Origin of the sequence: Faecalimonas sp. LCP19S3_D12 (genome assembly GCF_052121495.1) — a bacterium.
GTDB lineage: Bacteria > Bacillota > Clostridia > Lachnospirales > Lachnospiraceae > Faecalimonas.
Map to the genome: position 1 here is coordinate 1 of NZ_JBQKED010000015.1, position 57671 is coordinate 57671.

48 protein-coding genes, 3 pseudogenes and 1 riboswitch (1 of these 52 running past the window's edge) are annotated in these 57671 nt (G+C 42.5%); of the genes and pseudogenes, 38 read left to right on the top strand and 13 right to left on the bottom strand.

The annotated features are described in order from the left end of the window. Positions 1–175: 175 nt before the first annotated feature. From ACTQXY_RS06135 to ACTQXY_RS06190, 12 genes and pseudogenes are all read left to right on the top strand, one after another. Entirely contained in the window at positions 176–430 is a 255-nt protein-coding gene (locus ACTQXY_RS06135; RefSeq protein WP_441658753.1) for an ATP-binding protein, read from the top strand. A gap of 81 nt (positions 431–511) precedes the next feature. Next, positions 512–811: an STAS domain-containing protein gene (locus ACTQXY_RS06140; RefSeq protein ID WP_441658754.1), complete on the top strand. Its 300-nt coding sequence runs from the start codon at positions 512–514 to the stop codon at positions 809–811. 2 nt (positions 812–813) lie between these two features. Then, complete coding sequence (locus ACTQXY_RS06145; RefSeq protein ID WP_441658755.1) at positions 814–4557, top strand: AMP-binding protein; 3744 nt, start codon at positions 814–816, stop codon at positions 4555–4557. Beyond that, positions 4554–5336 (top strand): prolipoprotein diacylglyceryl transferase family protein, encoded by a 783-nt coding sequence (locus tag ACTQXY_RS06150; protein ID WP_441658756.1) that lies wholly within the window; start codon positions 4554–4556, stop codon positions 5334–5336. Before ACTQXY_RS06145 ends, ACTQXY_RS06150 begins: the two co-directional genes overlap by 4 nt. Then, entirely contained in the window at positions 5333–13072 is a 7740-nt protein-coding gene (locus ACTQXY_RS06155; protein ID WP_441658757.1) for a Calx-beta domain-containing protein, read from the top strand. The genes ACTQXY_RS06150 and ACTQXY_RS06155 overlap by 4 nt, the downstream gene beginning before the upstream one ends. 12 nt (positions 13073–13084) lie before the next feature. Then, positions 13085–13243, top strand: a complete 159-nt coding sequence (locus ACTQXY_RS06160; RefSeq protein WP_441658758.1) for a hypothetical protein — start codon at positions 13085–13087, stop codon at positions 13241–13243. 453 nt (positions 13244–13696) lie between these two features. Further along, positions 13697–14005, top strand: a pseudogene (locus tag ACTQXY_RS06165) (IS1182 family transposase); the annotation flags it as partial. A gap of 179 nt (positions 14006–14184) precedes the next feature. Further along, positions 14185–14562, top strand: a pseudogene (locus ACTQXY_RS06170) (ABC transporter permease subunit); the annotation flags it as partial. Between the two features lie 25 nt (positions 14563–14587). Continuing rightward, positions 14588–15616: an ABC transporter permease subunit gene (locus ACTQXY_RS06175; RefSeq protein ID WP_118208541.1), complete on the top strand. Its 1029-nt coding sequence runs from the start codon at positions 14588–14590 to the stop codon at positions 15614–15616. Positions 15617–15702: 86 nt separating this feature from the next. Further along, positions 15703–17202, top strand: coding sequence for an L-arabinose isomerase (gene araA, locus ACTQXY_RS06180; RefSeq protein WP_441658759.1), 1500 nt, complete (start codon positions 15703–15705; stop codon positions 17200–17202). A gap of 22 nt (positions 17203–17224) precedes the next feature. Continuing rightward, positions 17225–18820, top strand: a complete 1596-nt coding sequence (locus ACTQXY_RS06185; protein ID WP_441658760.1) for an FGGY-family carbohydrate kinase — start codon at positions 17225–17227, stop codon at positions 18818–18820. 13 nt (positions 18821–18833) lie between these two features. Beyond that, positions 18834–19535, top strand: a complete 702-nt coding sequence (locus ACTQXY_RS06190) for an L-ribulose-5-phosphate 4-epimerase AraD (protein ID WP_441658792.1) — start codon at positions 18834–18836, stop codon at positions 19533–19535. Between the two features lie 17 nt (positions 19536–19552). On the opposite strand, the gene ACTQXY_RS06195 is transcribed toward ACTQXY_RS06190, so the two are convergent. Next, positions 19553–20209 (bottom strand): Crp/Fnr family transcriptional regulator, encoded by a 657-nt coding sequence (locus ACTQXY_RS06195; protein WP_441658761.1) that lies wholly within the window; start codon positions 20207–20209, stop codon positions 19553–19555. An 85-nt stretch (positions 20210–20294) separates the two neighbouring features. Between ACTQXY_RS06195 and ACTQXY_RS06200 the strand changes: the two genes are divergently transcribed. From ACTQXY_RS06200 to guaA, 25 genes are all read left to right on the top strand, one after another. After that, entirely contained in the window at positions 20295–20999 is a 705-nt protein-coding gene (locus ACTQXY_RS06200; protein WP_441658762.1) for a 4Fe-4S dicluster domain-containing protein, read from the top strand. Between the two features lie 156 nt (positions 21000–21155). Further along, complete coding sequence (locus tag ACTQXY_RS06205; protein ID WP_441658763.1) at positions 21156–21644, top strand: GNAT family N-acetyltransferase; 489 nt, start codon at positions 21156–21158, stop codon at positions 21642–21644. An 82-nt stretch (positions 21645–21726) separates the two neighbouring features. Beyond that, a complete protein-coding gene (locus ACTQXY_RS06210; RefSeq protein WP_441658764.1) occupies positions 21727–23127 on the top strand; it encodes a Wadjet anti-phage system protein JetA family protein in 1401 nt (466 codons plus the stop codon). A 1-nt stretch (position 23128) separates the two neighbouring features. After that, positions 23129–23767 carry a DUF4194 domain-containing protein gene (locus ACTQXY_RS06215; RefSeq protein ID WP_441658765.1) on the top strand — a complete coding sequence of 213 codons (639 nt, stop codon included), beginning with the start codon at positions 23129–23131 and terminating at the stop codon, positions 23765–23767. Next, positions 23724–27128, top strand: coding sequence for an SbcC/MukB-like Walker B domain-containing protein (locus ACTQXY_RS06220; protein ID WP_441658766.1), 3405 nt, complete (start codon positions 23724–23726; stop codon positions 27126–27128). Before ACTQXY_RS06215 ends, ACTQXY_RS06220 begins: the two co-directional genes overlap by 44 nt. Next, positions 27079–28278: a Wadjet anti-phage system protein JetD domain-containing protein gene (locus tag ACTQXY_RS06225; RefSeq protein WP_441658767.1), complete on the top strand. Its 1200-nt coding sequence runs from the start codon at positions 27079–27081 to the stop codon at positions 28276–28278. The genes ACTQXY_RS06220 and ACTQXY_RS06225 overlap by 50 nt, the downstream gene beginning before the upstream one ends. A gap of 10 nt (positions 28279–28288) precedes the next feature. Further along, positions 28289–28582 carry a nucleotidyltransferase domain-containing protein gene (locus ACTQXY_RS06230; protein ID WP_441658768.1) on the top strand — a complete coding sequence of 98 codons (294 nt, stop codon included), beginning with the start codon at positions 28289–28291 and terminating at the stop codon, positions 28580–28582. Then, a complete protein-coding gene (locus ACTQXY_RS06235) occupies positions 28569–28973 on the top strand; it encodes an HI0074 family nucleotidyltransferase substrate-binding subunit (protein ID WP_441658769.1) in 405 nt (134 codons plus the stop codon). The genes ACTQXY_RS06230 and ACTQXY_RS06235 overlap by 14 nt, the downstream gene beginning before the upstream one ends. Before the next feature lie 107 nt (positions 28974–29080). Beyond that, positions 29081–29188, top strand: a riboswitch (TPP riboswitch). 106 nt (positions 29189–29294) lie between these two features. Next, positions 29295–29804, top strand: coding sequence for an energy coupling factor transporter S component ThiW (thiW, locus tag ACTQXY_RS06240; RefSeq protein ID WP_441658770.1), 510 nt, complete (start codon positions 29295–29297; stop codon positions 29802–29804). Positions 29805–29817: 13 nt separating this feature from the next. Next, entirely contained in the window at positions 29818–30669 is an 852-nt protein-coding gene (thiM, locus tag ACTQXY_RS06245; RefSeq protein ID WP_441658771.1) for a hydroxyethylthiazole kinase, read from the top strand. Then, positions 30659–31294 carry a thiamine phosphate synthase gene (thiE, locus tag ACTQXY_RS06250; protein ID WP_441658772.1) on the top strand — a complete coding sequence of 212 codons (636 nt, stop codon included), beginning with the start codon at positions 30659–30661 and terminating at the stop codon, positions 31292–31294. The genes thiM and thiE overlap by 11 nt, the downstream gene beginning before the upstream one ends. A gap of 12 nt (positions 31295–31306) precedes the next feature. Next, entirely contained in the window at positions 31307–32113 is an 807-nt protein-coding gene (gene thiD, locus ACTQXY_RS06255) for a bifunctional hydroxymethylpyrimidine kinase/phosphomethylpyrimidine kinase (RefSeq protein WP_441658773.1), read from the top strand. 1 nt (position 32114) lies between these two features. Then, entirely contained in the window at positions 32115–33413 is a 1299-nt protein-coding gene (thiC, locus tag ACTQXY_RS06260; protein ID WP_441658774.1) for a phosphomethylpyrimidine synthase ThiC, read from the top strand. 96 nt (positions 33414–33509) lie between these two features. Beyond that, positions 33510–34184: a response regulator transcription factor gene (locus tag ACTQXY_RS06265; RefSeq protein WP_144166990.1), complete on the top strand. Its 675-nt coding sequence runs from the start codon at positions 33510–33512 to the stop codon at positions 34182–34184. Continuing rightward, complete coding sequence (locus tag ACTQXY_RS06270; protein WP_441658775.1) at positions 34181–35416, top strand: ATP-binding protein; 1236 nt, start codon at positions 34181–34183, stop codon at positions 35414–35416. The genes ACTQXY_RS06265 and ACTQXY_RS06270 overlap by 4 nt, the downstream gene beginning before the upstream one ends. Positions 35417–35558: 142 nt before the next feature. After that, positions 35559–36278, top strand: a complete 720-nt coding sequence (locus ACTQXY_RS06275) for a polyphosphate polymerase domain-containing protein (RefSeq protein ID WP_147611711.1) — start codon at positions 35559–35561, stop codon at positions 36276–36278. Then, on the top strand, positions 36271–36966 hold the full coding sequence (locus ACTQXY_RS06280; protein WP_441658776.1) for a DUF4956 domain-containing protein: 696 nt from the start codon (positions 36271–36273) through the stop codon (positions 36964–36966). Before ACTQXY_RS06275 ends, ACTQXY_RS06280 begins: the two co-directional genes overlap by 8 nt. Positions 36967–36977: 11 nt before the next feature. Beyond that, positions 36978–38864, top strand: coding sequence for a carbohydrate-binding domain-containing protein (locus tag ACTQXY_RS06285; protein ID WP_441658777.1), 1887 nt, complete (start codon positions 36978–36980; stop codon positions 38862–38864). A gap of 30 nt (positions 38865–38894) precedes the next feature. Then, complete coding sequence (locus ACTQXY_RS06290; protein WP_441658778.1) at positions 38895–39944, top strand: glycosyltransferase; 1050 nt, start codon at positions 38895–38897, stop codon at positions 39942–39944. Between the two features lies 1 nt (position 39945). Next, complete coding sequence (locus ACTQXY_RS06295; RefSeq protein WP_441658779.1) at positions 39946–40848, top strand: phosphodiester glycosidase family protein; 903 nt, start codon at positions 39946–39948, stop codon at positions 40846–40848. Next, on the top strand, positions 40823–41209 hold the full coding sequence (locus ACTQXY_RS06300; RefSeq protein ID WP_173691589.1) for a hypothetical protein: 387 nt from the start codon (positions 40823–40825) through the stop codon (positions 41207–41209). Before ACTQXY_RS06295 ends, ACTQXY_RS06300 begins: the two co-directional genes overlap by 26 nt. A gap of 21 nt (positions 41210–41230) precedes the next feature. Then, entirely contained in the window at positions 41231–41836 is a 606-nt protein-coding gene (locus tag ACTQXY_RS06305; protein ID WP_441658780.1) for a RelA/SpoT-related domain-containing protein, read from the top strand. 288 nt (positions 41837–42124) lie between these two features. Beyond that, a complete protein-coding gene (gene feoB / locus ACTQXY_RS06310) occupies positions 42125–44455 on the top strand; it encodes a ferrous iron transport protein B (RefSeq protein WP_441658781.1) in 2331 nt (776 codons plus the stop codon). Between the two features lie 65 nt (positions 44456–44520). Further along, on the top strand, positions 44521–45891 hold the full coding sequence (locus tag ACTQXY_RS06315; protein ID WP_441658782.1) for an MATE family efflux transporter: 1371 nt from the start codon (positions 44521–44523) through the stop codon (positions 45889–45891). A gap of 84 nt (positions 45892–45975) precedes the next feature. After that, positions 45976–47520 carry a glutamine-hydrolyzing GMP synthase gene (gene guaA, locus ACTQXY_RS06320; protein WP_441658783.1) on the top strand — a complete coding sequence of 515 codons (1545 nt, stop codon included), beginning with the start codon at positions 45976–45978 and terminating at the stop codon, positions 47518–47520. 81 nt (positions 47521–47601) lie between these two features. On the opposite strand, the gene ACTQXY_RS06325 is transcribed toward guaA, so the two are convergent. The 5 genes from ACTQXY_RS06325 to ACTQXY_RS06345 form a co-directional block, all read right to left on the bottom strand. Next, a complete protein-coding gene (locus ACTQXY_RS06325) occupies positions 47602–48786 on the bottom strand; it encodes a site-specific integrase (protein ID WP_011861907.1) in 1185 nt (394 codons plus the stop codon). A 36-nt stretch (positions 48787–48822) separates the two neighbouring features. Further along, positions 48823–49017, bottom strand: coding sequence for a DUF3173 domain-containing protein (locus tag ACTQXY_RS06330; protein ID WP_011861908.1), 195 nt, complete (start codon positions 49015–49017; stop codon positions 48823–48825). A 202-nt stretch (positions 49018–49219) separates the two neighbouring features. Next, a complete protein-coding gene (locus ACTQXY_RS06335) occupies positions 49220–49369 on the bottom strand; it encodes a hypothetical protein (protein WP_181977590.1) in 150 nt (49 codons plus the stop codon). A 221-nt stretch (positions 49370–49590) separates the two neighbouring features. Beyond that, a complete protein-coding gene (locus ACTQXY_RS06340) occupies positions 49591–49830 on the bottom strand; it encodes a helix-turn-helix domain-containing protein (protein ID WP_074133949.1) in 240 nt (79 codons plus the stop codon). Further along, complete coding sequence (locus tag ACTQXY_RS06345) at positions 49827–50249, bottom strand: sigma factor-like helix-turn-helix DNA-binding protein (protein ID WP_441658784.1); 423 nt, start codon at positions 50247–50249, stop codon at positions 49827–49829. Before ACTQXY_RS06345 ends, ACTQXY_RS06340 begins: the two co-directional genes overlap by 4 nt. Before the next feature lie 594 nt (positions 50250–50843). On the opposite strand from ACTQXY_RS06345, the gene ACTQXY_RS06350 reads away from it, so the two are divergent. Further along, entirely contained in the window at positions 50844–51200 is a 357-nt protein-coding gene (locus ACTQXY_RS06350) for a helix-turn-helix domain-containing protein (RefSeq protein WP_441658785.1), read from the top strand. An 87-nt stretch (positions 51201–51287) separates the two neighbouring features. Here the strand turns inward: ACTQXY_RS06350 and ACTQXY_RS06355 are convergent, their stop codons facing one another. From ACTQXY_RS06355 to ACTQXY_RS06385, 7 genes and pseudogenes are all read right to left on the bottom strand, one after another. Next, the gene (locus ACTQXY_RS06355) at positions 51288–51461 is read right to left on the bottom strand and encodes a cysteine-rich KTR domain-containing protein (RefSeq protein WP_441658786.1); all 174 of its coding nucleotides are present in this window, start codon (positions 51459–51461) and stop codon (positions 51288–51290) included. Next, positions 51458–52225 carry a TipAS antibiotic-recognition domain-containing protein gene (locus ACTQXY_RS06360; protein WP_441658787.1) on the bottom strand — a complete coding sequence of 256 codons (768 nt, stop codon included), beginning with the start codon at positions 52223–52225 and terminating at the stop codon, positions 51458–51460. The genes ACTQXY_RS06355 and ACTQXY_RS06360 overlap by 4 nt, the downstream gene beginning before the upstream one ends. Continuing rightward, on the bottom strand, positions 52218–53129 hold the full coding sequence (locus tag ACTQXY_RS06365) for a DUF2268 domain-containing putative Zn-dependent protease (protein WP_021374292.1): 912 nt from the start codon (positions 53127–53129) through the stop codon (positions 52218–52220). Before ACTQXY_RS06365 ends, ACTQXY_RS06360 begins: the two co-directional genes overlap by 8 nt. A gap of 249 nt (positions 53130–53378) precedes the next feature. Beyond that, positions 53379–54287, bottom strand: coding sequence for a conjugal transfer protein (locus tag ACTQXY_RS06370; RefSeq protein ID WP_441658788.1), 909 nt, complete (start codon positions 54285–54287; stop codon positions 53379–53381). Between the two features lie 16 nt (positions 54288–54303). Then, the gene (locus ACTQXY_RS06375) at positions 54304–55308 is read right to left on the bottom strand and encodes a lysozyme family protein (protein ID WP_441658789.1); all 1005 of its coding nucleotides are present in this window, start codon (positions 55306–55308) and stop codon (positions 54304–54306) included. Further along, the gene (locus tag ACTQXY_RS06380) at positions 55305–57647 is read right to left on the bottom strand and encodes a CD3337/EF1877 family mobilome membrane protein (protein WP_441658790.1); all 2343 of its coding nucleotides are present in this window, start codon (positions 57645–57647) and stop codon (positions 55305–55307) included. The genes ACTQXY_RS06375 and ACTQXY_RS06380 overlap by 4 nt, the downstream gene beginning before the upstream one ends. Beyond that, positions 57644–57671 (bottom strand): annotated as a pseudogene (locus tag ACTQXY_RS06385) (ATP-binding protein) (it continues 2427 nt past the right edge of the window). The gene ACTQXY_RS06380 and the pseudogene ACTQXY_RS06385 overlap by 4 nt, the downstream one beginning before the upstream one ends.

The following is a 57671-nucleotide window of genomic DNA, read 5'->3' on the forward strand; positions in this document are numbered from 1 at the left end:
ATCTCAGTCTTTCTGGGATGAAGGGTATATTTTATTTCTTCATAATAGTCGGTAAAGATTCTTTGTAAGATATTCATAAGTCTATTATGCAGGAAAAAGGAAGAAAAAGAACCCCCCTAACCCCTCAAGATTGAGGGGAAGGGGAGCTGAATAGGCGAAGCCTATTTTTTACAATGTGGTGAAATATAGCAGCGCCACACAGCTTGAACTGAAATTGGGAATTCTGAATGATATGATCTATCTGGTTTTTGTTGATGATGGAATCCCGTATAATCCGCTGGAAAGCGTCGATCCGGAGATTGACGCACCAAAAAGTGAGCGAAAGATCGGTGGACTGGGACTTTTTGTCGTGAAACAAACCATGGATTATGTGGATTATCAATATCAGGAGCAGAGAAACAGATTCTCTATTGGAAAGAAATTTGTGTAAGTGACCGAAACAATTGACAAAATAGGGTGGAACATGAACCATAACCGAAAAATAGACAGGCGGCAAGAAAGGAAAGGGAAAATGCAGATTAAAAAACATGTAACAGGCGGGGAACTAACAGTTAAAATTGAAGGTCGAATTGATACGACAACAGCACCAATGCTAGAAGGGGAACTGAAGCATTCCGTGACAAATGAGATTGAGACACTTGTATTTGATTTTGAACAGGTGGAGTATATGTCTTCTGCCGGCATCCGTGTTATTATGGCGGCAGATAGGGTAATGAGCAGGCAGGGAGAAATGAAACTGCTTCATGTGAATGAAGAAATTATGGAAATGCTTGATATGACAGGACTGGCAGATTTGCTGACGATAGAATAAATATGAATACATTAATGGAATTAACGCCATATCAGAAAAATATTTGGAACAGATATGTAGCAATGAAAGATACAGCAATCTGCAATTTAGGAGGATATATTTATTCAGAATCCATGACAAATTACAGAATTTGGCAGGATACGCTGAATCAAGTATTGAAGAAATGTTCTGCCCAGCGCTTATATATGACAGAAAATGGTCGTCAGTATGTGGAAATGTATAAAGAGTATACACTTCCCTTTTATGACAGAAGCGGAAGATCGCAGGAAGAAATTATAGAAGAAATGCAGAGCTGGATGTGTAAAAAGATGCCGACAGAGCATACTCTGCTTTCGGATTACAGATACATAAAGAGCGATCGGGGGTGCTATATTTTCGGACGATTTTCACATCTGATTATGGATGGCAATGCTTTCTCTGTTCTTGTGAGAAAGGTAGAAAAAATCTATCTGGAACTTGAGCAATATGGGGTGGAGACAACGGAGTTAGATTCACTTTTTGTTCAGGAATGTATGGAGGACCAGGCGAAACTCCAGATGAAAAGGGCGAGAGAAAAGTACAAGAAGAGATGGCACGAGGAAATACGTTCCGGAGAAAACCAATGTATTTTTCGAACTACAGATCATGCGGAAGTCCTGCGGATGGCAGTGCCTAAGAAACTGCATGAAAGGATAAAAGAGTTTTCGACAAACGAAAAAGTTTCTGCAGAGGTGTTATTGTTTGCGGCAGGGGGAATTGTACTTGAAGCCTATAGTGGCCGTGTTGCAAAGTTCCTTGGGCGCAACGTGCTGAACCGGAAGCCGTCCCAGATGGAAACCATGGGAATGTATGTGAATACACAGGTCATTGAAGTTGTCATTACAAAACAGACAGTCGGAGCATTGTTAAAAGAAACTTCTTGTATGTTGATGGACGGTATGCGGTGTGCAGCCTATTCTTTCAGCGATTGGAAAAAGGATATGGGTTTGGATGGCACGTTGTTTGACTTGATGATATCTTATCGGAGTCAAAGGTTTCTTCCGAGAATTGAACATGGAGAGGTGGGAGAACTGGAGAATGGAAGTTCGGAAGTTCCGCTTCTACTGAAATGGAATGAAGAGGAGTCAAAGACAGAAGCGGTTTTGGTGTATAGTGTTTACGGATGGAATCGGATTGATGCCGAAAGATTTCTAAAGAGGATGTTTAAAGTCCTGTGTCAGATGACAGAGAAACCTACGCAGCAGGTGTCTGATATCAGTATTTTTTGTGAAGAAGATACGGAAGATGAAAAGAAGAGAGAGAAAGCAGAGTGGCAGTATAGTCAATCTGTTGCCGAACAGTTTTTAGAAAATGTGAGAAGCAGGCAAGAGGAAATTCTGATAGAAGACAGGGAGGGAAAGTTGACTGGGAAAGAGATTCTTCTGCTTTGTGGATGTACAGTGGCATATCTGGAAGAGACGTTGGGAGAAAAAGATAAATATATGGGAAAAGGATTCATCGGAATCACAGTTCCACGAAGCCGTTATCTTCCGGTTCTGATGATGGCCAGTATGATTGCGGGCTATGGATTTCTTCCGATAAATGAAAAGGACAGCGAGAATATCCGAAAAGAAAGAATAAAAAACTGTGATATTCTCATTACACCTTTGATACTGGAGCAGTTGTTAGGGAAAATGAGCGGTAGAGCGGACGACAATGTGGATCAGTTACTTGAAAGAGCAGACAGGATTTCAAAAGAGGATATTGCATATGGAATCTATACATCAGGAACGACAGGAAAGCCAAAAGTAGCGCTCAATACTCATGAAGGACTTGCCTGTCGGTTTGCATGGATGAGCGAATATTTCGGAAAAGGCGGCACATATCTGCAGAAAACAAGAAAGACTTTTGATGTATCTATATGGGAATTACTACTTCCTCTGATCGATGGCGGGCAAATGTATGTGGCAGAAGATAAGAAAGAAGCGGATGTGATTTATCTTGCAGAAATGATGCAGAAAAAGAAGATTACGAAAGTGCATTTTGTGCCGTCTGTTTTGGCTGTTCTGCTGAAATATCTGGAAAGACATCCGATGGAATTTCCTGAGTTGGAATATATATTTTGCAGCGGTGAAGCACTCTTACCAAAACTTGTGGAAAAAACCTATCGGATATTCCCAAACATTAAGCTATACAATCTATATGGACCGGCTGAATGTGCAATTGATGTGAGCATGTATGAATGTAAAGGGGGTGAAACAGAAATTCCCATCGGACAAGCAGTACCGGGAACAGAAATCTTTATCTGGAATCAAAAAGGAGAGGCAGTTCCGCCAGGCGTTGTGGGAGAAATCTGTATTGCAGGAAAGCAGACGGGCGCGGGATATTTGAATGCTGAAGATATCAAATTCATCAAAAAAAATGGCAGGCGATATTACCGAACAGGAGACTGTGGGAAATATGGCTATAATGGTCAGATTTATTTTCTGGGACGTTTGGACAGTGAGATAAAAGTCCGGGGGATGCGGATGAATCCAGAATATATTGAGAGGGAGCTTACAAAATGTCCAGGAGTTCTAGATGCAGAAGTGATGAAGATGGACAATCGTCTTGCGGTCTTTTATGTGTCAGACTCAGGGCAGGATGTGGATTTGTCCGGCTGGGCAAGACAAGCGCTTTCTGAATACTGTATCCCTGATACCATCATAAAGGTTAAAGAGTTGCCAGTAAGTGCTCATGGAAAGAAGGACAGAAGAAAACTAGAGGAGCTGCTTTCTGAGAAGCTTTTTCAGGAACTTTCGCAGGAGTTTGACAGCAAGAATAAGGATCATATTTTTCAGAAATTTCTGAGAAACTTACAGAAAGCCTTCATGAGGCAGGTTCCAGAAGGCATCAAAGCCGGAGAATCTGTATTTGACGCCGGGCTGACGTCTCTTGGCGTAGTCGAATTTGTCCTTGATCTGGAGCGTATGGGGATACATCTTACCTTTCAGGATGTTTACGCCGATTGTACGCTTGAAAAGATGGCGAAGACAGCGCGGATGAACGAGAGAAAACATTTGCCCAAAAAGAAAAATCTTGTCATATTAAAAAAAGAAAATGATATGAAAAATGTTTTCATCTGTTTCCCCTATGCCGGAGGAAATGTGGAGTGCTTCCAGAAATTTGCAGAGGGTTTTGAAGATAAGGCGATTCAGGTGTGGGTATATTGCAGGAGCTTTGCCGACAAAGAAAACGTACATGAGAATCTAAAAGAATTGGCGAGGAAAATTTCCGGAGATACTCGCATACATGTCATGGGATACTGTGGCGGTGCGGCGGCAGCATTTGCATTTCTTGATGCTTTAAAGCAGACAGGAAGAGAAGCAAGTACATTCTGGCTCTGTGCGGCGGCCCCATACAAAAACATGAAGATTGGGGACAGGGAATGGAGTATATGGGATCTGCTTCCTGCTTTTGCGGGGAAAAGGATTCTGGAAGAAATTTACGGTGGTCATATCATCATGGATCAAGGAAAATATAAGAGGTTTCGGAAAGAAATCACGGCGGCGCAAAGTTATATGGCAAAGTACAATAGTATACATGAGGTTCCGACATATTTGATCTACGGAGAGAATGATCCGCTGACGAGAAATTATAAAAAGATTTACAAAACATATCATAAGTATGTGAAGCATCCTTTTATTGTCTGTGAAATTCCAAAAGAGGGACATTATTTTGTGCAGACATTAGGAGAAAAGCTCGCCAGGTATGCATGGAAGAAGTTGGGAAGAGAGGAGGAGTTATGAGACCGACATTATTAGAAATGGAATCTTATCATCTCTTTATTTCGCTTGGGACGGCGTTTGGAAGCGGTGCATTTATTTTTGTAATGAATAAAAAACTAAAGCATAGACAGGCAAAATATATAAAAGAAATTCTCGTTCAGCTTGTATTGTGTCTGGCGCTGTTTGGAATCGGAGCTGTTGCGGGAGAGATGGTAAGAACATGGAGTTTTTGGGAATTTCATTCCTTTTCGGAATTGATTGAAATGATGATGACCGACAGGCAGGGAACCCATTTCATCGGGCGTGTGCTTTTTGCAGCGTGGATGCTGCCTTTAGTCTATTGGTTAGCAGGCAGATTTAGAAAAGAAACGTATCAGACAGATACGGGCGCTGCATATGACGCAGTTGCATTTTATTTCGTGATTCAGCATATGTTCAGCAGAATTGGCTGCTATTTGAACGGCTGCTGTTATGGAAAATATTATGCAGGGGTGGGGAGTGTGATTTTTCCGACAATGCTTGTGGATTATCCGGTATTTCCGGCGCAGCTTATGGAAGTAGCGATAACGGCAGGGATTTTTATATTTCTGGTTGTACGGTGGAAGAAAGAAAAACCATTATTCGGTTGGGCGCTGATGCTATTTGGGACGATGATATTTCTTTCTGAATTTTTCATGGATCAGAAGGGAGTTCTGCGGATTGCAGGAATCAATATGATACAGGTTACTGCACTTCTGACAATCCTGACAGGAGTGTTTTATATAGATAAGTTACAAGGAAGGAGAGAAAAAGTTCAATGAGAAGAAAAAGAATAGGAAAAAGGACGGTTGCCTTTTCAGTCGTAGCGGCAATACTCATGGGCACACTTGCTCCTTGTGCAGATGCATTTGCACAGGGAGAAGAGGAGGAAAAACAGCTGGCGCAGGAACTTCTTCAAATGGAAGAAGAATACCCACAGGGTGCATTTGCCTTTGAGAATCCTCAGATTACTTTGGCAGAAGGCGAGAAAACAGAAATTGTTCTTTTGCGAAAGGGAAACAGAGAAAGTGAAGCAAAAATTTCTTTAAGAGCAGTTGACGTTTCTGCACTTTACAGCAGAGATTATACGCTGACAGTAAAGGAAGGTACGTTCCTGTCAAGAACATTGGAAGGAGGATCAGACAAAACTCTGACGGACAGCTTTATAGAGACTCAGAAAAAGGAAAATGCGGAAACTCCGAAGAATGATGAAATCCCGCAAGAAGATTCAGAACTTTCGGGAGGAGAAAATACAGCTGAGGATGCACTTCAACAAGAAGAATCTCCGGTGGAGGAAACTCTAGAGGAAGAATCTCAGGTGGAGCTTGAAGCCGGCGAATCGAACTTGAATCAGGAAGAAGATGTTAATAAGGAATTCCGCGCACTGGAAGGTCAGAGCGGCCTACAGGCGGCCAGAGATGCACAGCTTGGTCAGCAGACAGAAAGGGTGGACTGGAGAGAAGCTGCGCCGGACAGTGAAGAATACGGTAAAATTCAGGAGATGACGTCAGCAGGCGGTAAGCAGGTTGAGGAATTTGCCAAAGGGATTGACGGCGTTCGATATGATTTTACGTTTAAGCCCGGTGAATACAAGAAAGTCATCACGATTGAGACGATGGAAGATACGGTAAGCGAGTCCGATGAACAGGTTCTTCTGACATTGTTTGAAGCAGAGAATGCAGAACTGGCAGATACGCAGACAGCTTATATTAATATCGCAGATAATGATGTAAAAGAAGAATCTGTATTTGCAGTTGCCCAGACGGATATTTATGTAGAGCGGGGAGCGTCTTATGCAGAGGTTCCGATTTACAGAACTGGAGGAATCGAGCGTATTGCCGGAGTTACCGTGGGAACGAGCGCAGAAACAGCGAAATTCCCAGAAGATTACAGCAATGTACAGGAAGATGTTATTTTTCCGCAGGGCGTGACAGAGCAGACAGTGAAGATCCCACTTGCCGTTTCTAGTGAGACGAAGGGAGAGGTTACATTTTTTGTGGGACTTCAAGGAAAAGGCAGTCAGGTAGATGGAAACGCCAACGCAGCCAAGGTCCACATTGTAGAACCGGGGAATGCAGAGACGGCAAGCGCTGCGCAGGCTGAAAGAGCGGGAACTTCGCCGGGACCAGTTCATATTGGCAAAACAATAGAAGTCCGGGGAGAGAATAACGAAAAGAAGATTTTGCTGGATAAGCGATTTGATCTGTCTACAGCAAAGTCTGTGACGATTCAATACGACGTCGATGCCATGGGAGGACGCTCATGGACAACAGGAGGCGGATGTAATAAGGAAACACATCATTCTTCTAGTACGAAAGTTTGGGCAGTTACAAGCGGAATTGAAAACTCTGGGGAACATGCAGGAAATGTCAGCAACCAGGAGTTGAAAATTGATTTGTCCGGTAAGAATAAAAGTTATGCAAGAAAAACAAATGCAGAGATAGAATTGAGGATTAAGCCTATATCTGGAAATGATAAGGCAAAATTGACCATTGACAGTGTGGAAGTAGAGTATCCTGGATATACGTTTAAAATCGTAAATTCTTCAAAAGAAAATCCGAAGGCAAATCCGGATGCATTTTATCAGGAAAAGCAGTATTATTCCGACAGCCTTGAATCCGGAAAAAATTATGGAAATGCAGTGGAAATGTGGCTGGGTCAGGCTCAGATTGTAGGAGGGGCTGTGAAAGAGACCTATTATCAGCCGGAACAGGTAATGATTTCTCATCAATATAACAACGATGCGAAGAATAGCAACAGCGCGGGTATTTCGCCGGATGTATCAAACACAGAGTTTGTAGGATTGAAGATTAAAAAAGGACAGAAAGAAATAGAAATCCCAAATTCTACGTCAGGATTTAAGTTTGATAAAGCATTTATTGAAAAATATGCGGATTATATGTCAGATGAAAGAGTGTTTGAACTTTATCCGGTATTTAAGCCGAAGGATACAGGGGTATATCTTGCTGAGACGGAAGGGGAAACTTATGGCTGGAAATCGGGCAGTGGTAAGCTTCTGAAATGCAAGTCTTTGGATACGGTTATGGTTCAGGCTGTTTCTAATGATAATGAACGAGGAATTGAAGAAATCAGCGCAGCAAATATTTCCGTAGAAGGAAAACCGACAGCACTTTCAAAAGAGATTTGTGATATGATGGCAAAACAAATGTATAGAGGTGAAACGCCTTCTGTATCGAAGTCCTCTAAAACATATACGCTCGGCTCTGCGTTGAAAGACGAAGTAAAAATTCAGACCGGCACAGGGGAAAAGGCAATGCTTGTTCCCACGACACCACTTTTTGTATATGCGGCTACATCAACTTATCATGTCACGGTAGAAGCTTTGAAAGATGGAGACAATTTGGACCAGGTGGCGGATCTGGATGAAAATGGAAGACCGATCCTTCGATACAAAGGCGGAGTTGTATATGCAAAGGATGATCAGCTTTTATCGGGGGATCCTGCCAATAAACTTGTGATCGAAGGTCTGAAAAAGAATGAGTCCATTCGCCTGAATTCGATTATATATCCGGATGCGACAGGAACGAAGTGGTATAAGACCAGATGGTATGAAGATACGCTGGATGTGAATGGAGATGGAAAGATAGATGTAGACGAAAATAAAAACGGTGGTTCTTATGTAGGAATGAATCCGACAATCTCCGATTCGCTCACATTTCCGGTTAAGAGAAACAACGTGGTTTTGAAGTACGATTTTCAAACCCTAACTACAAATACTGAGGGAATTCTGGAGGGAAATATTTTCCTGAAAGAAAAAGAAATATTTACCGGATCCACAAATAAAAAACCATTGAAGGGTGCAAATGTTACAGTAGATGACCAGACGGCAATCACAGGAGAAAATAAAGGGGCAGGTACAGGAAACTATAAGACAGACGGTTATTATCATCTGAAGCGTCTTGGCTGGCAACGGGCTGATTATCTGTTTGTGAACGTACAGTATCAGGGAAATACCTATACCTTCAGCCAGAACCCAAATAAGGCGACAGAGCAGAATATTCCGGGAGATTATCCGATCTCTGTCAAAGAAGGTTCTGCGAAGGTATATTTGAAGGATAAGGATGGAAATTATAATCCGATTTCTTATCAGACCATGTCCAATGGAAATAATGACTACAGAATCGAAGTACAGGCTGTATCCGCAGAAGATTCTGTAATGCCAAAACAGGCAGTTATGAAATTTTACGGAAAGGACGGAGCAGTTAAGAGTAAAGAGCTGCTCGTCGATCAGACACCTGTCACAGTTACAAATGATGATGGAAGTAAGGAGACAATTGAAAACTCTGGTGTGTTCCGCTTTGAATTCAATCCAGAAACAGAAGGCTTTGAAGCCGGAACGACTATGAAGATCCAGTTTGTTGATCAGAATGGGTATTACTACTATGAGCAGCCTACGGGAATCAGTCTTACGAAAAGTCTCGGTATGTTAAGCTTTGTCAATGCAATGGGATTTTCAGGTACGGCAGGATTCTTAGGCGCTCTTGATGCGAAATTTGATTTTGGATGGAGTGGCAATTTCGACAATGGCGAAAATGTGGTCACACAGAAGATCGTGACAGGCAAATATACTGATGCAAACGGAAAAACGGTTGAAAATACAGAGCTTATGAAATCAATCGTATTCGGATTCGATTATGCAACTGATACAGAAGTCGAAAAAGATACAGCGACGGAAATCATGAATGCAGCCAATGCAATGGGAGAGGCTGACGTAGCTTTAACAGATGCGAAACGTAAACTGAAAGAGTTAAAGAAAAGTGCAGCAGACTCTGCTGCTATAAAAGCGCAGCAGGAAAAAGTAGATGAAGCGGAAGCTGCCAGAAAAGAAGCGAAAGACGTGTATAAGCAAAATGTCAAAGACAACAAGGACCCGAAAAAGTCAAGTACAAAACTCGCGTTTAATGCAAGTCTCAGCACATCATTTTCCTTATCTGTGAGAACAAAATTTGATGAAGATAAAGGAGACTGGTATTACCATGATATGATTCTTTCGGTTACGATAGGGGCAAATGCAAGTACAAAAATGGTTTACAAGACACCTGTTGGAATTGACTTGATTTTGACAGTGGATGTGGGACTTGGCAAAGGAATTCCGGGAGAGACAGGAACAGCGGGAGAACCGATGACTTCTGTTATGACAGTATCTAGCAGAAATGATGAGAAGTATTATATCAGTAATGCGGTAGAAGATGCAGACGGAAATAAAGCAATCAATATCTTCGACAGCAATATGAGTAATGCGGATCGGATGTTTGACTTTAACGGAGCATTTAATGTGGCGCCTCGTCTAGGCATTGAGGGGAAAGTAGGTTCAGATCTCTTGTCTACTTCAGTAGGGGCAGATATTTCTGCGCTGTTTGACTTATATTATTACACGAACCCGAATATTTCAGATGAGCAGATGTTAAAAATCAACGGTGGAATCTTCGTAGAGATTTTGACTATGAAATTCCGGTATGATTTTGGAACGTCAGAAATTGATCTGGGCAGTGGAAATGCAGACGGAACAAAGATGCTGAGCAATGTAATGGATACAGGAACAAGCTTGTATGATTCCGTGCAGATCATGCAGCCGGACGATCGCTCTTATCTGAACAACCGTTCTGGATGGGGACAGGCTCCGGCATCGGCAGAGGTGTCAGAAGAGGCAAAGGAATCCTTTAAAGAACAGGTGCTCATGACCGGTATATATGAAAATTCTGATATTCAGTTTGCAGATCTTGGAAATGGAAATGTGCTGGCAGTCTATCTGGACGCAGATCCGTCAAGAAACGCAATTAACAGTACGGCACTTTATTATACGATTTACCAGAATGGAAATTGGCTAGAGCCTAAAATAATAGAAAATGACGGAACTGTCGATGATTCCCCATCTATTGTGGATCTGGGAGAGAAAGGCATCATGGCAGCGTGGTCAACGGCAGATAAAGTTTTTGATGACAGTGCAGATGCCATTGATCTTTTGGAATCCAGAAACATCCATACAGCTCTCTTTCACAAGGATAAGATGAGTTTTGGAGCGGTTCAGGAGGCGACAAAGACGACCGAAGAGGATATTACAGGAGATGTTCAGCCAGTTGTGACATATTCCAAAACAGACGACGAGGAGAGAATGCTTCTTTGCTATTCCAAAAATGAGTACACGAGGACAGACGGCGGAGAAGGACTCTTAGGCGATGCGGTAAATCCGTACAGCGCCATGGCGTATATGTATTATGATTTTGAAAATCAGGAATGGAGACAGCATTATACAGAAGAGGAAAAACAGGAGATCATCAATTCGGGCATTGTATCTGAGAATGAATTCGCAGATTATGAAAAGGATTGGTATGGTCAGAGTTTCCTGCGGATTGCACCGGTTGTGTCGATTGAAGAAAAGCTGGATGAATCTGGATACTGGACAGAAGAACCTATTATCCATGAAATTCAGTACGGACAGGATGGTTATGTGATGCCAACGGTAGTTGACAGTGATGCAGTGACATATAATGAACTTGCTATGATCGCATTTACTCTGGACAGAGACAGCAATTTGCAGACAGAGAGCGACAGAGACATTTACATGCAGATTTATGATTATAAAGATGATACATTTACACATCCGATTATGATCACATCGGATACAACTGCAGACCAGAAAGTAAAACTGACAAGAACGGAGACCGGTACTTACCTGACATGGATTTCTGATTCAAAAATTTATGCGCAAAATCTCAGTAGTATCATCGAAGGTGGACATTATGTAAAGGCAGAAACTACACCGGCAGAAGGTCAGACAAAGGGTGAGGAATATTATTATCTGAATAAATCCAAAGATATCGGATATGTGCCGCCTCAGGTCATCGCATCTTATGGAGAGGAACATACCGCAGAAGGAAATGCAGATGCAGGACGGGGGATTACAGATTATGATATTAAGGAAAAGGGTTCAGAGATTTACATTTTATGGACAGAGAGCAGTTCACAGTTAAAAGCGGAAATTGATCCGGAAAGTGCAGATACCGCAGATGGATCGAATTATGAAACAACGAGACAGATTTACGGAAGCAAAATCAATACGGAAACAGGAGCACAGTCCGGCAGAGTTCAGATTACAGATACACCGGGGGCGAATTATAAAGACATCGACGTCGCTGTCCGTGATGATGGCAATCTTCTGATTATGGCAGAGAGAACTTTGAACAAAGAAATCCCGGCTGCAGAAAATGAAGGATATGGCACAACACTTCAGGATGAAGATGCAACAGCGCTGGTAAGTCTGACAGTATCACCGCAGTCAAAACCTGAGATTCTTTCTCTTGAAATGGGAAATCCTAAGACAGGAGAAATAACAGATGGAAGCGTATTTATCAAAAATAACGGTTTCCTCCCAGTAGAAGGCTTGTGTTTTACTGTAGAAGACGAACTAGGAAATGTTCTTCTGGAAGAAAAAGATATCACATTCACAAGTGGAGCGGGAAGTTACTATCACTTTACTTATAAGCTGCCTGAAAAAGCAACAGGAAGGGCGGATTGGAAAGTGATGGCAAAGCTGACACAGGGGGGCAATGTCGTTTCGGAAAAAGAACTCAAAGGAACAGTTCTCGGAAATGCAGAACTGGCAACAGTACATGTACTTCAGGATAAGAGCAGAGATGAGGCAAAAGTTACATTGACAGTTGTTAATAATGGATTCTTGACTTCTCAGTCTGAGACTGTAAATATTGCGGTGAGTGAAGGCGGTAAACCGGTAGCAAAAGTGGAGATACCGGAGCTTGCACCGGGGGAAAGCGTAGACTTAATCGAAAAAATATCGGTAAAGGACAATATGTTTGTTTCAGGTGTGGATGAGTATGGAAATCCGACAGAAACCATGAATGTTTACGCATCTTTAGGTCAGAAAGTACAGACGGATAAAATTATTCGTATGACGCCGAAAGAGGTTGCTGATACATTTAAAAGTATTGAAAAGGCTTCTATCGCTCCAATAGAGATAGAAGGCGGAGAGAGTGTGGATCTGGACAGAGTAGTTCAGATTGAGTCGGATCAGTTTGCCTACGATGAATTTACCACATTTGAAAATTATGGTATTGATGTGAAATGGGATGTGGACAATGAATCTGTCTCTGAGGTAACATCAGATGATCTTCTGGTAGGCGCAGAAAAAGGAAAGACAACGCTGCATGGAGTGATCATGCCGGCAGTTTACGAAGGTTCTTTTGCAGGCTCGGGAGAAGTCTATGAGGTAGATCCGATGCTGACTTTGACCAGTGATATGTTTAAGGCAATTGAGACAAAAGTGACAGTGAAAAGCGATGCAGCACAGAGACCGGAAGATCCAAATGCGGACGGAGACAATACTCCGGGGACAGATGGAGAAGACAAAGAAAATAATTCTTCCGAAAAAAAACCGGATACAGGGGATGAAAGTGTCTGGAAATTTTGGCTGATGCTGATAACGATTAGTATCCTGTGTGTAGGATGTGTGATTTTGTACAAAAGAAAATATAACAGATAGAGGGAGATTAGAATGAATAAAAAAGAAAACAAAGAAAAAAAGGATATTTTAAATGCAGAAGAAAGGGAACTTAATCTGGAAGAAATGGAGCAGGTTGCAGGCGGGGGTCTCAGGGATGTTTATTATGAACAGACAAAAGAGATTGATGAAAGCATTAAAGAAAGAGTTTAGAAGCAATTAGAATATGGAAAGAAGGAAGGGGACTATCGGGAAATAGATAGTTCCAAACAGGGGCAGGTGTGACTCATAAGAGCCGCATCTGCCTCTGAACTTTTTCTCCCCAAAAGAGGAAGAAGATGGCTAACGATAACCATCTTTCTCTCCGTTACATGTTATAATATAACTATGATAAGGAATATATATCATAGCGAATTTTTTGAATTAGGGCAATAGAAAATTAACTTTAGTTTCTTTGAATTGAGTTTATCTGATGACGATCCGGTCGATACCCTGAAAAAAGTGATGGAGGAATTAGATTTATCTGGCTTACGAAAGGTCAGAAACCTAAAAGGGATGCAGTTTATGAGTTCAAGAATAAAACTAACTAAAGGCGCTTTATATCGATGGAACCAAATGCGAATCGTTATACTTTTGTTTGGAGAGGGACGATTAATTATCATCTTGCTGATCCCTGTTTTAGAGAAGCATAAAAATGTATTGGGGGAGATTTTGGAAGAAGTAACCGCAGACAGTGGTTATTGCAGTGAGAAAAATCTCCTGTATTTAAAGAAAAATAAAATCTGCAATTACATCAAGTTGCAGGATCATGAAAAGCGGAAAACACGTACTTACGCAGAAGATATTGGAAAGTATTACAACATGAAAACACAGGTGTTGGAGGATGAACTGTATTATGTTTGTCATGATGGAAGAGAATTGCATTATATCCGTACAGAGAGCAAAGAACAGGCTGGTTACACACAGACCTTTGATTAAAAAATTTGAAGGAAAAGATTGCTTAGAAAAGATTCAAAAATGCAGTTCAGGGGTTTTGGTGCCCTAAAATACATACAGAAACGGAAAAGTAAGAATCTCTCACAGAATATCAGATATGAAAAACAATGATTTCTATGGGAGATTCTTATTTTAAGAGTTAGAGTTTAAAAATTGGTATCAAGTTTTTATCATTTGTAATCTTAGGCGTATGTGTGGCGGTGACAGGGCTGATTAAAGTAAGCCGTTTGTCTTCTATCAACTATTCTGTTATTGCCAAAGATATTGAGATGGATGCAATTTTAGCGGTTGCCCTTGGTGGAAATGCTTTGAATGGCGGAAAGTTTAACATGGCAGCATCTATTCTTGGCGCATATGTAATTCAGTTCCTTACAACAACATTGTATAAATTCAATGTGCAGGCAGATGCTCTCCCGGCATATAAAGCAGTTGTTGTTATCGTACTTGTTGTGTGCAGTGCACCGACAGTAAGAGAATGGTTCAAAGTACTCGGAAAAAAAGTAAAAACAAAACCAGAAGTAAAGGAGGTCGGTTAATATGGCAGCAGTTAAGAGCAAACCTATGGCAGCAAAACCAGCAGGTAAATGGAAATTAGGAAATATGACCGACACAAATATGCTGCTTTCAATTACGGTTGTTGTATTTTTCCTGATGTATATCGGAGCAATTCTTTTTCAGGGAGGCGGCTTTTTAAAACCACAGACTTTTTTTAATATTTTAAATGCAAATGCAGCTTTGTTGATTCTTTCAGTAGGTATGAGTATTGTTATGATTACCGGGGGAATTGACATCTCTGTGGGTGGTGTGACAGCGCTTGTAAGTATGAGCTGTGCGGTTTACCTGGATTACCATGATGGAAATGTCATTGGAGCGATGGCGATTGCAATTGCAATTGGTCTTGCATTCGGAATTGTACAGGGAATTCTTGTTGCGTATCTTGATATCCAGCCGTTTATTGTTACATTGGCAGGAATGTTTTTCGCAAGAGGTATGACAACAATCATCAATAACGATCCATTTAATGTGCAGAATGAATCATTTGTAGCATTGAAAAATACACGTATTATTGTACCGGGCTTTGGCTCTGTGAATCGTTTAGGTAAATACGTAGATGCATATGTAGAGATTGGTGTAATCGTTGCAATTCTTGTTGTAGTAGTAATGTTCTGTGTTTTAAGATGGACAAAACTTGGCCGTTCATTTTATGCAGTCGGTGGAAATAAACAAAGTGCGTTGATGCTTGGAATTAATGTAAAGAGAACAAAATTCCTTTCACATCTGCTTTGCAGTGTCCTTGCAGGAATCGGTGGCTTCGTATACTTTTTGTATGTTGGTTCAGGTTCACCGTCCCATGCAACTGGTATGGAGATGAATGCAATTGCATCATCCATCATTGGTGGAACGATGCTGACAGGTGGTGTAGGAAATATTATAGGTACATTCTTTGGTGTGATTTCACTTAGCACAATTCAAAATATTGTATCGTCAGCTGGTCTCGATGAGGCATGGTGGACAGGAATTACCGTTGCGGCAATGCTTTGCCTGTTCCTTGTGATCCAGAGTATTGTAATGGCACGTAAGAAAAAATAAATAGTATACTCCGAGGGTTTCCGCCAGGGGAGCCTTGTTGTACATAGTTAGATTAAAAAATTGCGAAATATTAGGAGGGAAACATAATGCTAAAAACGAAGAAATATCAATTTTGGTTTTGCACAGGGTCACAGGATCTGTATGGAGAGGAATGTCTGGAACATGTAGCAGAGCATTCACGCATTATCGTAGATAATTTAAATCAATCGGGAAATCTTCCATATGAGGTAGTGTGGAAACCGACATTAATCACAAATGAACTGATTCGGAAGACATTTAATGACGCAAATATGGATGAAAATTGCGCAGGGGTGATTACATGGATGCACACATTTTCACCTGCAAAATCATGGATTTTAGGACTTCAGGAATATAGAAAACCATTGCTTCATCTGCATACACAGTTTAATCAGGAGATTCCGTATGATAGCATTGACATGGATTTCATGAATGAAAATCAATCGGCGCATGGAGACAGAGAGTATGGACATATCTTCAGTCGCCTTGGAATGGAACGAAAAGTCGTAATGGGATATTGGGCCGATGAAAATGTGCAAAAGAGAATTGGTTCATGGATGAGAACAGCAGTAGGTGTTATTGAAAGTAGTCATATCCGTGTGATGCGTATTGCAGACAACATGCGAAATGTTGCAGTAACAGAAGGAGATAAGGTTGAAGCACAGATAAAATTTGGCTGGGAAATAGATGCTTATCCGGTAAACGAAATCACAGAGATGGTTGACAGTATTTCAAAAGGAGATATTGATACACTTGTAGAAGAGTATTATAATAAATACGAGATTATTTTGGAAAGACGTGATGAAAAGGAATTTCGCGAGCATGTGAAAGTACAGGCAGGAATTGAGATTGGATTTGAGCGTTTTTTAGAAGAAAAGAATTACCATGCTATTGTGACTCATTTCGGAGATTTGGGCGGATTAAAACAACTTCCGGGACTTGCAATTCAGCGCTTGATGGAAAAAGGCTACGGCTTTGGCGCAGAAGGGGATTGGAAGACAGCGGCAATGGTACGTGTTATGAAGATTATGACAGAAGGAATGAAAGAAACAAAAGGAACTTCTTTTATGGAAGATTATACTTACAATTTAGTACCTGGAAAAGAAGGAATTTTACAGTCACATATGCTTGAAGTTTGTCCAACAATTGCAGAGGGAAAGATTTGTATAAAAGAGCAGCCTCTTTCTATGGGAGACAGAGAAGACCCTGCAAGACTTGTGTTTACCGCAAAGACAGGTCCGGCAATTGCAACATCATTGATTGATCTTGGTGAGCGTTTCCGCTTGATTATCAATGATGTGGACTGTAAAAAAGTAGAAAAGCCAATGCCGAAACTTCCGGTCGCAACTGCATTTTGGACACCGCGTCCAAATCTGCAGACAGGAACAGAGGCATGGATTTTGGCTGGAGGTGCACATCATACTGCATTTTCTTATGATTTGACAGCGGAACAGATGGGAGATTGGGCAGCAGCAATGGGAATTGAGGCGGTCTATATTGATCAGGATACAAGGATTCGCCAGTTTAAAAATGAATTGTTGTGGAATAGTGCTGTGTACCGGAAATGATATTTGTTTGGAGGGAAAATAGATGGGCAATGTAAAAGAGACAATTGAAAGTGGAAAGGCAGTGCTTGGAATAGAATTTGGTTCGACAAGAATTAAAGCAGTTTTGATTGATGAGGAACATGTGCCAATCGCATCTGGGGATTACTCGTGGGAGAATCGTTTAGATAATGGAATTTGGACTTATACTTTGGAGGATATCTGGACGGGGCTTCGCGAAAGTTATGCAAAAATGGCAGAGGATGTCAAAGAAAAATACAAAGTAACGATTAAACAGCTTGGGGCGATTGGTTTTAGTGCAATGATGCACGGTTATATGGCATTTGATCATGAAGGAAATCTGCTTGTGCCGTTTAGAACATGGAGAAATGGAATCACAGAGCAGGCGGCAGAAGCGTTGACAGAATTATTTCAATATAATATTCCGCAAAGATGGAGCATTGCACACTTGTATCAGGCAATTTTAAATAAAGAAGAACATGTGAAAAAAGTGGAATTTTTTACAACACTTTCAGGATATATTCACTGGAAATTAACCGGGCAGAAAGTACTTGGCGTAGGAGATGCATCAGGAATGTTTCCAATTGATCCAAATACGAAAAATTATGATGAGGGAATGATTCAGAAGTTTGATACACTTATGGAAGGAGAAGGATTTTCCTGGAAAATAGAAGAGATTTTGCCAAAAGTGTTACAGGCTGGAGAACGAGCTGGGATGTTGACACAGGAAGGTGCGAGACTTCTGGATATAAGCGGAAATTTGGAATCAGGTATTTTGCTTTGTCCACCAGAGGGTGATGCCGGAACCGGAATGGTAGCGACAAACAGTGTGCGAAAAAGAACAGGAAATGTATCTGCGGGAACATCTGTTTTTGGAATGGTTGTATTAGAAAAAGAGCTGGAAAGGGTGTATCCGGAGATTGATCTTGTGACAACACCAGATGGCAGTCTTGTCGGAATGGTTCATGCAAATAACTGTACATCAGACTTGAATGCATGGGTGGGACTCTTTCGAGAATTTGCAGAAAGTTTTGGCATAAAAGTAGATATGGACAGTCTGTTTGGGACATTGTATCGGAAAGCCTTGGAGGGAGATGACGATTGTGGCGGTCTGCTCTCCTACGGATATTTTTCAGGAGAAAATATCACTGGAGTGGCAGAGGGAAGACCGTTATTTGTGCGTTCGCCAAAGAGCAATTTTAATTTGTCAAACTTTATGAGAGTACATTTATTTACATCACTTAGTGCATTAAAAATTGGTATGGATATTATGATGAAAGAGGAACATGTTGAAATAGATACAATTTTAGGACATGGAGGACTTTTTAAGACCAAAGGAGTAGGACAGAAAATTCTTGCGGCGGCTATCAATGCTCCAGTATCGGTCATGGAGACTGCGGGAGAAGGAGGTCCATGGGGAATGGCATTGCTTGCTGCTTATATGATTCAGAAGGAAGAACAAGAAAGTCTTGGGGATTATCTTAGCAAAAAGGTATTTTCAGGAAATGCAGGAGTCAGCATGGAACCGGACGCAAAAGATGTGGAAGGATTTGAGCGCTTCATTGAAAGATATAAAGATGGAATTGCTATTGAGCAGTCTGCATTAAAAAATTTAGTATGAGGAGGAAGGCATGATGTTAGAACAATTGAAAAAAGAAGTATATGAGGCAAATATGCTGCTTCCAAAATACGGATTAGTAACATTTACCTGGGGCAATGTCAGTGGAATTGATAGAGAAAAAGGGTTGTTTGTCATTAAACCGAGTGGAGTAGAGTATGATTTGCTGACACCGGAAGATATGGTGGTCGTGGATTTAGATGGAAATAGAGTAGAAGGAAGATACAACCCTTCTTCGGACACGGCAACACATGTTGTACTGTATAATCGATTTCCTGATATTGGCGGAATCGTTCATACACATTCTTCATGGGCAACGAGCTGGGCACAGGCAGGGCGCGGTATTCCATGTTACGGAACAACTCACGCTGATTATCTATATGGTGAAGTTCCGTGTGTGAGAAATTTGACAGAAGAAGAGATTGCAGAGGCCTATGAGAAAAATACAGGAGTTTTAATCGCAGATGAGTTTGAGCGAATGAAGATTGATTATGTGGCGACCCCAGCAGTACTTTGCAAGAATCATGGACCATTTACTTGGGGGAAAAGTGCAAACGAAGCTGTCCACAATGCAGTGGTGCTGGAAGAAGTAGCAAAAATGGCGGCTAGATGTGAGAGGTTGAATTCACAAAATACGCCGGCTCCGCAAGAACTTCAGGATAAACATTACTATAGAAAACATGGGGCGAATGCTTACTATGGTCAGGTGGAGAAATAAATACGTTATGAAATAGCCTATATCTTCTCTGGTATTGTATGAAGTACGAATTTGTTTTTATGGAATTCCAATATGCCCTCGTCACGCATCTTTCCAAGTTCTTTCGATAGGGCGCTGCGATCCAGATTGAGATAGTCGGCAAGTCCCTGACGGTCAAACGGAATTTGGAATGTTGTACTTTTGGCTTTTGCCGCTTCTGTAGAAAGATAGATAAAGAGACGACTGCGAACGGTTTTAGGAGTAGTGCAGAAAATACGTCTGGAAAGTATTAGATTTTTTTGCACAGAAATATAGAGAATATTCTGCATGATTTTAGCACTCCAGCTCTCTTTATCTTGAACCTGTTTCAGAGGCGCCATATTTAGAAAGAGAATATCAGCAGCTTCCGCAGTGACTGCGTCAACCATCATCGGTTCCTGACAGAGCGCGTAGGATTCGGCGAATACCTGTCCTGCCGAAATATTGCTTAAAATACTTTTGTTGCCCCACAGATCAATATTTTCAATATTGACACTTCCGCTTAAGACGATGCCGATTTCATGGATATGTTCTCCGGTGTGAAAGATAATAGTATTTTTTGCAAAGTGCTGTGTGCGCATGCAGCCAAGATCCAGCATGTGCATCCACTCATTTTCCGTAATGCCCTGAAATAAAACTGATTCAATTTTTTTCATAAAATCCTCATTTCCGTGGTTATAACCACTGAATTATTGGCTTGATTATATTATACTCAGGTTACAAATGCAAGGAGGAAAAAATATGATTCGAAGAATTATTGAGATTGATGAAGATAAATGTAATGGGTGCGGAGCTTGTGCAGCGGCTTGTCATGAAGGAGCAATCGGTATGGTAGATGGGAAAGCGAAACTTCTTCGTGATGATTATTGTGATGGACTTGGAGACTGTCTTCCGACATGTCCGACAGGGGCAATCCGTTTTGTGGAACGAGAAGCGGCAGCGTATGATGAACAGGCCGTTTTGGAAAATCAGAAAAAAGCAGGAAAAGCACCACAGCAGTTTAGTGGCTGTCCAGGACAGCGTATGAGAGAGCTGAAACGTGCGACAACAAATGAAGAAGCAGCACCGGCAGTAAGCCAGCCGTCACAGCTTGCACAATGGCCATGTCAAATCAAGCTTGTGCCAGTAAATGCACCTTATTTTCAGGGGGCAAAATTGCTGATTGCAGCGGACTGCACGGCTTATGCTTACGCTAATGTGCATCAGGAATTTATGCGAGGAAAGGTGACAATTATCGGATGTCCAAAACTGGATGATGTCGATTATAGCGAGAAGCTAACACAGATTTTGGAGAATAATGATATCAAAAGTGTCACAATACTTCGTATGGAAGTTCCATGCTGCGGTGGTCTTGGGATGGCTGCGAAAAAAGCGCTTAAGGAAAGTGGAAAGTTTATTCCATGGCAAGTTGTCACGATTTCGATTGATGGGAAAATATTAGATTAAGAGCAATTTGAAATGTTATTGGGAGTAGTGTTTTAACAAAAAAGCTGATAAAATAGGTATCTCAGATGAATGAGGTATCTATTTTTTTGTAACAGTTCAGTAAACTCGAGCTGTTATGACTGAACTGTTACAGATTGGAAGGAAAGGAAGGAAAAAATGGAAATCAGGCAGGCAAAGCTGGCGGATGTGCCAAGCATTATGAAGATATATGAAAAAGCAAGGGTATTTATGGAGAACAGTGGGAATCCTACACAATGGGCGGTTGGCTATCCGGGGCAGCAGCTAGTTGAAAAGGATATTATAGAAAAAAATTGTTACATCTGTGAGGAACAGGGAAAAGTTGTAGGTGTGTTTTCGTTTATAGTGGGAGAGGACCCGACATATCAGAAAATCGAACATGGTGCATGGCACAGCACAGAAACATATGGAACAATACACAGACTTGCATCAGATGGACAGGCAAAGGGGATTGCAAAAATTTGTTTTGATTTTTGCAAAACAAAATGCCGTTATCTTAGGATTGACACGCATCAGGATAATAAACCAATGCAGGCGGCAATCCTGAAATACGGATTTCAAAAATGCGGAATTATTCACGTAGCAAATGGCAGCGAAAGGATTGCGTTTGATATTTCGTTTGATTGAAAAAAGATTCACTGCATGATATGATATTTAGGATTAGAAATATGGGAACGGAACCATATATAGAGACAAAGGACAAATATCTATGAGTATAAAAAACAGAATTCCAAAGGAGTTTTATAAATTATTTAACAGTAAGTACGTCGAGTATTTTCAGCGGATTTTGATTGCACTTTATGAGCAGTCGGCAAGTTCGTATTCATTGCTTGGACTTACAGAAGAGGAATGTCAGGACACGATCGAGATGGAGATTTCTACATTTACGATGGATTTTAGTCAAAGTGACCTGGAGGAAGAGGGAGAACTTCTCACGCGGGCGAATATGGCGTCAGTGATGCTTCGAAAGCTGGAAGAGTGGGGATGGCTCCGAAAGGATTATGACGAATCTCTGAACTGCTATGTCGTTTCATTTCCGGATTACAGCCAGATGTTCACAGAATTATTTGGCAGGCTATATAATGAAGAAAGCAGTATGGAGCGTGAGAGTCTGTTGACCATATACAGCCATCTGTTTACATACCACTCTTCAAAAGAAAAGGACAATGAGATTTTGAAAAGTGCGCTGCAGTCTTCGAAGGCATTGCTTCAGATGCTCTCGAATATGCAAGAAGGAATTCGTGGATTTTTTGAGGAAATGACGAAGCAGAAGACATTTCTTGGAATTCAGGAAGTGCTTGTGCAGGAAATGAATAATACAGATAGCCAGAAGTATGCGATTTTGACGACGACGGATAGTTTTTACCGGTATAAAGAAGAGGTGAAAGAGCTTATTGATCAGAATCTGATGGGAAATGAGGCTAGAAAGCAGGAGTTGCTTCAGAGGAGAAAAGAGCTGGAGGCAGATTCTTTTGCGTGGAGAAGAAATGAACGTGGAGTACAGAGCTGCGATGAGGCAATGGAGATCTTGTTTCAGATCAATCGAGAGTTTGACGGGATTGAGCGCAGATACAATCGTCTCATTGATCAAAAGAGAGTATTTGCAAAACGTGCGGCGGCTCGTATCCGATATATTTTGGCGGAGGGTGATGTGGAGGAAGACCACACAAAAGCGCTGATCAGGCTATTAAATATGAGCGACCGAAAAGATGAGATATTGAAAAAACTTGGTGAACGTATGGGCATGACAGAGCGTTTTGCAGTGCTGAAAGAGAGGAGCTTTGCAAAACCGAGAGATGCGAAAAAGAAAGCGTTTGAACCACAGGAACTTGTAAAGACGGGACAAAGTGAGGAACAGTTGGATGAGTTTGTTGTAAAACCATTATATACAAAGGCACAGATTCGGGAATTTCGCAGACAAAATGAGGTGGATGGAGCATTTCAGGTGACAAAAGATACCGTTCACACAGTGGAAGATTTAGAGAAGCTTTTATTTGTATGGCAGGAATCCACTGAGATTGCGCAAGAGACAGAAGAGATTGTGATCAGAGAGGAATTTACGACAGAGGAAGGCTTGCAGTATTCAGGATTTACAATCAGGAGGAAGTAATATGGAACAATATTTAGAAAGTTTATCTGTGACGGAAGCAGAAAAATTAAAGAAGACTATCTTGAGTCTGTTTCGCCAGACGTGTATTTTGCAGGAAAAATATGACCCAGTTACACTGGTTCCAAGTGACAATGAGCAGTTTGCAATATGCAGAACACATCGCAACTTTATTGAAAACTATCTTTCGGTTCTCGGATGTGAATTGCTGTATGATTCACAGGAGCGCATTTTCAGGCTTGTCGGAGAAGGCGTGGAGGCGGAGGTCTTGTCGAAGGAGACAACGGTTATTGTTCTGCTCATAAAGATGATCTATCGGGATAAGATCATGGGAAAGGGACTTGCCGCGACGGTGACGAATTTAGAAGAAATCAGAGAGTACGGGAAGAATACGAATCTTTTGAATCAGAAACTTCCGGACGGTGAATGGAAGAGCGCTTTGGCGATTATGAAAAAGCATCAGATTGTGGAGTATCCGGGGGCGCTTCGTGATCTTGAGGACGATACACCGATTTATATTTACAGCACGATTAATTTATATTGCAGTTCGGCGTTGATTAACGAGCTGATTGAGGCGTACAGAGAGGAGAATGCAGAGGATGAAGCAGGCAAAGAAGATATTTACACGAATTTTGATGAATAACTGGGGCGGCATTGACCATCAGGTACTTTGTCTGAATGAATATGTGAATCTGTTCAGCGGAAAAAGCGGTTCCGGAAAATCATCTGTGATGGATGCCATGCAGGTCGTGTTATATGGAAGTGTCGGAAATGATTTCCTCAACAGAGCGGCAGATGACAGCGCTAATAAAAGAAGTGTGTTAAGCTATTTGCGCGGAGAGCAAAAAGATGGTACGGCGAACCGTGAGAATCAGGATTTTTATGCCCATATTGTCTTGGAGATACAGGATACAGGGCGGAAAAGTTACACATGTATCGGAGCAGTTTTCGAAGTCGGAAAAAATGATATGGACCTGAAACGGTTCCGTTTTTTCAGCCATGCCGGAAAATTTCCGGAAGATGAGTATGTCACTGTGTCTGGAATTCCGTATTCAATTGCACAGATTCAGAAACTGGTCCATGAAAGAGAACAGTCAGAAGATGCGAAAAGCAGAGGAAATATCAACCGGATCTATCCGTCCAGAGAAGCGTATCTGAACATCGTAAATGATATTATTTTCGGGTATGTAGATGCAGGTCGGTTTAAAACAATGCAAAAAAGTGCGATCGCGCTTCGCATGACAAAGGGAACGAGTCAGTTTATCAAAGACTATATGTTTCCGAAGAGCAAGGAAGATACGATCACTGCAATCAGTGAACAGCTTGCGGCTTACCGGGAGATAAAAGAGCGGGTCGAAGATTTGGAAAAACAGATTACCCTCTTAGAGAAGGTGCAGGCACATGACAGAAAGCTTACGCTTGCAAAGGCAGAGCAGGTAAAGACAGAAACGCTTTTACGGATTTTGGAGATTGAAAACAGGCGGGTACAACTTTTGTCAAAGACGGAGGAGTTCTCAAATACATGTGAGAAAATCGCGCAATTCGAAGAACAGATAAAAGATCTCGAGATGACATTGAATGGAAAACGAGAAGAACTGATTGGGGTGCGCACGGAACTTCGTGCCAGTGATTTTGAGAAAAAGAAAGAAGACCTTACAAAATTGCAGGAGACAATCCGTCTGTGCGGAAATGAGGCAAGAGAGTGGGGAGAATTGCTCAAGCGACTGAATCGTTGGAATGAGACAGACGGAGTCTGCGAGTATGTCAGTAACCCGCTTTGCAATCTTCTGGAAGAAATCGAAGAGAGAAATATCACAGAAGAGAATGTGAACGGACTGAAAAAGCGACTGAAGGAAACGTATGAGAGTATCAAATCTGAGGTGGAAGAGCTGAAGGCAGAGCGACGACGTGTGGAAGCGGACTATCAGGAACAGAAAGAGATGCTTGAGGATTTGCAAAATGACAAAAAGCATTATTCCAAAGAAGTGAAAGTAGTCAGGAGAAAACTGCAGGAAGAATTGTCGGCAAGATACGGCAGAACCATATCGGTTGAAGTGTTTGCAGATTTGTTCGACATTACAGACGAGGCATGGCGAAATGCAATTGAGGGAAGACTTGGAAGAATCAAATACGGTCTTATTGTGGAGCCAAGATATGCTTTAGATGCAGCGAATATTTTCCGGGGGATGAAGAAGCGAGAATACGAGACGGTGGATTTGATCAACACGGCAGCAATACAGCGGGATGAGCCGCAGGCGATGGATGAGACGCTGTATGATGCGGTAAAGACGGACATTCCATATGTAGATTTTTGCCTGAAACGTTATCTTGGACATATCAAAAAATGTGAGACTGTGGAAGAACTGCACGAGGTCAAAGACGGTGTTACTCAGGATTGCTATTCATACAGCAATTATATGTTCCGACATTTGCGGGAGAAAGATTACAGATATCAGACAATCGGCAGAAAGGTTTCCAAAAAGCAGATGCAGGAACTGGAGGAAGGCGTATACAGGCTGAATGTGGAACTGATTCGTCTTGGCGGGGAAATCTCAGAGCTTGAGCAAGCGGAGGATTTTGAGCGTCTGCAGACATATGATTACGAGACCATGCTGCAGAAATCTAATGCGGCAAGCCGGCTGAAAGAGTACTACGAAGAAGAGGCGCGTCTGTCGGAAGAAATCCGAGAGCTTCAGGCAGGTACAAGAGTTGCAGAGCTTCAGAAACAGGAACAGAGTCTGAATGAGTCCATTCGAAAGCTGGAACAAGAGAAAAATGGGGTACAGAAAGAGGTGACAAATTATTCGGCGACAAAAGGAAAGCAGGAACAGGATATAAAGGAACGCACAGAATACCTAGAGAAGCTTGAGGAAGGATTTGTACCGAATGCAGAACTGAAAGAGACCGTTCTTGCGGTCATTGACAAAGGAAATGAATACCGTTTTGAGAGAGAGCAGAAAAAGACATTCGAACAGCTGCGCTCACAGGAAGAGGAGGAATTTAAGCAAAGAGGAGATGCGAGAGAGCAATTCAATAAAGCATTTCCATCGTATGATTTCAGTCCGTTCGAGAAAGATAATACCGCCTATGATGAGTTGTTGGAAAACTGTAAGCAGAATTTTGAGCCGAAGTACAAGGCGGAGTTTGACAAACAGTATCAGCTTATCTATCAGATGCTGCGGGAAAATGTGATTGCGACAATCAACAGTGAGATTAAAGAAGCAAAACGACACCGCCGAGAGATCAATGCGATGCTTTCTGAAATCCGTTTTTCCGACAGTATTTATCAGATTGACATTTTGCCGACTGACGATGAAAACCGACAGTTTTATGAGATGCTGACGGCGGAGGAACTGAACATGAAAGTGATCGACCGGGACATGGAAGGACAGTTAAGTTTTGGTGAGGATGCCTTTTATCAAAAATACGAGGCGCAGATTAAACGCCTGACTGACAAATTCATGCCGCCGAAGGAGGACGAGCCTTCTGCGAGAGAAAGACATAAACGAGATATGGAAAAATATGCAGATTACCGCACATATTTGAAATTCAGCATGTACGAGCAGACCGAGGATCAGGACGGAAATATAAAAAAGAATTACGTGGATGATATGGCTGGGCGTGATTCCGGGGGAGAAGGACAGAATCCGAAATATGTGGCGCTGCTGGCGGGATTTGCTATGCTCTATCATCAACAGACGAACCGTGACACCAAAATACGTCTTGTACTTTTGGATGAAGCATTTTCCAAGATGGATAAGGAGCGAAGCGAAGTATGTCTTGCATATGCGCGCAAACTGGGACTCCAGCTTGTCGTGTGTGTGCCGGATGAGAGACTGCAGTCACTTGTACAGAACGTGGACTGCGTGTACGCATTCCGAAGAGCCAACAATCGGATTTCGATGATTCATATTGACAAAGGGGCATATTTGCGGATGATAGAGGGAGAAGCAGATGAAGAAGAAAACAGTGACGCTGTCACAGTGGCTCATCGAACAGAATGATACCGAAGCATATCGTGCAGGAAAACTTGCAGGGAAGAAACATCCGAAAGTAGACCAAAAGCTGATTGATGCGGTCGGGGGGATGCAAAACCTTATCCGTCAGGCAAGAGTGCTTGAACAGGATGAGGCACTTGGAAAAAGCGCGATGATTCAATTTCGGTGGCGTAATTTAGGAAGTGACATCTCACAGATTGATTATGAGGTTGCCGCGATTCCATTGCTTTGCAGACAGCTTGGTGTGAAAGATGTTCGGAAACACCAAGCGGAGTTGATAACACGGGTACAAATGTGGAAAAATAAGGTCAGCGAGTGCGAGTGGGTGGAAAACTATTATGATACGCTTTTGAGCAGGCTTACACTTGGCAAAAAAGTCTCAGAAGCGGAAGATGAGAAATTGTTTTTGTGTCTGAACGCGGTGGCGGCACAACAGGAATTTATTTGGGAGCGTGTGTTCAGCGCCAGAGTGTTTCACAATTCGAAGACATTTCAGAACAAATATAAGAACAGCATTGTTACGATTTTGAAAAATTATTCTCCGTACTACGAGGAGGAAATAGACGCAGAGACGCTTCTGGCAGCACATAATATCCACTCCTACGCGCAGACACTGGAGTGGAAAGGCTGTCTTGAATATAGGTTGGATAATGGTAATGTTGTGGATACGGACGAAAACACCTATGGAACAGTGATTAATTCCCAGACGATGGAACACGCCAGTGTGACAGATCTTTCCGGATGCAAACGGATTATGACAATTGAAAATAAGGCAAATTACGAGAGTATGATTTTCTCAGAAGGAACGTTGTACATTTATTGTCATGGGTATTTCACGCCAAAAGAAGTAAGATTTTTAAAGAAAATCCCGGAGCTTGCTGACGCAGACTGCGAGTTTTTACACTGGGGAGATATGGATTACGGCGGAATCAGTATTTTTCAGTTCATCAAAAAGAATGTATTTCCAGAGTTGAAGCCTTATAAAATGGACCGAACCGCTTTTGAGGAAGCTTTGAAAGACGGTGCGGGCATTGTGCTGGAACATGAGACAAGGAAGAAACTGGAAGCGAAAGATGCTGGTTTGTTGGAAGAGTTGAAACAGGTGATTTTAGAGACAGGAAAGACGATAGAGCAGGAGCTGGTGAGAGGGAAATAGGATGCAAAATATGGGAGAAACAGGAATTAAACCAATAGTAATAGAGGAAATATGTGACTTTGCCAGAAAATATCATATAAAAAAAGTAATTTTGTTTGGTTCAAGGGCAAGAGGAAATTTTAAAGAAAAAAGTGATATAGACTTGGCAGTGCAAGGGGGGGATTTTATTCGTTTTATGTTGGATGTAAATGAGGAAACGAGCACTCTCCTGAGTTTTGATATTATTAATTTGGACGAAGAAATACAGAGCGAATTAAGAGAATCTATTAAAAAAGAAGGGAAAATAGTATATGAAGAAGTTTGAGCATTTTAAATCAAATCTGAAAGTGCTTATTACAGCAGAAAATGAAGACTTATCTAATGAATTTATTATAGGGGGAATTATTGATAAATTTTTTGTGCAATTTGAATTGGGATGGAAAGTATTGAAGGAATTGTTAAGTTATGAAGGGCAATCCATCTCTGCAACGGGTTCTCCCAAAATGATTTTAAAAACAGCATTTACGATTTTTAATTTCATTGATGAGGATATTTGGCTTGGGATGTTGAAAGATAGAAATGATTTGACACATATTTATGATGAATTGGCAGCAAGAAGATTAGTTGGAATTATTTTAAAAGACTATATTCCGGCATTTGTAAAGATGCAGAAGGGGATTGAAGAGTATTACGGTACTGAGTTAAAAAATATATAAAGCGAATGTATTTTTTCAAGAATTTTGTTATACTCCTGTTGGCAAATGTAGTGGCGGAGTGAACAGTAAACTTGACATTGGAAGATGTGAGTGCTACACTAAGAAAAATAAAAACATAGGGGAGCTTGTATTGGCAGGCTGAGAGGAAGTAATCAACTTCGACCCTTTAACCTGATGCGGATAATGCCGCCGTAGGAAATCATAACTGCTGATTTTTTCGGAGATACCGTATTAGGTATTTCCGTTTTTTACTGTATAGAAAACTTTGTTTCTATATACAATCAAAACGGAAAAATATGATGAGGAAAGGAAGCAGAAAAGATGAAGAGAGAACAGACAAAAAAATTATGTATGGCAGGAATTTTATGTGCCGTGGCCGTGGTTGGAAGTACACTGTCCGTGCCGGTATTTGGGAGCAAATGTGCCCCTGTACAGCATATGGTAAATGTGCTCTGCGCGGTATTATTAGGACCTGGATACGGAGTCGGAGTTGCATTTTGTGCAAGTTTGATTCGTAACTTATTAGCGCTTGGAAGTATTTTAGCATTTCCGGGAAGCATGTTTGGGGCGCTGCTCTGTGGAGTTGTGTACTGGAAGAGTAAGAATTTATTATTGACGCTGCTTGGAGAGGTATTTGGAACAGCGGTCCTTGGAGGACTCTGTGCATATCCGTTGGCAGTTCTTGTCATGGGTGTGTCAGCAGGCGAAGTTGCATTTTATGCATATGTACTTCCGTTTTTTGTATCTACAGCAGGGGGAGCAATATTGGCGGGCATTCTGATCGAGATGCTGAAAAAAGCCGGAGTGCTCCGTATGGCAGCTAAAAAATAGGGAGAATGGAAACATGTTAGAATTAATGTCAGATCAGGTGAGAAAACATGCACCTTTGATACATAATATGACAAACCGGGTGTCGATCAATGACTGTGCGAACATTCTGCTCGCCTGCGGAGCATCTCCGATTATGGCAGAAGCAATCGAGGAAGTGGAAGAGATCACGGCAATGTGTGATGGGCTTGTCTTGAATATGGGGATGCCGGGCAGACAGAAGATAGAGGCAATGAAAAAAGCCGGAAAGCGGGCAAATGCACTTCATATTCCGGTTGTCTTGGATCCGGTTGGAGTCGGTGCATCAGCATTTCGAAGAGAAGCAGTATCCGAGCTGTTAAAAGAAGTCAGATTTACTGTCATTCGTGGAAACTTCTCAGAGATTCGGACGTTGATGTGTGGAGTGTGTGGCACAAGAGGGGTAGATGCAGAGCCTACAGATCTGATGGGGGAGAAGAATCTGTATCAGAACGTAAAAACGGTAACTGCATTTGCAGAAAAGAGTGGTGCGATTGTGGTGGCAACGGGAAAGAACGACATTGTATCGGATGGAAGAAAAGCATATTGGATTCAAAACGGACATTCAATGATGCAAACAGTTACCGGAGTAGGATGTCAGCTCTCAGCGCTGGCTGCGGCGTATGTGGCTGCGAATCCGAAGCATACACTGGAGGCGGTGACAGCGGCGGTCAGTGCAATTGGAGTTTGTGGAGAGTTGGCGTATGAACGCATGAGTGATCTGGATGGAAATGCATCTTATCGTAATTACCTGATTGATGCAGTTTATCGGTTGGATGGAAAGAAGCTTGAGTGCTTGGCTCGAGTAGAAAAAGTAAATGAAAATGGAGAGAAAAGTAATGAGATGTAGACCGGAGATGATGCGGTTATATGCGGTGACAGACCGTGCATGGACAAAGAAAAAGTCCTTGATCGAGCAGGTGGAGGCGGCGATTTGCGGAGGTGCAACCTGCATACAGCTGCGGGAGAAAAACCTTGATGAGGAAGCATTTTTGCGGGAGGCGATGGAGATGAAAAAGCTGTGTGAGACCTATCAGGTTCCGCTGATTATCAATGATCATGTGGAGATTGCAAAACAATGCAAAGCAGCAGGAGTGCATTTGGGACAAAAAGATATGGAAGCGGGAAGAGCAAGGGAGATACTTGGACCAAAAATGATTCTTGGAGTGTCAGCAAGAACGGTGGAACAGGCGGTACAGGCAGAGCTCGCCGGAGCAGATTATCTCGGCGTGGGAGCCGTATTTCAAACGAGTACCAAGACTGATGCAAAAGAAATTTCCCATGTGATATTGAAGGAGATCTGTGAGAGTGTGAACATTCCGGTTGTCGCAATCGGCGGCATCGGAAAACAGAATATAGAAGCGCTTGCAGGCAGCGGCATCGCAGGAGTGGCGCTCGTGTCGGCCGTTTTTGCAGCGGAAGATATTGAGCAGGAGTGTCGGGGACTATTAAAACAAATAGAAAGAATCGTGTGAGGTGAAGAGAGAATGAAAACAGCATTGACAATTGCGGGAAGTGATTCCAGTGGAGGAGCCGGTATTCAGGCGGATTTGAAGACGATGATCATGAACGGTGTATTTGGAATGAGTGCGATAACTGCATTGACAGCTCAGAATACAACCAAAGTGACAGGAATCATGGAAGTGCCGCCAGAGTTTTTGGAAAAGCAGATTCAGGCGGTATTTGAAGATATTCGACCGGATGCGGTGAAGATCGGCATGGTTGCAAGCAGTAAACTAATCAGTACGATTGCAGGCTGCCTGAAAAAATATGGGGCAGACAATATCGTTGTGGATCCGGTTATGGTTGCGACGAGCGGTTCTAAGTTGTTAAAAAATGATGCGGTTCATACGTTGGAGTGTGAATTGCTGCCATTAGCGACACTTGTTACACCAAATATTCCGGAGGCAGAGATTTTAGCGGATATGAAGATCACAACTCGGGAAGATATGATTGTGGCAGCTAAAAAAATCGGTGACAGATATCGCTGCTCGGTATTGCTGAAAGGGGGACATAATTTAAACGATGCAAGCGATCTTTTCTATAGGGAAGGAGTTGTTCGGTGGTTCGAGGGAAAGAGGATTGAGAATCCGAATACACACGGAACGGGTTGTACGTTATCCAGTGCGATTGCCTCCAATCTTGCGAAAGGATTTTCGCTGGAGACATCGATACAAAGAGCAAAGGAGTATATTTCCGGTGCGCTGAAGGCGATGCTTGATCTGGGAAAAGGGAGTGGTCCGATGAACCATGGATTTGATTTACAAGGAAAATTTGTGAAGGAGGAAAATTAAGATGTACCATACACAGATGGAAGCAGCAAGAAAAGGAATTATCACAAAAGAGATGAAAATTGTTGCGAAAAAGGAGTTTCGGACAGAGGAGGAAATACGTGATCTCGTTGCAAAAGGACAGGTGGCAATCTGTGCTAACAAACGACATACTTGTCTTGACCCAAACGGAGTAGGTTCTGCGCTTCGTACAAAGATCAATGTCAATCTTGGCGTGTCAAAAGACTGCAAGGATTATGACGTAGAGATGGAAAAAGTGATGGCGGCGGTTAATATGGGAGCTGAGGCGATCATGGATCTGTCTTCTCATGGAGACACACAGCCATTTCGAAGAAAACTTACTAGTGAATGTCCGGCGATGATTGGAACGGTTCCGGTTTATGACAGTGTCATTCACTATCAGAGAGATCTTTCAACATTGAGCGCAAAAGATTTTATCGATGTCATCCGGCTTCATGCGCAGGACGGTGTGGATTTTGTGACACTTCATTGTGGAATTACGAGAAAGACGATTGAGCAGATTAAAAAGCATAAAAGGAAAATGAATATTGTTTCGCGTGGAGGTTCTCTTGTGTTTGCATGGATGAGTATGACCGGAGAAGAAAATCCATTTTACGAATATTATGATGAAATTCTGGAAATCTGCAGGGAGTATGATGTGACAATCTCGCTTGGAGATGCTTGTCGTCCGGGATGCCTTGCAGATGCAAGTGATGTTTGCCAGATCGAGGAGCTGGTTCGTCTTGGAGAGTTGACGAAACGTGCGTGGGAAAAAGACGTTCAGGTGATGGTGGAAGGACCGGGACATATGCCGCTTGATCAAATTGAGGCGAACATGAAGCTGCAGCAGACAATTTGTATGGGGGCGCCATTTTATGTACTGGGACCGCTTGTGACAGATATCGCGCCTGGATATGACCATATCACTTCCGCGATCGGCGGCGCGATTGCTGCCTCAGCGGGGGCGGCGTTCCTTTGTTATGTCACGCCGGCTGAACATTTGGCTCTTCCGAATGTGGAAGATGTCAAACAGGGGATCATAGCCTCCAAGATTGCAGCTCATGCGGCGGACATTGCAAAGCATATTCCGCATGCAAGAGATTTGGACGATCAGATGGCAGATGCAAGAAGAACATTCGACTGGGAGAAACAGTGGGAGTGTGCAATTGATCCTGAGACGGCAAAGCGCATTCGCGATGAGAGAAAGCTGGAAATTGAGGAGAGCTGCTCGATGTGTGGGAAATTCTGCGCAGTCAGAAGTATGAATAAAGCGCTGAATGGAGAGCATATTGACATTTTGTAGTTCGGTATTGATTTGGAAAATGAACATCTTTAAACTTCATTTAAGGTTGACATATTATATTTTTGCTATCATGAAACAAAAGAGGAGGAATGAGTGATGCGTTTATTGCTTGCAGAGGATGAAAAACCATTATCAAAGGCACTTACAGCAATTTTAGAAAGAAATAATTATTCCGTAGATGCGGTCTATGACGGTGAGGAGGCTTTGGAATATCTGGATGCAGACAATTACGATGGTGTGATTTTGGATATTATGATGCCGAAAGTAGATGGCATTACGGTATTAAAGACGATTCGAAATCGTGGGAATCTGATTCCGGTCCTACTATTGACGGCAAAGTCAGAGGTTGATGATAAGGTGGCGGGGCTGGATGCCGGAGCAAATGATTACCTGGCGAAACCTTTTCATTCGAAAGAATTGCTTGCGCGGATCAGGGCGATGACAAGAACCCAGACAGCACAGGCAGATTCCAAGCTTCAGATTGGAAATGTCACGCTAGACCGAGCGACTTTTGAGCTTTCCACACCGGCGGGAAGCTTTCGGCTGGCGAATAAAGAGTTTCAAATGCTGGAATTGATGATGAGCAATCCGAGTCACTTGATTTCCGCGGAACGGTTTATGGAGAAAATCTGGGGATATGACAGTGAAGCGGAGGTGAATGTAGTATGGGTCTATATTTCTTATCTGAGAAAGAAACTGACTGCACTGCATGCCAATATTCAGATTAAGGCAACAAGAAATGTGGGATATTCTTTGGAGGAAGTCAAATGATAAAGAAACTGCGTATGAAATTGATCATTGCATCTATGATCTCATTGTTGGCAGTATTGCTGATTATAGAAGGAATTGCGGGAGCATTGAACTACAATAGAATTGTTGCGGATGCGGATCAGACGTTGGAGATTTTAGAAGAAAATAACGGAAAATTTCCGGATGTTCCACCGCCTGAGAAACCGAGTGAAAAAAAGAAAGAGGGCAGAATGTCATCTGAGCTTCCATATGAATCCAGATATTTTTCGGTACTGCTTGACAGTGAAGGGGAAGTGATCGCGACAGATACAGGAAAGATTGCCAGAATTGATACCTCTGATGCGATAGAGTATGCAAAAAAAGCCTTAAAGAGTGGAAAAGAACGAGGATTTTTAGAAGGCTATCGATATATTGTAGTGAATTCTGATTTCGAAGTGAGAGTGATTTTTCTGGATTGCAGCAGAAATCTTTCTACGTTTCAGAATTTTATTGTCACAGTAGTTGTGGTCTCCACCGCTGGTCTTTTGGCAGTGTTTATCTTGATGGTATTTCTGTCGGCACGGATTGTAAAGCCATTTTCGGAAAACTATGAAAAGCAGAAACGTTTTATCACAGATGCCGGACACGAGTTGAAGACACCGCTCACGATCATAGATGCGGATGCGGAAGTGTTGGAGATGGATTTTGGAGAAAATGAGTGGCTAAGTGATATCCAAAGCCAGACAAGACGCCTTGCAGACCTAACAAATAACCTGATTTTGTTATCGAGAATGGAAGAGGAGCGGACGAAAGAATTGATGGTGGATTTTCCGTTGTCGGATGTAGCGGAAGAGACTGTCGGGACATTTCAGGCGCTGGCAAAGACACAAAATAAGGTGTTGGAGAGTAATATCACACCAATGATTGCAATGAAAGGAGATGAGAAGGCTATCCGACGCCTGATCACCATTCTTTTGGACAACGCGGTGAAATACGCAAAGGAGAATGGACGTATATCGGTGACATTGGAAAAGCAGAAAAAACGGATTCGTTTGTCCGTATTTAACACGACAGAACAGATTTCCAAAGAGCATATGGAGCATTTGTTTGATCGATTCTATCGAACAGACAGGTCAAGAAATTCTGAGACAGGAGGATATGGACTGGGACTTTCCATTGCAGCCGCTACAGTGGAAGCACATAGAGGGAAGATTACAGCGACAACGGAAGATGAAAAATCATTGCTGATCACAGTTATATTTCCGATTTCATAAAACGAGGGTTTGTTTGCAAAAATGCAGACAGGCTCTTTTTTTGTATGTAAAAGTATTTTAAAAAAGAAGTTAAATATTTTTAAGTTTGTTTAAGGTTCGTTGCGTATAGTATGTTTAACGAAATGAGAGAGGAGTAATGATTATGGCTTATCAAGCGACTTTTAAACGTTATGAATTAAAATATCTGCTGACACGGCAGGAAAAGCAAAATGTACTGAAAAGTATGGCAGAGCATATGAAGCTGGATGATTATGGGCGAACAACTATACGAAATATTTATTTCGATACAGACACATACCGGCTCATTCGTCATTCTTTGGAAAAACCGGTTTATAAAGAAAAATTACGTGTTCGCAGCTATCAGCCGGCAGGACCGGACGATCCGGTGTTTGTAGAATTAAAGAAGAAATATAAATCGGTTGTCTACAAACGAAGATTGGTATTGCCGGAGGCACAGGTGATGAAGTGCTTTGAACACGGAAAACCACTTCCGATTCATTCACAGATCGGGGAGGAGATTGCATATTTTTGGGATTATTATGAAACGCTTCATCCGACCGTATTTCTTACCTATGAAAGGGAAGCGTACTATGCGTTGGATGGAAGCGATTTTCGAGTGACATTTGATGAAAATATCCTTTATCGGGAGGAAGATATTTCACTTGGAAGTAAGATATATGGCACACCGATATTAGGAGAGAATCAGACACTGATGGAGATTAAGACATCGGGTGGGATACCACTTTGGATGAGCGAGACACTTACCAAAAATACATTATTTAAAACATCTTTTTCGAAATACGGAACTGCATATCAGCAGATGATGGATGAAAAAGTACAGAGAGGAGTTCAATATGCTTAATAATATGTTTCAGGGGATTTTTGATACGGAGATGACAACGGTGATTGCGGTGCCGGATTTCTTGCTTTGTGTAGGATGTGCGCTGGTGATTGGATTGATTTTGGCAGGAGCCTATATGTATGGGACACGATATACAAAGAGTTTTGTTGCAACACTTGCGGTACTGCCGGCGATTGTCTGTGTTGTCATCATGATGGTAAATGGAAATGTCGGAGCCGGAGTTGCGGTGGCAGGGGCATTCAGTCTGGTTCGTTTCCGGTCGGTACCGGGATCTGCAAAAGAAATCGGAGCTATTTTCCTTGCAATGGGAACCGGTCTGGTAGCAGGGATGGGATATCTTGGATATGCATTTCTCGTTGCAGTGATTTTAGGAGGAGTGACCTTACTATATAATAAGGTGGATTTTGGAGCAGGGAAAAAAGCTGCATTATATAAGACATTACATATTACGATTCCGGAAAATTTGGACTACACAGGTGTATTTGACAAAATCTTAAAACAATATACAAAAACGTATGAGGTGGTGCAGGTAAAGACAACCAACATGGGAAGTTTGTTTAAGCTTACCTATAATATTACATTAAAAAATGCGGAGGAAGAAAAGGCATTGATTGACGCACTTCGGTGCAGAAATGGAAACCTTGAGATTTCCGTATCGAAACAGGAGACAATTATTGGTGAACTATAGGAGGGATGCATATGAAAAGAAAGGTAGTATTGGCATTTTTACTGACTGGAGCACTGGTTCTTTCCGGATGCAGCAAGACAAATAGCAGCAACGAAACATCATCTAGCAGTACGAGCACGGATTCATCAGCACAAGGCATCGATGTCTCAAACATGTTCTCAGACAGAGATAAAGAGAGTGGATATGATGAAGAAAACAGTACAGTGATCAAACTTTCCGATGATAGTACGACATGTGATTCCGATGCGGTCCAGATATCCGGAAACACAGTGACGATCATCGACGAGGGCACTTATATTCTTTCAGGAACGCTGACCGATGGTATGGTGATCGTAGATGCGGAAGATACCGATAAAGTCCAGCTTGTGTTAAATGGAGTGGATATTACAAGTGCAGAATCTGCAGCTATTTATGTCCGTGAGGCAGATAAGGTGTTTATCACGACGGCGAGTGATTCTAAAAATACACTCACGAATGGAGGTACATACACTGCAATTGACGACAACAATATCGACGCTGCGATTTTTTCAAAATCAGATCTGACGTTAAACGGCGCCGGTTCTCTGACAATTACAGCAAAGGCGGGACACGGTGTCGTGTCAAAGGATGACCTTGTACTTACCAGCGGAACATATCAGATTGACGCGGCATCACATGGACTATCCGGAAAAGACAGTGTCCGCATCGCCAGCGGAAGTTATACAATTGTATCCGGAAAAGATGGAATTCATGCGGAAAATGCAGATGACACCAGCCTTGGATTTGTCTATCTGGCAGACGGAACGTTTGATATCACATCTGACGGGGATGGAATCAGCGCAGGAAACTGGCTTCAGGCAGATGGTGGTGTCTACACGGTCAAAGCAGGAGGCGGCAGCGAAAATGTCCAGAAAAGTGACGGAGAATGGCAGTTTGGACCCGGACAGCAGACAGAGAGTACCGATACGACAGAGGAAGATACTGTCAGCATGAAAGCAATCAAGGCGGCAGGAGAATTGATTCTGAAAGGCGGAAAGTATTCTTTGGACAGCGCAGATGACACGATTCATTCCAATGCAAATGTCACAATCAGTGATGGGGAATTTACACTTGCTTCCGGTGATGACGGAATTCATGCAGATTCAGCGACAACCATTTCTGGAGGAACTATTGATATTACAGAAAGTTATGAGGGAATTGAAGGACTCAGCATTGATATTACAGGCGGTGATATTACTGTGACGGCAAGTGATGATGGATTGAATGCGGCAGGCGGCAATGACAGCAGTGGATTTGAAGGGCCTGGAGGAGATCAGTTTGCGGCAGAAGATGGTGCGTATATTCAAATATCCGGAGGTACGCTAAAAGTAAATGCCAGTGGTGATGGAATTGATTCTAATGGGGACATTACCGTTTCAGGCGGTGAAACTTATGTGTCAGGTCCGACAAATGATGGAAACAGTGCGTTGGATTACAACGGAACAGGAACAGTCACAGGAGGAATCTTTATTGCTGCCGGTTCATCCGGAATGGCGGAGAATTTCGGAGATTCTTCTACACAGGGAGTCATGATGGTCACAGTGGATTCTCAGGCAGCAGGAAGTGCGGTTTCTCTTTCGGACAGCAGCGGAAATGAACTTGTGTCATGGACTCCGGACAAAGAATACACTTCTGTTATCATCAGCTGTCCGGAAATTACAACAGGACAGGAGTATACGTTGACAACAGGAAGCGATACGACACAGATCACGATGGACAGTATTGTTTATGGTTCAGGAAGCGGAATGGGCGGAAATCCAGGAAATGGCGGAGGCCCGGGAAACGGTGGAGATATGGGACAGAAACCAGATGACGGCAATGGAATGGGCAAAGGCCCGGGAGATGGCGGAAACATGGGAACGCCTCCGGAAAAGAGTTAACAATTATAATAAAGAAGGAAGGTGATAGAAATGCAAAACAGACGAGTTGCTTTGATACCGGCTTATCAGCCAAATTCGGATATGGCACAGCTGGTGCAGGAGATCAAAGATACGGGATTTCAAATTGTTGTGGTAGACGATGGAAGTTCACCCGAAAAGGAGGAAGTGTTTCGAATGGCTGCGAAAAATGCAGTCATTCTCAAACATAATGAAAACCGGGGAAAAGGACGGGCATTGAAGACCGGACTGGATTATATTTATTCGAAGTTTTCGGCAGACTGTGTTGTAGTTACAGTAGATGCAGATGGTCAACACAAGCCAAATGATGTGGAAAGAGTCTGCAAAGAAGCAGAAAATCATGCAGGCTGTTTGATACTTGGAAGCAGAAAAATGAAAGGCGATATTCCACTGCGGTGCAGATTCGGCAACACAGTGACTCGTCTGGTCTATCAGCTTTTTACAAAAATTCGGGTATATGACACACAGACAGGACTTCGAGCTTTTGAAGGAGCACTGATTCCAAAGTTTTTGGGAATCGTGGGAGAACGCTATGAATATGAAATGAATGTGCTGTTAGAATGCTCAGGATGCCATATTCCAATCAAAGAGGTCTCGATTGAGACAGTGTATTTAGATAATAATTCGTCTTCCCATTTTGATACACTAAAAGATTCTTATCGCATCTACAAGGAAATTCTGAAATTCTCAGCGGCGTCGTTTGGAAGCTTTTTGATTGATTACGGAATGTACAGCCTGTTGACTGCGATAACAGCGACCGGATTTGCAAATGGTGGTGCGGTAGCCTTTTCAAACATAGGGGCAAGAATAGTAAGCGCAGTATTTAATTATATGGTTAATCGCAATATGGTGTTTCAAAGCAAAGAAAATCCGGTAAAATCGGCGCTGAAGTATTTTACACTTGCAGTTGGGATTCTGGTCGGAAACACAATTATGCTGGAGATAGTGGTCAATGCAATCGGAATGAACCATTATGTCGGTAAACTGTGTACCGAATTTATATTTTTCTTTGCAAGCTGGTTTATACAAAGTCATTTTATCTTTCAAAAGAAGGAGGAATAGTATGCATCGATTCAAAAAACATTGGTGGGGAATGATTAGCAGTGTCATTTTGATTGCATTTACCGGATATATGCTCATGGATACATTTCTGCTTACAAAAGTCTATGTCGTTGCCAATGATAAAAAGGAAAACAAAAGTGATAATGATACGGAAAATGAGCAGCAGGAGGCTGTTTCGACAGGGACAACGTACAGTGACGACAACATACAGATTACGCTGTCAGAATATCGGGAAAATGACACCACCGTTTATGTGGCAGATGTTGTGCTCTCCTCACCGGAATATTTGCAGACAGCATTCGCGCAGAGCAGTTATGGGCGAAATGTGACAGAGAAAACATCTGAGATGGCGCAAGATGCGGGCGCGATTTTGGCAATCAACGGAGACTATTATGGAGCACAGGAGAAAGGATATGTGATCCGTGATGGCGTATTGTATCGGGATACGGCAAAAACAGACCAGCAAGATCTGGTAATCTATGAAGATGGGACAATGAAAATTATCTCGGAAGATGAGGTGACGGCAGAAGAATTGCTGGAAGAAGGGGCGAAGGAAGTACTTTCTTTTGGTCCGGCGCTGATCACAGATGGCGAGATTGCAGTGACGGAGTCGGATGAAGTCGGAAAAGCGATGGCGAGCAATCCGAGGACTGCAATTGGAATGATTGATGATTTACATTATGTGTTTGTAGTTTCAGATGGGCGAACAGAAGAAAGTGAGGGATTGTCACTTTTAGAACTGGCACAATTTATGGATTCCCTTGGGGTAAAAACAGCTTATAATCTGGATGGCGGCGGATCTTCCACAATGTACTTTAACGGGGAGGTCATCAATCAACCGACCACAAATGGGAAAAGTATTCAGGAGAGGAGCGTGAGTGACATTGTCTACATCGGCTATTAAAACAGGATTACAATATTTTACGGCAGCTCTGTTGTGCGCTCTGTTTGGAGCGGTCTATGAATTGTTCAGTCACAGTGTATTTTCCTATTATATGTTATACGCATTCATGATTCCTCTGGCGGGCGGAGCATTGTTATTTTTCCTGATGGGGTATTTTCAGTGGAAGATTCCCGGGAAAGTTTCTCGAAGCCTATGGCAGTTTGGAATTGCAGCATTGACTGTTGGCTGTCTGCTGCAGGGTGTTTTGGAAATCTACGGCACGACCAACCGGCTTATGATTGTTTATTGGGTGACAGGAGGAGCATTTCTTATCGGAGGAGCAGCTGCATATTTTACAGGCAGCAGACGGTGTATGGAATAACGGATAAAAAGGAGTGGTATTTTGACCTTAGAAGAATATTATGGTGAAAAACTGCAGATGCTGCGAAACGGGCAGCAATATCTGTCAGATATGATTGCGCAATATCCGGTGGAAAAGACGGCGGACGGGATTCAGCCGATTCTTTATATAAATTCTCGAATCAAAGCGCCGGAAAGCCTGACACTAAAATTGCAGAAAAAAGGACTGCAGGAGGATTGTGATACGGCGCTCACAAAGATACATGATCTTATCGGAATTCGGGTGATCTGTTCTTTCGGGGAAGAGGTATATCGGGTTGCAGAATGGATTTCCAACAGAGATCATGTGGAAGTGATAGAACGTAAAGATTATATTGCCTATCCGAAACCGAATGGTTACCGAAGTCTTCATTTGATTGTAAAGTTTACAGAAAAAGGAATGGAACAGATTACCGCCGAGATACAGCTTCGGACAATTGCCCATGATTTTTGGGCTGTGCTGGAGCACCAGATGAAGTATAAAAAAAGTGTAGAGCATGAGACTGTAATCAAAAGTGAGTTGAAACGATGCGCAGATGAAATCGCATCACTTGACGTGTCCATGCAGACCATTCGGGAGCTTTTACGGGAGTGGGAAAGTCACAAATAATTTTTTGCACTAATTATTTTTTATGCAGTTGCTATAAATGGATATACCTCTGGACTATGCAAATGTTGAAAGAAATGGTAAACTAGGGAGTGTTGATCAAGTGAGCTAATTACATAAAGACTTTATTTTAGGTGATTTTTGCGGACGCGGAAGTAATGATTATTGCTATTTTAAAGGCAATTCGCGTTCTTAAAAATATTAGCTGTGAAGCAATGACTAGACAAGTCATTGCTTCCGTTTTCAATTGAAGGTTAGAGAAGACTAAGGAATATAAGGAGGGAGTAACAAATGAAGTTAAGTGAATTATCAATAGGAAGCACTGCAACCATACTTCGTGTGGGAGGGGCAGGCGCACTGCGCCAGCATTTTTTGGACATGGGGCTGATACAGGGAACGGAGGTCACTGTCGTAAAATATGCACCGATGGGAGATCCGGTGGAATTGCGTATCCACGGTTATGAACTGACGATTCGATTAGCAGATGCAGAAAATATCGAGACTAGTGAGCCTCATAAGCCAAAAACCTCGAAAAAGAAAGTGGCAAAGCCAGAGAAACATCATCCGGGATATGGTGAGGGAGGAAAATTCCATGATAGAAATCACGAAAATCCTCTTTCGGACAGTGAGACACTCACATTTGCCCTTGTAGGAAATCAAAACTGTGGAAAGACCACATTGTTTAACCAGTTAACCGGCGCCAAACAACATGTCGGAAATTTTCCGGGTGTGACGGTGGATCGAAAAGATGGCGTAATCAAAGGACATGACAATACACTGATCACAGACTTGCCGGGAATTTACTCTATGTCTCCATATAGCAGCGAGGAGATTGTGACAAGAGAGTTTGTCATCCATGAGAAGCCAAAGGGAATCATCAATATTGTAGATGCAACGAATATCGAGCGAAATCTTTATCTGACCATGCAGCTTTTAGAGCTGGGGATCCCAATGGTTGTCGCCTTGAACATGATGGATGAGCTGCGGGAAAATGATGGATCTGTACTTGTCAATGAGATGGAGGAAGAGCTGGGAGTTCCGGTTATCCCGATTTCAGCAGCAAAAGGAGAAGGAATCGAAGAACTGATTCGGCACGCAATTCATGTGGCGAAATATCAGGAACAGCCTTTGGAGACCGACTTTTGTAAGCGGGAGGAAGGTATCCACAGAGGAATCCATGCGGTCATGCATCTGATTGAAGATCATGCGGAAAAAGTGAGGATTCCGGTGCGCTTTGCGGCGAGCAAGGTGATGGAAGGTGACGCGAAAATTTTAGAACAGCTGAAGCTTACAGTGAATGAGCAGCATCTTTTGGAAGAGATTGCAAAACAGACAGAGGAAGAGACCGGCATGGACCGTGCGGCCGCGGTTGCCCAGATGCGTTTTGATTATATCGAGGATATCTGCAGCGAGACTGTCATCAAACCCAAGGAAAGCAAGGAGAGGGTAAGAAGCAGAAAAGCAGATGAGTTCCTGACCGGGAAATATACAGGAATTCCGGCATTTATCGGAATCATGGGAGTTGTGTTCTGGCTCACGTTCAATGTGATCGGCGCGTTTTTACAGGGGGTTTTAGAATCTGGAATCACAGCTTTGACAGATCTGGCGGACAAGGCGATGCAGGCGGCAAATGTCAACAGTGTGGTACATTCTCTTGTGATCGACGGAATTTTTAGCGGTGTCGGTGGAGTCTTAAGCTTCCTGCCGATCATTGTGACACTCTTTTTCTTCTTATCAATTTTGGAGGATAGTGGCTATATGGCACGTGTAGCATTTATCATGGATAAATTACTTCGAAAACTTGGACTTTCCGGAAGAAGTATTGTGCCGATGCTGATTGGATTCGGGTGTACGGTCCCGGGTGTTATGGCGAGCCGTACATTGCCATCAGAGCGAGACCGTAAAATGACGATTCTGCTGACGCCGTTTATGAGCTGTACGGCAAAGCTTCCAATCTATGCATTTTTTACTGCAGCATTTTTCCCAAAGCATGGAGCTTTGGTGATGATTGCACTGTATGTGTTCGGAATTGTGATGGGAATCGTTATGGCGCTGATTTTCAAAAAGACAGCGTTTAAAGGAGAGGCAGTGCCGTTCGTCATGGAACTTCCAAACTATCGTATGCCGGGAGCAAAGAATGTGGGACATTTGTTATGGGATAAGGCAAAAGACTTCTTGCAGAGAGCATTTACGGTTATCTTCATTGCGACGATCGTCATCTGGTTTTTGCAGAACTTTGATACAGGGCTGAACATGGTATCCGATTCACAACATAGTATTCTGGCTCTTGTCGCAGGAGTACTTGCTCCAATCTTTATTCCGGTTGGATTTGGAGACTGGAGAATCGTGACAGCGTTGATCTCAGGATTTCTCGCTAAAGAAAGCGTGGTCTCATCGCTTACGGTGTTGTTTGGAAGCACAGCGACTTTGCAGGAAAGCCTGACGACAGTCGGCGCAGCTGCACTCTTAGTATTCTGCCTGCTTTATACACCGTGCGTTGCCGCAATCGCATCTGTAAAACGCGAACTTGGCGGGAAATGGGCGGTGGCTATGGTCATCGGACAATGCGTAATCGCATGGATCATGGCGTTTGTGGTATATCACATTGGAATGCTGTTTTAGGGGAAAAAGTAACTGATTATTGAGGGGGCTTTCTTTTCAGTTTTATATTATAGAAAGCGGAGGAGATGAGAGAGTTGGGTAAGAAACAAAAGATTGATAGAAGTCATTATTTATTTGACAACAAAGCATTAACAGCATTGATCATTCCACTTATTGTCGAACAATTGCTCGCAGTGCTTGTCGGGATGGCAGACTCTATTATGGTGGCAAATGTAGGAGAGGCGGCGGTATCAGGAGTATCCTTGGTGGATAACATTATGGTACTGTTGATTAATATTTTTGCGGCACTCGCTACAGGAGGCGCCGTTGTTGCAGGACAGTATCTGGGACAAAAACGAGAAAAAGATGCCTGTATAGCGGCAAACCAGTTGATATGGTTTATTTTTCTTTGCTCGGTAGGAATTACGGCAATTGTCTATCTCGGACGAAATTTTATTCTGCATAGTGTGTTTGGAGCCATTGATGCGGATGTCATGAGCAGTGCGAACACGTACCTGATGATTGTGACGGCATCCATACCGTTTATTGCACTGTATAATGGTGGCGCGGCGATTTTCCGAGCGATGGGAAATTCCAAGGTATCTATGCAGGTGTCCATTGTAATGAATGTGATTAATGTTGCAGGAAACGCCATTTTAATCTATGGATTTCACAGAGGGACAGAAGGCGTTGCAATACCTACCTTGGTATCCAGAATGGTGGCGGCAATACTGATTTTGGGATTATTGTGTAATCAGACGAGAGTACTCCATCTAGAGAAAACACTACGTTATCACCTGAATGGCTCTATGGTAAAACGAATTTTAAATATCGGTGTTCCAAACGGTTTGGAGAACAGCATGTTCCAGCTTGGGAAAATATTAGTGTTAAGCCTTGTGTCCACATTCGGCACATCGGCAATTGCGGCGAATGCAGTGTCAAATGCAGTGGCGTTATTTCAGATACTTCCGGGGATGGCGATTTCCCTTGCCGTTACTACGGTTATTTCCAGATGTGTCGGTGCAGGTGACTATGAGCAGGCCAAATATTACACAAGAAAACTTTTGAAAATTACTTATTGCTGTATGGCGGTCACCGTCGCGCTTATATTCGCAGTCCTTCCCCTTATTATGAAGGTGTATAACCTGTCGGCAGGGACATCAGCAGAGTCAGAGAAAATTCTACTATTTCACGGTTGTTCGGCAATTTTAGTGTGGCCGATTGCATTTAATCTTCCGGCGGTGTTTCGAGCATCTGGAGATGTGCGTTACAGTATGATTACCTCCATCGTATCGATGTGGATTTTCCGAATTGCATTTAGTTATATACTTGGGAAATACATGGGCATTGGTGTGTTCGGTGTATGGATTGCAATGATCATTGACTGGTGTTTCCGTGCAATTTTGTTTGTGTATCGTTATTTTAGCGGGAAATGGCAGGGCAGAAGTGCAGTATAGAAAGAATTAACCGATAAGGACTTGTAAATCAAACAAAGCTCTTATATAATAAATCTATTCATTAAAAAGTAGGAGGATATTTTTGTGAAGAACGAAACGGTCATCGTCCTTGACTTTGGGGGACAATACAATCAATTAATTGCAAGACGTGTCAGAGAATGTAATGTATATTGCGAAATATATTCTTACAAGAAAAATCTGGAAGAAATTAAAGCGATGAATCCAAAAGGAATCATTTTGACAGGCGGACCTAACAGTGCGTATGAGGCGGATTCACCGACATACGACAAAGAATTGTTCGAGCTTGGAATACCAGTGCTTGGAATCTGTTATGGTTCCCAGCTGATGATGCATCTATTGGGCGGAACGGTAGAGAAGGCTCTGGTTCGCGAGTATGGAAAGATTGAAGTGACAGTGGATACAACATCCCAATTGTTTACAGATATTTCCGAGAAGACAATCTGCTGGATGAGTCATAACGACTATATTTCAAAAGCGGCACCGGGATTTGATATCATTGCGCACACGGTAGACTGTCCGGTGGCAGCAGTACAGAACGTAGAGAAAAAATTATATGCAACCCAATTCCATCCGGAAGTACTTCATACACAGGAAGGAAAGAAGATGCTTTCTAACTTCGTATATAATGTATGTGGCTGCTCAGGTGACTGGAAGATGGATTCTTTCGTGGAAAACTCAATCAAAGCAATCCGCGAGAAAGTAGGAGACGGAAAAGTGCTCTGCGCACTGTCTGGCGGTGTGGATTCCTCTGTGGCAGCAGTTATGCTTTCAAAGGCAGTCGGATCACAGCTTACCTGTGTGTTCGTAGATCACGGACTTCTCCGTAAAAATGAAGGAGATGAAGTAGAGGCGATTTTCGGACCGGAAGGAAACTACGAGTTGAACTTCATCCGCGTCAATGCACAGGAGCGTTTTTATGCAAAATTAAAAGGCGTGGAAGATCCGGAAGCAAAACGTAAAATCATCGGAGAAGAGTTCATTCGTGTATTTGAAGAAGAGGCGAAAAAAATCGGAGCAGTAGATTTCCTTGTACAGGGAACGATTTATCCGGATATCGTAGAGAGCGGACTTGGCGGTGAATCAGCAGTCATCAAATCTCACCACAACGTAGGTGGACTTCCTGAATACGTAGATTTCAAAGAGATCATCGAACCACTTCGCGATCTGTTCAAAGACGAAGTGCGTAAAGCCGGATTGGAACTTGGAATTCCGGAATACCTTGTATTCAGACAACCATTCCCAGGACCTGGACTCGGTGTTCGTATCATTGGAGAAGTCAATGCAGAGAAAGTGAAGATCGTACAAGACGCAGATGCGATCTACCGTGAGGAGCTGGAAAAAGCAGGCGTGGCAAAAGATATTGGACAATATTTTGCAGCGTTGACAAACATGCGCTCTGTAGGCTGTATGGGTGATGAGAGAACATACGATTACGCAGTTGCGCTTAGAGCGGTTACAACTGTGGACTTTATGACAGCGGAATCAGCAGAGATTCCTTGGGAAGTGCTTGGAAAAGTTATGAACCGAATTGTGAATGAAGTGGATCATGTGAATCGAGTACTGTATGATATTACAAGTAAGCCACCAGGAACGATAGAGTTTGAATAAGTTGGAGCAGAGCTTCAAAGCCTTTATTTTCAAGGGTTTTGAGGCTCTTTTCTTTTAGGATTGCATTTTGATTGCATTTTTTTATTCAACTGCTCTGTGATAGATTGCTGTATGCTGATTGCTGGTGTAATCGGCAACACTGGTTGTTGCTGGAGTATAAGTGAGAACGCCAGTTAATTTTTTGGCAACTTCCACGTTGGTGTTGGGATATAAATGTCCGTAGGTTCCCAACGTGGTCTGTATCTTTTCATGCCCTAGACGTTCTTTAATCAATAAAGGATTTTCTCCCATACTGATGAGCAGAGAAGCATGGGAATGTCTGAGTGCATGAATTTTGATACGGTGTACGCCTGCCAATCCAGCAAGTTTTTCTAATGCCCGTGGGAGGGTGTGCTTACTGGTGGGAATCCCATTATAGCTTAGTACAAGGTCACAGTCCTTTAAAACCTTTTGCTGTACTTCCTGCCATGCTTTTAATTCTTTAATGGTATCTGTGTCAATATAGATAGTGCGAATACTGGCTTGTGTCTTTGGTTCCACAAATTTGTATTCGTCCATTGTTTTATAGTACAGCGTTTTCGTTATACTTAAAAGTCCGGTTTCAAAGTTGATGTCCGACCATTGCAGGGCTGCGGCTTCTCCGATTCTCATTCCAGTCATAAACAGGAGCCAGTATGAAATGAAAAGGTAATGTTCATAATAATCGCCCTTGTAGAGTAGGGAAATTACCTTTTGAAATTCATCCAGTGTCCAAAAATCCACTTTTGTTTTCTTGCTCTTGATGTTTCCTATCATTCGTGACGGATTTTTCTTTGCAAGACCGAGAACAACTGCTCTGTCAAAGGCGATGGAGAGCATACCCTGTACAATACGGATATAGTTTGGACTAAATTCTTTTGCAAGTTCAAGCTGCCAGTTCTGGACGTTAATGGGTTCTATCTCATCCACCGTCATTTTATAAAAGTATGAAAAATGTTTCTGGATGGTAGAACGGCGGTTCAGATAGGTACTTTCCTTTACCTGCGTTTTATACCAAGGCAGATAAGTTTCTTCAATGAACTGCTGAAAGGATAGTTGCTGTTTCTTTTCTGTCAATTCCTCTGTGGATGTAAGCATAAGCTTTGAATATGCTTCTCTGGCTTCCTTTTTTGTCTTGAATCCGCTTTTGTATTTCTGAATCTGTTTTCCGGTAATCGGGTGGAAACCTAAGTTTGCTCTAAAATAATAAGTTCCGTTTTCTGCTTTCTTAATAGGGTCTTTTGCCATGATTTCACTCCTTACATAAATGTGCAAGAAGTACAATCAGTTTGATTTATCAGTAAAAGTAATCCCTAGCAATTCTTCCACAGCTTCTCTGGGAACCCTGTCCAGTTTGCGTGACTGATAGTAGGTATGCCCTTTTGAAATCATAAGTTTTTTTGCTTCTCTTATGATGTCTGCTGCGAATGAAGTCCCATAACCCAGTTCTATTAAGTCTTTTTTTGTTACTGTAATCATGTTCCTCCTTTCCATAGACCAGATATGGAACCCTCAATATCTGTCTATATTATATCAGATTTTATGGCAAAAGTAATATTAAGATTGTATTTCCTGCAAATAGTTATTTGATTTTGAATGAAAAATTCTAATTCAAAATGGTATCTAAGCAAGCCGAACAGCTTTCGCTAAAGCTCATGGGAATCTCACCCCTGCATGGTTCTCATCCAGCCGTACCCTTTGCCAGCGGTGCTACATCATCACACGGACTAAGGCTGTACGGAAGTATCATTATCACAATAGAAAGGTCATGGCGGCAGCTCTGCGGTAAGCTGCTTATGGAACGCTGGCAGGAATCGCTATCCGGTATCATCCCTCCTTTGGTGGGTTACGGCGTGCCAGCCCAACGGCTCTCTTTCCATCGAAACGTATTCGGCTGCTTTATGCTGCGTTGATTAGACGCTTTCTTTTTCAAGGAACAATCCGGCTTTGTCAGCCTGTTAAAATGCACTGGTGATAATGCACTTTAATAGACTGGCAAGCTCTGTCTGGGAAGCATGGGCTTGTCCACGCTTCCACAGGCAAGCGTTATTTTTATTTTGGTTCCCTGATTTCAAAAGATAAAATCTTTGCAATCAGACGTGTTTCCATCCGGCGGCGTAGGGTTTCATCTACAACCATGTGGGTATTCCCATATTCGTCTTTCATGGGACGCATGGAACGGCTGGCAATAAAACCGCTATAATGGCGTACAATCTGGTTGATTGCTTCAATATCACCGTCCGCAGCCCTTACAATCACAGGAAACGGAATCATAGGGTGTTTTGCTGTCATGCTTCTTCCTCCATAAATTTTTTGATAAATTCCAGTCCGGCGTGTCTTCTTCTCTGTATGGTAGAACGGTTGACTTCCAGAATTTTTGAAATCTCCGTATCGTCAAAGCCAAGAAAATAATATCTCAGGATAACGTCACGTTTCTTTCCATCCAGATTTTCTAATGCTTCTGCTAATAGGCTGTTTTCAATGCGGACAGTAAATCCATCCATTTCAAAAGTATGGAAGAGGGATGGATAGGTGTCTTCGGAAGAAAACAGATTGACGGTGTAATCGTCCATATCACAGAACAAGGTTTCCCGTTTACACTGTCTGGACAACGCTTTGAAATAGTCTTTGCGTTCATCCTCCATAGCGACTTTACAGATATAATCAAACTGGTTCTCTATGGTTGTCTGAAATTCAGATGGCTTCATCATTGCTCACCCCCTTTCCAGCCTTGAAAGGGAGCGAGTTGATAGGAATTTCTGCTTCTTTCCCCCTTTTCGCTCTTAGTCCCGACAGGACAGGGGGTGCAGTTGCGTTTTGAGAAGAAAAATTTAAACCCTTTTTCTTCCAACTAAAAAAGCACGCAAACAGACGATATTTCTGCTTGTGTGCTTCAATAGTTCTTGCTATGTATTCTGAAAAACCATATTGAGGGTCAGACTTTTCTAGTGTAGGTGGATGGCTTTTTTTAACGGTTTACCGAATGTAGATATATTTAAGAAAATATTTTGCATAGCGGCTTCCTCCTGTAAGCCGCTGTCTGTATAAAGTAGTAGACTTTAAAAATCATCTATATTTCATGCAAAAAAAGACGGCGGCTTTTGTTAAACCGTCGTCTGGAAAAGATGATGTGATTTTTGACGCAGGGAAAGTATGCTGCCAAATAACGGTTTTTTTTATTTCCGTTTCGGCAGCATAGTTTTATCTTTGATACGCATAATAGGAACTGTACAACTATGTAATACGTTTTTCTATACCTGTCACTATTACAACAGGAACAGTAAAATGTATAGAGGTGGTGTACTATGCGTAAAAAAGAAGACAGATATGATTTTAGGGCGTTAGGGCTTGCTATAAAAGAAGCCCGTAAAAAACAGGGGTTGACCCGTGAACAGGTGGGAGCAATGATTGAGATTGACCCACGCTATTTAACCAACATTGAGAATAAAGGGCAGCACCCCAGTTTACAGGTGCTTTACGACCTTGTATCTCTGCTGAATGTATCAGTGGATGAGTTTTTTCTATCCTCTGATAATCTGGTAAAAAGCAGCAGACGAAGACAGCTTGAAAGCAAAATTGACAATTTTACAGACGCAGACCTTGTTATCATGGAAAGCGTTGCGGATGGTATTGTCAAATACAAGGAAATGGAAGATAAATAACTTCTATTGCCTACCAGAATAGGACTGAAACTAAAATGAGCCGATAGTCTATAAGTTTCAATAACTTATAAATTATCGGCTCTGCGTCTAAGCGTCTGGCTCTTTGATAATTGATACATTGAGTTTGCGTATATTGATTAAAGTTTCTTTTTTACATTTAGGACAATATAGAGGGAAATTTTTCATAATGGTGTCTTCTCTAATTTTTAACCGTGTTTTATTTTGACAAATAGGACAAATAACCCACTCCATCATATTCATTCTGAGCCTCTGCAAAAAATTTGTATTGCTTCATTAAAAAAAGCAGCAAGATTTCCACTACTAAATCTATTTATAAAATTGGTAAATCTTTCATCTGTAATATAGAGAACTCCCAAGTTGGATAAAATTTGTTTATTACATTCATAAAAGTGTTCCGAAATATATTGTTGCCATTCATGTACTATTGCTTGTACTTCTGGACTTTCCGCAGGACTATTTTCATACATAGCTAGTTTTTCAAAAATATTGCGAGCCATTGAATAAAAAGATTCTATTTCTTTCTCTTGTATTTGCTTTGAATGGGAAGAAAACATAGTTTTGTATTCTCTGAAACTTTCAGTATTTCCCCATTGTTCTAATACTTCTTCTTGAAATTGTGATTGTAACTCAAGTATTTTTGCATTTGAAAATGCAGAAAATTTAATTTCTTTATTTCCGTTGATTGTGTCTTTTACAAGTGAAATCAAAGCTTCTATCCGTTCTTTCTGAGCTTCCAAAATCAGTACATGACGCTCTAATGCTTCTGAACGAACATAATGAGGTGAATCTAGCAGTTCCTTAATTTCTTTTAGGGCGAATCCAACTTCTCTAAAAAACAAAATTTCCTGAAGCCTAGTTAAATCGTCGTCTGTATACTGACGGTATTTTGCTTCGGTTATAATAGATGGTTTTAATAAACCAATTTCATCATAATAATGTAGTGTTCGAGCAGTAATACCCGTTAATTTAACAACTTCATGGACTGTTTTAGCTTTTTTATTCATTCCAAAAATCCTCCGTAGCATCTAAAATTTCTTTTGCAGGTAATAGAGTTGCTTCAACAATAGTTTTCCCGGTCTTTTGTAAGTAGTGTTTAATCAAATGATAGCCACACGCATATCCGGCACAATAAGGTAATCCAACCTGAGGATAGTTTTGTAATGCGGCCATTTCATCACCATAAAGGTACGCATTGAGATTTTCTAATCCTTGAACATTTAAACCGTCCTGAATAATAGGTTTAATATATTCATTTAAGGTTTCTATATCAGTTTTTGTTACCCAAGGACCTGCTTTATCTTCACCATACAGAAATGTTGCAAAGTTTTCTGCCAATCCCTCATTGACTATCATTTCACCAAGAGTAATATCATTCTTCCATTTAACAAACTGAAATCGTATGTTGTGATTAGTTTCATGTGCTAATGCTACATGAAGATGTGATAAAGTGTATTCATTAGGTAGTAACCAAGAAAAAATATATCCTGGAATACCACCATCACCGCAGTAACCATCATTTAAAATAATGTAAGGATTCTTAGCATTTGCAAGTAAAATTGTAAACGCATATTCTTTAACGGGTAGATTAACACCGTGTTCAACAAAGCAATTCAACGACTGCTGAATGGATAACTCACATTTTTCCCAGAGTGTATTATCAGAAATTAGCTTAATATTATTTTGTTGCTTTTGGTCAACAGCGGTTGGGGCGATATGCCCAAGCATTTCGCTTGCCATAATTACATCATATCCATTAGGCGTTAGAGCTTTCATAGGAACACTATAACAAGCCCACTTTTTTTCAAAAGGCTTCATAAGTTCATATCTATAAATGTCATTTTTTTTGTCTAAAGGTGCATTCATAATTTTTGAATAAACTTTGTCAGAACGGATAGCGGATATTTTCATAATTCTAGTTCCTCCTTTTGATTTTATCATATACTATGACGTAACGTTAAAGTCAATAGGCAAATTAAAAATTATCACAGATGTAAGAAAAATAATTAAATGTATTAGTAGACAAAGGAAATAGAGGATAAACAACATAAATTAACTTGCTTGTCGAAGCAGAAATTGTTGTTTGAAATATTGATGGAAAAGTAAATAAAAATTGCAATAGGCAGATGGCAAAAAGTCACCTGCCCATTGCACACAAAACTATTTCACAATCTTCCAGTTTTCCCCGTTCTTTTCCAGCACAAGGTCAAACTGCGATACCTGTGTTGTCATGGTCTGGTTATCCAGATATTTCACTGCAAGGGAAGCTGTCACCTGATTTCCGTTTCGGTTGTAGACCGGATTTACCAGTTCTGAGAAAATATACTCTTTTCCCACAGGTTTCAGCACGCCCTCATTCACATAATAGGTCAGTTCTTTTGCGGTTGCCGTAGGGTACAGCTTGAAAAAGGTAGTGAGAAATTCGTTGATTTCCTCCGTAGTGATGGAATCCACCGTACCGTCACTTTGTACCGCTTTTGGGGTGTAGCCGGATTTTACGGGAACGCTGGTGATGGTTGGGTTCTGAATAATCGTCAGGTTTCCAGAGCCGTCCACATAGACCGTTACCTGATAGGCGGAACGGACGGTTTTACTGGATTCTCCCTCTGTGATACGCTGTTCCACCGTATAGGTTACTTGATAATGCTGCTCCTTTTCTTCTGTGATTTCCCATATCTGAAAATCGGTCAGGGCAGACGATACGGGGATGTCCTTTCGGACAGTATCTACATTCAGGGCTTGCAGTTCTCCGGTGAGATACCCTTTTAAAGCGTTTGTCCGGTTGTCAATGGAAGCGGCGGACTGTTCCCATGAATAGTAGACTTCTGCGAAATTCTCCACAAAATTCTCTATCTTGTGGGTGTCGAGGATGGTTTCCTCAATTACTTTGGTTTCATGGACAGTATGAATGTCTATTGCCGTGAAATTCTTATAGACGGCAAACAGGAAGCTCACTGCCAGCAGCACCCACAGGGCAATCACGGTTTTTTTATGGGTATTGACTTTGTAGACTTTCAGTTTCTTTTCTTTCTGCTTTTTCTGGTTATCCTCTTTTCTAATCTGAATCATATCGGTTCATCCTTTCTTATTGTTTGATTCGTCCGGCTCCGGCAAGGTGCTGTTGCCAGTAGGAGCCTGTCAGGTCTGCGTAACCAATGGGATTTCCGGCATGGTACATCCGGTTATTTCCCACATATAGCCCCACATGGGTGATGTAGGTTCCGGCGTTGTAGGTGGAGTGGAAAAAGACCAAATCCCCTGCTTTTGCTTCGGACAGGGGGATGTGCTGCGTCATATTGTACTGTTCCTGTGCTGTCCGTGGCAGGGCGATTCCTGCCTTGCCATAGCACCACTGCACCAGTCCCGAACAGTCAAAGGAAGTGGAGGGGGAATCGCCCCCGTACACATACGTCCATCCCTCATACTTTAAGGCTTCGTCCATGATAGCCTGTACCGTTTCATCATCAAACTGTGCCACGGTCAGGTATTGTGATACCAAGAGGACATAGAACATATTTCCGTAGGAATACCGCCAGCCCCCATTTTTCTCTACCGCAACAGGGTTGGTGTAGGTGACTTTCTTTCCGCCGGATTTGTCCCTTGCGAAGCTCTCTGCCAGTTCAAAGGTGTACTTTTTCCCGTGTCCTGCCACATAGTCTAGGAAACCGCCGCCGTAGTTGTAGGACTGAATCACACTGTTTAAGTCACAGCCCTTTGTTTCTGCCGCTGCGAGCAGTTCCGAGAAATATTTGCAGCCTTGTTTGATGGATTCCTCTGTACTAAGGGAGTTCGGGGGAAGCCCCAGAGATTCCGAGGACTGCATAACGTCTTCCAGCGTGCCGCCGGATTCTACCTGAATGATGGCGAGCAGCACATTTAAGTATTCTTCTATGCCATATTCCCTTGCATACTTTTCCAGCATAGGTTTATGGGCGAGGACTTCCTGTGATACGCTCACGCCCCCATAGATAAGGTTTCCGCCGCTTCCGCCGTCTTCCTCATCCGAGAAGACAATCACCACCAAAAGGAGCAGGGAGAACATCATCACGAACACGCCGGAACAGGCAAAGAAAAGGTGTCTTAACTTCATGGTTTCTCCCCTTTCTTCTGTTTGGCAGCCGCTGTTACCGTTTTTGTCCACTCCTTTCTGGCGGTGGTACGCCGGATGGTAAAGTTCGATTCTTTTACCGCAGGGGCAGCCCGTTTTCTTTCCGGTATCACAGGAGCCGTATTTGTCTTTTGTCTTTCCTCTGGTTTGTCTGGGGAAGCCGGAGGGACTATCTGGCGTTCTGCCCTTACAGACGGTATCTGTTCATGGTGGATGGAAGCTGCCTTTACCACTGGAACCGAAGCCCGTTCTGCCACAGTTCCCCCATAAGGAACCTGTCTCCGTTCCCTGATGGATGGGGAAACTGGCTGCATGGCTGGTTTTCCTGTATGAGTGGTATCTGCATGATGTCGGAAATCTTCCGGCTGCTTTGCAGTAACAGGGCGTTCATGGACGGGAGCCGCCCCTTTGGGAGATTCGGAAGCTGTCTGTTGCGGCTGTTTTGCCTGTTCCAGTTCCGCCCTGCGTTCTGCAATGGTCTGTCTGCGGCTTTCTGTCTGTGCGTTCCGCTGTTCGGCTCTGGCAGTTCGGGTCTGGGTCACGCTGGAAGTAAAATCCCGTACTCCCTCTGATACCTGTGTTTTCCCGTGATAAAGGGCGTACTTTGCATTGACAGGCAAATCCTTTGCCTGCTCCCGAAGCTGTCCGGCAGTATCGGCTATCTTATCTTTGGTATCTACCACCGCACCTACCGCAGAGCCAGCCCGTTTCCATGCGGATTCCTTTTCCGGTGCTGCCTGCCCGTCTGGTCTGCTGTGGTCTGCCTGCGTCCGTTTGGAAGAACCGGAGCTGGAAGCAGTTCTCTGGTCTGAGCCAGCCTGTTTTCCTGCATGGTAGGCAGCCGTTCCAGCCCCAAGAGCCGCCACAGAACGTCCAAACTTATGCTGTAAACGGTGCATATGGGCGTGCATGAGCATACGGGGTCTTCGCATGATACGGCTCCCCATGCTTTGAGAATCCCCACTCTGTAAGGAGAACATCCCCATCAAATCCCCCAGCTTGAAATAAATTCCGGCAAAGGTCACTATCTGCAAGAACGCCGTCAGGAAGAACGGATATTCCCCAGACAGGTTGTAGAGCATGGTGGAAATGCTGAATGCTACCGTGATAATCAGGGTGATTCCGGCTCTGGTAAGGATGGTGTTGAACAGTTTCGTAATGGCACGTTTGGACATCCCCTCAAAAGAGGGAACCATGCTAAGGAGGAAGCTCACAGGCAGGAACATGGCGTAGATGATAAAAAGCACCTGTGAGAAAATCATTATCCCAGTAAGCAGGAATACAAAAATGGAGATACCGATATTGAACATGAACAGGAAGAAGACGGTTCCCAAGCGGTTGATGGTCTTTGTGATGGTAAGGTTGGTGTTTTCCCTGTCTTCGATTTCCTCCACTACGATTTCTTCCCTGTCCTGCCCGTTGTTTTCGTTTGGGCTGGTTGAGAGCAGGCTTTCCACACGGTCAGCCCCAATGCTTTCCACATCCGAGTTGCCGTATTGTAGCAGGAGCCACGGCTGCTTGACCTGTATGGAAAACAGGCTGTCCCGTATCAAATCCACGCTGTCTTTTCCTTGACTTTCCGAGTTCGGCAGCACAATCTTTGTACCAAGGGTCAGGCTGGCGTTGCTGATGTCTGCGGAAAATTCATTGATTTTCCCGATATAATCAGGAGCATAAGCGATAAAGGCAGCGGACAGCACGAACACCACCACGAAATTCACAACGGCATGGATGGCTTTTGTGGTTTCCCGTTTGATAAGCCCTGTGTAGGCAACGTAAAGTCCCACCACCAGAATGAGAATCAGCAGGAACCCGATATAAAATCCCTCCGAGGACAAGCCGCCCGTGGTAACGCCTGCCAAAGTCTGCATATTTTTCCCAATGGAATCCGCCGTAGAGGAAATGAAGTCCAGTGAGTAGGCTTCCTGAATCAGATACCCCGTAGCGTTGGAAAGGTACAGGCTGATTGTCCAAATAAAATTTGTGATGGCATACAGCCCGTACATCACCTGTTTTCCGATGCCGTCCAGCCAGTTCCACGGGAGCCAGTCCCATCCGCTGTCTACATAAAAATCAAGCTGGTAGTTGTCCAGAGGGTATTTGCTGTATTCGTTGGCAGCGTCCACCGTATCATCCACCAGTCCGGCAGCGTGGGCGGCTGTGCCGAAGACTGCCAGCAGCAGGAAGATGAGCAGGAGTGCCAGAAGCACCCTGCCAATCACTTTTCCTGCCATGCTCCCGATTTTTTTCAGGGAGGTTTTTCCCTTTATCCGGCAAGGGACAAGGGCTGTCCCCTGCTGGATGGGCTTTCTTATCTTCATTCCTCCACCTCTTTTCTAACAGGC

Bases quoted from the DNA above. Each gene is read 5' to 3' on its own strand.
- ACTQXY_RS06325 (WP_011861907.1), bottom strand. From the start codon at position 48,786: ATGGCAAAAGACCCTATTAAGAAAGCAGAAAACGGAACTTATTATTTT.
- ACTQXY_RS06350 (WP_441658785.1), top strand. From the start codon at position 50,844: ATGCGTAAAAAAGAAGACAGATATGATTTTAGGGCGTTAGGGCTTGCT.
- ACTQXY_RS06340 (WP_074133949.1), bottom strand. From the start codon at position 49,830: ATGACAGCAAAACACCCTATGATTCCGTTTCCTGTGATTGTAAGGGCT.
- ACTQXY_RS06330 (WP_011861908.1), bottom strand. From the start codon at position 49,017: ATGATTACAGTAACAAAAAAAGACTTAATAGAACTGGGTTATGGGACT.
- thiW (WP_441658770.1), top strand. From the start codon at position 29,295: ATGAAGAGAGAACAGACAAAAAAATTATGTATGGCAGGAATTTTATGT.
- ACTQXY_RS06185 (WP_441658760.1), top strand. From the start codon at position 17,225: ATGGGCAATGTAAAAGAGACAATTGAAAGTGGAAAGGCAGTGCTTGGA.
- ACTQXY_RS06375 (WP_441658789.1), bottom strand. From the start codon at position 55,308: ATGAAGTTAAGACACCTTTTCTTTGCCTGTTCCGGCGTGTTCGTGATG.
- ACTQXY_RS06140 (WP_441658754.1), top strand. From the start codon at position 512: ATGCAGATTAAAAAACATGTAACAGGCGGGGAACTAACAGTTAAAATT.
- ACTQXY_RS06195 (WP_441658761.1), bottom strand. From the start codon at position 20,209: ATGAAAAAAATTGAATCAGTTTTATTTCAGGGCATTACGGAAAATGAG.
- ACTQXY_RS06355 (WP_441658786.1), bottom strand. From the start codon at position 51,461: ATGAATATGATGGAGTGGGTTATTTGTCCTATTTGTCAAAATAAAACA.
- ACTQXY_RS06200 (WP_441658762.1), top strand. From the start codon at position 20,295: ATGATTCGAAGAATTATTGAGATTGATGAAGATAAATGTAATGGGTGC.
- ACTQXY_RS06150 (WP_441658756.1), top strand. From the start codon at position 4,554: ATGAGACCGACATTATTAGAAATGGAATCTTATCATCTCTTTATTTCG.
- thiE (WP_441658772.1), top strand. From the start codon at position 30,659: ATGAGATGTAGACCGGAGATGATGCGGTTATATGCGGTGACAGACCGT.
- ACTQXY_RS06190 (WP_441658792.1), top strand. From the start codon at position 18,834: ATGTTAGAACAATTGAAAAAAGAAGTATATGAGGCAAATATGCTGCTT.
- ACTQXY_RS06230 (WP_441658768.1), top strand. From the start codon at position 28,289: ATGGGAGAAACAGGAATTAAACCAATAGTAATAGAGGAAATATGTGAC.
- ACTQXY_RS06145 (WP_441658755.1), top strand. From the start codon at position 814: ATGAATACATTAATGGAATTAACGCCATATCAGAAAAATATTTGGAAC.
- feoB (WP_441658781.1), top strand. From the start codon at position 42,125: ATGAAGTTAAGTGAATTATCAATAGGAAGCACTGCAACCATACTTCGT.
- ACTQXY_RS06315 (WP_441658782.1), top strand. From the start codon at position 44,521: ATGAGAGAGTTGGGTAAGAAACAAAAGATTGATAGAAGTCATTATTTA.
- ACTQXY_RS06280 (WP_441658776.1), top strand. From the start codon at position 36,271: ATGCTTAATAATATGTTTCAGGGGATTTTTGATACGGAGATGACAACG.
- ACTQXY_RS06290 (WP_441658778.1), top strand. From the start codon at position 38,895: ATGCAAAACAGACGAGTTGCTTTGATACCGGCTTATCAGCCAAATTCG.
- ACTQXY_RS06380 (WP_441658790.1), bottom strand. From the start codon at position 57,647: ATGAAGATAAGAAAGCCCATCCAGCAGGGGACAGCCCTTGTCCCTTGC.
- ACTQXY_RS06160 (WP_441658758.1), top strand. From the start codon at position 13,085: ATGAATAAAAAAGAAAACAAAGAAAAAAAGGATATTTTAAATGCAGAA.
- ACTQXY_RS06360 (WP_441658787.1), bottom strand. From the start codon at position 52,225: ATGAATAAAAAAGCTAAAACAGTCCATGAAGTTGTTAAATTAACGGGT.
- araA (WP_441658759.1), top strand. From the start codon at position 15,703: ATGCTAAAAACGAAGAAATATCAATTTTGGTTTTGCACAGGGTCACAG.
- ACTQXY_RS06205 (WP_441658763.1), top strand. From the start codon at position 21,156: ATGGAAATCAGGCAGGCAAAGCTGGCGGATGTGCCAAGCATTATGAAG.
- ACTQXY_RS06365 (WP_021374292.1), bottom strand. From the start codon at position 53,129: ATGAAAATATCCGCTATCCGTTCTGACAAAGTTTATTCAAAAATTATG.
- ACTQXY_RS06295 (WP_441658779.1), top strand. From the start codon at position 39,946: ATGCATCGATTCAAAAAACATTGGTGGGGAATGATTAGCAGTGTCATT.
- ACTQXY_RS06335 (WP_181977590.1), bottom strand. From the start codon at position 49,369: ATGATACCGGATAGCGATTCCTGCCAGCGTTCCATAAGCAGCTTACCG.
- ACTQXY_RS06270 (WP_441658775.1), top strand. From the start codon at position 34,181: ATGATAAAGAAACTGCGTATGAAATTGATCATTGCATCTATGATCTCA.
- ACTQXY_RS06370 (WP_441658788.1), bottom strand. From the start codon at position 54,287: ATGATTCAGATTAGAAAAGAGGATAACCAGAAAAAGCAGAAAGAAAAG.
- ACTQXY_RS06275 (WP_147611711.1), top strand. From the start codon at position 35,559: ATGGCTTATCAAGCGACTTTTAAACGTTATGAATTAAAATATCTGCTG.
- ACTQXY_RS06345 (WP_441658784.1), bottom strand. From the start codon at position 50,249: ATGATGAAGCCATCTGAATTTCAGACAACCATAGAGAACCAGTTTGAT.
- ACTQXY_RS06235 (WP_441658769.1), top strand. From the start codon at position 28,569: ATGAAGAAGTTTGAGCATTTTAAATCAAATCTGAAAGTGCTTATTACA.
- ACTQXY_RS06265 (WP_144166990.1), top strand. From the start codon at position 33,510: ATGCGTTTATTGCTTGCAGAGGATGAAAAACCATTATCAAAGGCACTT.
- ACTQXY_RS06220 (WP_441658766.1), top strand. From the start codon at position 23,724: ATGAAGCAGGCAAAGAAGATATTTACACGAATTTTGATGAATAACTGG.
- ACTQXY_RS06215 (WP_441658765.1), top strand. From the start codon at position 23,129: ATGGAACAATATTTAGAAAGTTTATCTGTGACGGAAGCAGAAAAATTA.
- ACTQXY_RS06225 (WP_441658767.1), top strand. From the start codon at position 27,079: ATGAAGAAGAAAACAGTGACGCTGTCACAGTGGCTCATCGAACAGAAT.
- thiC (WP_441658774.1), top strand. From the start codon at position 32,115: ATGTACCATACACAGATGGAAGCAGCAAGAAAAGGAATTATCACAAAA.
- thiM (WP_441658771.1), top strand. From the start codon at position 29,818: ATGTTAGAATTAATGTCAGATCAGGTGAGAAAACATGCACCTTTGATA.
- ACTQXY_RS06175 (WP_118208541.1), top strand. From the start codon at position 14,588: ATGGCAGCAAAACCAGCAGGTAAATGGAAATTAGGAAATATGACCGAC.
- ACTQXY_RS06285 (WP_441658777.1), top strand. From the start codon at position 36,978: ATGAAAAGAAAGGTAGTATTGGCATTTTTACTGACTGGAGCACTGGTT.
- ACTQXY_RS06155 (WP_441658757.1), top strand. From the start codon at position 5,333: ATGAGAAGAAAAAGAATAGGAAAAAGGACGGTTGCCTTTTCAGTCGTA.
- thiD (WP_441658773.1), top strand. From the start codon at position 31,307: ATGAAAACAGCATTGACAATTGCGGGAAGTGATTCCAGTGGAGGAGCC.
- ACTQXY_RS06210 (WP_441658764.1), top strand. From the start codon at position 21,727: ATGAGTATAAAAAACAGAATTCCAAAGGAGTTTTATAAATTATTTAAC.